Source organism: Arthrobacter sp. SPT-J7, assembly GCF_059089965.1.
In genome coordinates this window covers 56,281-112,161 of sequence record NZ_JBNHFF010000012.1, presented here as the reverse complement: position 1 = coordinate 112,161, position 55,881 = coordinate 56,281, and the positions used below count along the sequence as shown (strand labels likewise).

At 66.4% G+C, this 55,881-nt stretch carries 53 protein-coding genes and 1 pseudogene (2 of these 54 cut by a window edge); 33 read left to right on the top strand and 21 right to left on the bottom strand.

Translation table 11 applies throughout. From position 1 onward, the window contains the following. Positions 1 to 941, bottom strand: the 5' portion of a protein-coding gene (locus AC5RWX_RS17010; protein ID WP_493939477.1) for a helix-turn-helix domain-containing protein. The gene continues 28 nt to the left of window position 1, outside the view; 941 of the gene's 969 nt are visible here — the first part of the coding sequence; it begins with the start codon at positions 939 to 941; its stop codon lies beyond the left edge, outside the window. 468 nt (positions 942 to 1,409) lie between these two features. Between AC5RWX_RS17010 and AC5RWX_RS17005 the strand changes: the two genes are divergently transcribed. The 3 genes from AC5RWX_RS17005 to AC5RWX_RS16995 all read left to right on the top strand — a co-directional run bounded on the left by AC5RWX_RS17005 (position 1,410) and on the right by AC5RWX_RS16995 (position 4,072). Next, positions 1,410 to 2,588, top strand: a complete 1,179-nt coding sequence (locus AC5RWX_RS17005) for an aminomethyl transferase family protein (RefSeq protein WP_494062589.1) — start codon at positions 1,410 to 1,412, stop codon at positions 2,586 to 2,588. Positions 2,589 to 2,693: 105 nt separating this feature from the next. Then, positions 2,694 to 3,782 (top strand): DMT family transporter, encoded by a 1,089-nt coding sequence (locus AC5RWX_RS17000; RefSeq protein WP_493939478.1) that lies wholly within the window; start codon positions 2,694 to 2,696, stop codon positions 3,780 to 3,782. Next, complete coding sequence (locus AC5RWX_RS16995) at positions 3,779 to 4,072, top strand: hypothetical protein (protein ID WP_493939479.1); 294 nt, start codon at positions 3,779 to 3,781, stop codon at positions 4,070 to 4,072. Before AC5RWX_RS17000 ends, AC5RWX_RS16995 begins: the two co-directional genes overlap by 4 nt. A gap of 252 nt (positions 4,073 to 4,324) precedes the next feature. Here AC5RWX_RS16995 and AC5RWX_RS16990 read toward each other — a convergent pair whose 3' ends face one another. Then, positions 4,325 to 4,744, bottom strand: coding sequence for a PLD nuclease N-terminal domain-containing protein (locus AC5RWX_RS16990; protein ID WP_493939480.1), 420 nt, complete (start codon positions 4,742 to 4,744; stop codon positions 4,325 to 4,327). Positions 4,745 to 4,830: 86 nt separating this feature from the next. Between AC5RWX_RS16990 and AC5RWX_RS16985 the strand changes: the two genes are divergently transcribed. Further along, positions 4,831 to 5,214 carry a DUF4229 domain-containing protein gene (locus tag AC5RWX_RS16985; protein WP_493939481.1) on the top strand — a complete coding sequence of 128 codons (384 nt, stop codon included), beginning with the start codon at positions 4,831 to 4,833 and terminating at the stop codon, positions 5,212 to 5,214. Positions 5,215 to 5,283: 69 nt separating this feature from the next. Here the strand turns inward: AC5RWX_RS16985 and AC5RWX_RS16980 are convergent, their stop codons facing one another. The 3 genes from AC5RWX_RS16980 to AC5RWX_RS16970 form a co-directional block, all read right to left on the bottom strand. After that, positions 5,284 to 6,165 (bottom strand): 1,4-dihydroxy-2-naphthoate polyprenyltransferase, encoded by an 882-nt coding sequence (locus AC5RWX_RS16980; protein WP_493939482.1) that lies wholly within the window; start codon positions 6,163 to 6,165, stop codon positions 5,284 to 5,286. Between the two features lie 123 nt (positions 6,166 to 6,288). Beyond that, positions 6,289 to 7,446, bottom strand: a complete 1,158-nt coding sequence (locus AC5RWX_RS16975; RefSeq protein ID WP_493939483.1) for an AMP-binding protein — start codon at positions 7,444 to 7,446, stop codon at positions 6,289 to 6,291. A 10-nt stretch (positions 7,447 to 7,456) separates the two neighbouring features. Beyond that, a complete protein-coding gene (locus AC5RWX_RS16970) occupies positions 7,457 to 8,395 on the bottom strand; it encodes a 1,4-dihydroxy-2-naphthoyl-CoA synthase (RefSeq protein ID WP_493939576.1) in 939 nt (312 codons plus the stop codon). A gap of 725 nt (positions 8,396 to 9,120) precedes the next feature. Between AC5RWX_RS16970 and AC5RWX_RS16965 the strand changes: the two genes are divergently transcribed. Then, complete coding sequence (locus tag AC5RWX_RS16965) at positions 9,121 to 10,023, top strand: DUF2382 domain-containing protein (RefSeq protein ID WP_493939484.1); 903 nt, start codon at positions 9,121 to 9,123, stop codon at positions 10,021 to 10,023. A gap of 85 nt (positions 10,024 to 10,108) precedes the next feature. On the opposite strand, the gene AC5RWX_RS16960 is transcribed toward AC5RWX_RS16965, so the two are convergent. After that, entirely contained in the window at positions 10,109 to 10,546 is a 438-nt protein-coding gene (locus AC5RWX_RS16960) for a VOC family protein (protein ID WP_493939485.1), read from the bottom strand. A 157-nt stretch (positions 10,547 to 10,703) separates the two neighbouring features. Here AC5RWX_RS16960 and AC5RWX_RS16955 point away from each other — a divergent pair, with 157 nt between their 5' ends. The 7 genes and pseudogenes from AC5RWX_RS16955 to paaZ all read left to right on the top strand — a co-directional run bounded on the left by AC5RWX_RS16955 (position 10,704) and on the right by paaZ (position 17,985). Further along, positions 10,704 to 11,177, top strand: a complete 474-nt coding sequence (locus AC5RWX_RS16955) for an SRPBCC family protein (protein ID WP_493939486.1) — start codon at positions 10,704 to 10,706, stop codon at positions 11,175 to 11,177. Between the two features lie 216 nt (positions 11,178 to 11,393). After that, entirely contained in the window at positions 11,394 to 12,605 is a 1,212-nt protein-coding gene (locus tag AC5RWX_RS16950; protein ID WP_493939487.1) for a thiolase family protein, read from the top strand. Continuing rightward, positions 12,605 to 13,414 (top strand): enoyl-CoA hydratase/isomerase family protein, encoded by an 810-nt coding sequence (locus AC5RWX_RS16945; protein ID WP_493939488.1) that lies wholly within the window; start codon positions 12,605 to 12,607, stop codon positions 13,412 to 13,414. Before AC5RWX_RS16950 ends, AC5RWX_RS16945 begins: the two co-directional genes overlap by 1 nt. Before the next feature lie 5 nt (positions 13,415 to 13,419). Further along, a complete protein-coding gene (locus AC5RWX_RS16940) occupies positions 13,420 to 14,283 on the top strand; it encodes a 3-hydroxyacyl-CoA dehydrogenase family protein (protein ID WP_493939577.1) in 864 nt (287 codons plus the stop codon). A 40-nt stretch (positions 14,284 to 14,323) separates the two neighbouring features. Further along, positions 14,324 to 14,921: pseudogene (locus AC5RWX_RS16935) on the top strand (GNAT family N-acetyltransferase). Next, entirely contained in the window at positions 14,918 to 15,697 is a 780-nt protein-coding gene (locus tag AC5RWX_RS16930; RefSeq protein ID WP_493939489.1) for a tyrosine-protein phosphatase, read from the top strand. The pseudogene AC5RWX_RS16935 and the gene AC5RWX_RS16930 overlap by 4 nt, the downstream one beginning before the upstream one ends. A 218-nt stretch (positions 15,698 to 15,915) precedes the next feature. Further along, positions 15,916 to 17,985, top strand: a complete 2,070-nt coding sequence (gene paaZ, locus AC5RWX_RS16925; protein ID WP_493939490.1) for a phenylacetic acid degradation bifunctional protein PaaZ — start codon at positions 15,916 to 15,918, stop codon at positions 17,983 to 17,985. Here the strand turns inward: paaZ and AC5RWX_RS16920 are convergent. The 6 genes from AC5RWX_RS16920 to AC5RWX_RS16895 all read right to left on the bottom strand — a co-directional run bounded on the left by AC5RWX_RS16920 (position 17,966) and on the right by AC5RWX_RS16895 (position 24,495). After that, positions 17,966 to 18,700, bottom strand: coding sequence for a nicotinamide mononucleotide transporter (locus AC5RWX_RS16920; protein WP_493939491.1), 735 nt, complete (start codon positions 18,698 to 18,700; stop codon positions 17,966 to 17,968). The genes paaZ and AC5RWX_RS16920 overlap by 20 nt on opposite strands. Positions 18,701 to 18,723: 23 nt before the next feature. Next, positions 18,724 to 19,389 (bottom strand): hypothetical protein, encoded by a 666-nt coding sequence (locus AC5RWX_RS16915; protein ID WP_493939492.1) that lies wholly within the window; start codon positions 19,387 to 19,389, stop codon positions 18,724 to 18,726. Between the two features lie 136 nt (positions 19,390 to 19,525). Further along, positions 19,526 to 20,155: a TetR/AcrR family transcriptional regulator gene (locus AC5RWX_RS16910; RefSeq protein WP_493939493.1), complete on the bottom strand. Its 630-nt coding sequence runs from the start codon at positions 20,153 to 20,155 to the stop codon at positions 19,526 to 19,528. Positions 20,156 to 20,257: 102 nt separating this feature from the next. After that, positions 20,258 to 21,595, bottom strand: a complete 1,338-nt coding sequence (paaK, locus tag AC5RWX_RS16905; RefSeq protein ID WP_493939494.1) for a phenylacetate--CoA ligase PaaK — start codon at positions 21,593 to 21,595, stop codon at positions 20,258 to 20,260. Positions 21,596 to 21,656: 61 nt separating this feature from the next. Continuing rightward, positions 21,657 to 22,160 carry a hotdog fold thioesterase gene (locus AC5RWX_RS16900; RefSeq protein ID WP_493939495.1) on the bottom strand — a complete coding sequence of 168 codons (504 nt, stop codon included), beginning with the start codon at positions 22,158 to 22,160 and terminating at the stop codon, positions 21,657 to 21,659. Positions 22,161 to 22,305: 145 nt separating this feature from the next. Continuing rightward, positions 22,306 to 24,495, bottom strand: coding sequence for a S9 family peptidase (locus tag AC5RWX_RS16895; RefSeq protein ID WP_493939496.1), 2,190 nt, complete (start codon positions 24,493 to 24,495; stop codon positions 22,306 to 22,308). A 195-nt stretch (positions 24,496 to 24,690) separates the two neighbouring features. Here AC5RWX_RS16895 and paaA point away from each other — a divergent pair, with 195 nt between their 5' ends. From paaA to AC5RWX_RS16855, 8 genes are all read left to right on the top strand, one after another. After that, entirely contained in the window at positions 24,691 to 25,683 is a 993-nt protein-coding gene (gene paaA / locus AC5RWX_RS16890; protein WP_493939497.1) for a 1,2-phenylacetyl-CoA epoxidase subunit PaaA, read from the top strand. A gap of 24 nt (positions 25,684 to 25,707) precedes the next feature. Continuing rightward, positions 25,708 to 26,040 carry a 1,2-phenylacetyl-CoA epoxidase subunit PaaB gene (gene paaB / locus AC5RWX_RS16885; protein ID WP_493939578.1) on the top strand — a complete coding sequence of 111 codons (333 nt, stop codon included), beginning with the start codon at positions 25,708 to 25,710 and terminating at the stop codon, positions 26,038 to 26,040. Next, the gene (gene paaC, locus AC5RWX_RS16880; RefSeq protein ID WP_493943721.1) at positions 26,037 to 26,864 is read left to right on the top strand and encodes a 1,2-phenylacetyl-CoA epoxidase subunit PaaC; all 828 of its coding nucleotides are present in this window, start codon (positions 26,037 to 26,039) and stop codon (positions 26,862 to 26,864) included. The genes paaB and paaC overlap by 4 nt, the downstream gene beginning before the upstream one ends. Before the next feature lie 36 nt (positions 26,865 to 26,900). After that, complete coding sequence (gene paaD / locus AC5RWX_RS16875) at positions 26,901 to 27,437, top strand: 1,2-phenylacetyl-CoA epoxidase subunit PaaD (protein ID WP_493943720.1); 537 nt, start codon at positions 26,901 to 26,903, stop codon at positions 27,435 to 27,437. After that, positions 27,438 to 28,592 carry a 1,2-phenylacetyl-CoA epoxidase subunit PaaE gene (paaE, locus tag AC5RWX_RS16870; RefSeq protein ID WP_494097623.1) on the top strand — a complete coding sequence of 385 codons (1,155 nt, stop codon included), beginning with the start codon at positions 27,438 to 27,440 and terminating at the stop codon, positions 28,590 to 28,592. A 156-nt stretch (positions 28,593 to 28,748) separates the two neighbouring features. Then, complete coding sequence (locus AC5RWX_RS16865; RefSeq protein ID WP_494097629.1) at positions 28,749 to 29,516, top strand: enoyl-CoA hydratase/isomerase family protein; 768 nt, start codon at positions 28,749 to 28,751, stop codon at positions 29,514 to 29,516. Between the two features lie 44 nt (positions 29,517 to 29,560). Continuing rightward, entirely contained in the window at positions 29,561 to 30,562 is a 1,002-nt protein-coding gene (locus AC5RWX_RS16860; protein WP_494097622.1) for a 2-hydroxyacid dehydrogenase, read from the top strand. A gap of 186 nt (positions 30,563 to 30,748) precedes the next feature. Then, positions 30,749 to 31,381, top strand: a complete 633-nt coding sequence (locus AC5RWX_RS16855) for a dihydrofolate reductase family protein (protein WP_494077210.1) — start codon at positions 30,749 to 30,751, stop codon at positions 31,379 to 31,381. Between the two features lie 57 nt (positions 31,382 to 31,438). On the opposite strand, the gene AC5RWX_RS16850 is transcribed toward AC5RWX_RS16855, so the two are convergent. Then, complete coding sequence (locus tag AC5RWX_RS16850) at positions 31,439 to 31,900, bottom strand: Lrp/AsnC family transcriptional regulator (RefSeq protein ID WP_493939503.1); 462 nt, start codon at positions 31,898 to 31,900, stop codon at positions 31,439 to 31,441. Positions 31,901 to 32,127: 227 nt separating this feature from the next. Here AC5RWX_RS16850 and pdhA point away from each other — a divergent pair, with 227 nt between their 5' ends. The 6 genes from pdhA (at position 32,128) to AC5RWX_RS16820 (ending at position 38,607) form a co-directional block, all read left to right on the top strand. Beyond that, positions 32,128 to 33,288 carry a pyruvate dehydrogenase (acetyl-transferring) E1 component subunit alpha gene (pdhA, locus tag AC5RWX_RS16845; RefSeq protein ID WP_494097621.1) on the top strand — a complete coding sequence of 387 codons (1,161 nt, stop codon included), beginning with the start codon at positions 32,128 to 32,130 and terminating at the stop codon, positions 33,286 to 33,288. A 24-nt stretch (positions 33,289 to 33,312) separates the two neighbouring features. After that, complete coding sequence (locus AC5RWX_RS16840) at positions 33,313 to 34,362, top strand: alpha-ketoacid dehydrogenase subunit beta (RefSeq protein ID WP_494097620.1); 1,050 nt, start codon at positions 33,313 to 33,315, stop codon at positions 34,360 to 34,362. A gap of 2 nt (positions 34,363 to 34,364) precedes the next feature. Beyond that, the gene (locus AC5RWX_RS16835) at positions 34,365 to 36,077 is read left to right on the top strand and encodes a dihydrolipoamide acetyltransferase family protein (RefSeq protein WP_494097619.1); all 1,713 of its coding nucleotides are present in this window, start codon (positions 34,365 to 34,367) and stop codon (positions 36,075 to 36,077) included. A 112-nt stretch (positions 36,078 to 36,189) separates the two neighbouring features. Continuing rightward, on the top strand, positions 36,190 to 36,405 hold the full coding sequence (locus AC5RWX_RS16830; protein ID WP_493939507.1) for a hypothetical protein: 216 nt from the start codon (positions 36,190 to 36,192) through the stop codon (positions 36,403 to 36,405). 106 nt (positions 36,406 to 36,511) lie between these two features. Next, complete coding sequence (locus AC5RWX_RS16825; protein ID WP_493939508.1) at positions 36,512 to 37,402, top strand: MBL fold metallo-hydrolase; 891 nt, start codon at positions 36,512 to 36,514, stop codon at positions 37,400 to 37,402. Then, positions 37,399 to 38,607, top strand: coding sequence for an MFS transporter (locus tag AC5RWX_RS16820; RefSeq protein WP_493939509.1), 1,209 nt, complete (start codon positions 37,399 to 37,401; stop codon positions 38,605 to 38,607). The genes AC5RWX_RS16825 and AC5RWX_RS16820 overlap by 4 nt, the downstream gene beginning before the upstream one ends. Before the next feature lie 18 nt (positions 38,608 to 38,625). On the opposite strand, the gene AC5RWX_RS16815 is transcribed toward AC5RWX_RS16820, so the two are convergent. Beyond that, complete coding sequence (locus tag AC5RWX_RS16815) at positions 38,626 to 39,537, bottom strand: phosphatase PAP2 family protein (RefSeq protein ID WP_493939510.1); 912 nt, start codon at positions 39,535 to 39,537, stop codon at positions 38,626 to 38,628. Between the two features lie 67 nt (positions 39,538 to 39,604). Between AC5RWX_RS16815 and AC5RWX_RS16810 the strand changes: the two genes are divergently transcribed. The 4 genes from AC5RWX_RS16810 (at position 39,605) to menD (ending at position 46,634) form a co-directional block, all read left to right on the top strand. Beyond that, entirely contained in the window at positions 39,605 to 40,627 is a 1,023-nt protein-coding gene (locus AC5RWX_RS16810) for an o-succinylbenzoate synthase (protein WP_493939511.1), read from the top strand. A gap of 181 nt (positions 40,628 to 40,808) precedes the next feature. After that, complete coding sequence (locus tag AC5RWX_RS16805; protein ID WP_493939512.1) at positions 40,809 to 42,485, top strand: HNH endonuclease signature motif containing protein; 1,677 nt, start codon at positions 40,809 to 40,811, stop codon at positions 42,483 to 42,485. 171 nt (positions 42,486 to 42,656) lie between these two features. Then, positions 42,657 to 44,729 (top strand): PhoX family protein, encoded by a 2,073-nt coding sequence (locus AC5RWX_RS16800; RefSeq protein WP_494062571.1) that lies wholly within the window; start codon positions 42,657 to 42,659, stop codon positions 44,727 to 44,729. Between the two features lie 81 nt (positions 44,730 to 44,810). Beyond that, on the top strand, positions 44,811 to 46,634 hold the full coding sequence (gene menD, locus AC5RWX_RS16795) for a 2-succinyl-5-enolpyruvyl-6-hydroxy-3-cyclohexene-1-carboxylate synthase (RefSeq protein WP_493939514.1): 1,824 nt from the start codon (positions 44,811 to 44,813) through the stop codon (positions 46,632 to 46,634). A gap of 38 nt (positions 46,635 to 46,672) precedes the next feature. Here the strand turns inward: menD and AC5RWX_RS16790 are convergent, their stop codons facing one another. The 4 genes from AC5RWX_RS16790 to AC5RWX_RS16775 all read right to left on the bottom strand — a co-directional run bounded on the left by AC5RWX_RS16790 (position 46,673) and on the right by AC5RWX_RS16775 (position 50,651). Further along, positions 46,673 to 47,428 (bottom strand): amino acid ABC transporter ATP-binding protein, encoded by a 756-nt coding sequence (locus AC5RWX_RS16790; RefSeq protein WP_493939515.1) that lies wholly within the window; start codon positions 47,426 to 47,428, stop codon positions 46,673 to 46,675. A 3-nt stretch (positions 47,429 to 47,431) separates the two neighbouring features. Further along, on the bottom strand, positions 47,432 to 48,217 hold the full coding sequence (locus AC5RWX_RS16785; RefSeq protein WP_493939516.1) for an amino acid ABC transporter permease: 786 nt from the start codon (positions 48,215 to 48,217) through the stop codon (positions 47,432 to 47,434). Positions 48,218 to 48,295: 78 nt separating this feature from the next. Beyond that, positions 48,296 to 49,117 (bottom strand): basic amino acid ABC transporter substrate-binding protein, encoded by an 822-nt coding sequence (locus AC5RWX_RS16780; protein ID WP_493939517.1) that lies wholly within the window; start codon positions 49,115 to 49,117, stop codon positions 48,296 to 48,298. A 133-nt stretch (positions 49,118 to 49,250) separates the two neighbouring features. Then, positions 49,251 to 50,651: an isochorismate synthase gene (locus tag AC5RWX_RS16775; protein WP_493939580.1), complete on the bottom strand. Its 1,401-nt coding sequence runs from the start codon at positions 50,649 to 50,651 to the stop codon at positions 49,251 to 49,253. A gap of 176 nt (positions 50,652 to 50,827) precedes the next feature. On the opposite strand from AC5RWX_RS16775, the gene AC5RWX_RS16770 reads away from it, so the two are divergent. Genes AC5RWX_RS16770 through AC5RWX_RS16760 form a run of 3 tightly spaced genes read left to right on the top strand, consistent with a single transcriptional unit; the run spans position 50,828 to position 54,039 of the window. Continuing rightward, a complete protein-coding gene (locus tag AC5RWX_RS16770) occupies positions 50,828 to 51,589 on the top strand; it encodes a demethylmenaquinone methyltransferase (RefSeq protein ID WP_493939518.1) in 762 nt (253 codons plus the stop codon). Between the two features lie 2 nt (positions 51,590 to 51,591). Beyond that, positions 51,592 to 52,929: a geranylgeranyl reductase family protein gene (locus tag AC5RWX_RS16765; RefSeq protein WP_493939519.1), complete on the top strand. Its 1,338-nt coding sequence runs from the start codon at positions 51,592 to 51,594 to the stop codon at positions 52,927 to 52,929. Positions 52,930 to 52,938: 9 nt separating this feature from the next. Beyond that, entirely contained in the window at positions 52,939 to 54,039 is a 1,101-nt protein-coding gene (locus tag AC5RWX_RS16760) for a polyprenyl synthetase family protein (RefSeq protein ID WP_493939520.1), read from the top strand. A gap of 104 nt (positions 54,040 to 54,143) precedes the next feature. Here the strand turns inward: AC5RWX_RS16760 and AC5RWX_RS16755 are convergent, their stop codons facing one another. From AC5RWX_RS16755 to AC5RWX_RS16745, 3 genes are all read right to left on the bottom strand, one after another. Then, entirely contained in the window at positions 54,144 to 54,572 is a 429-nt protein-coding gene (locus tag AC5RWX_RS16755) for a hypothetical protein (protein WP_493939521.1), read from the bottom strand. A gap of 145 nt (positions 54,573 to 54,717) precedes the next feature. Continuing rightward, positions 54,718 to 55,341, bottom strand: a complete 624-nt coding sequence (locus tag AC5RWX_RS16750) for a putative glycolipid-binding domain-containing protein (protein ID WP_493939522.1) — start codon at positions 55,339 to 55,341, stop codon at positions 54,718 to 54,720. A 59-nt stretch (positions 55,342 to 55,400) separates the two neighbouring features. Beyond that, a protein-coding gene (locus AC5RWX_RS16745; protein ID WP_493939523.1) for a PucR family transcriptional regulator crosses the window boundary here: on the bottom strand, positions 55,401 to 55,881 show its 3' portion. The gene runs 953 nt beyond the window's last position; the window shows 481 of its 1,434 coding nt (coding positions 954–1,434); its start codon lies off the right edge, out of view; the stop codon is at positions 55,401 to 55,403.

The following is a 55,881-nucleotide window of genomic DNA, read 5'->3' as shown; positions in this document are numbered from 1 at the left end:
TCTAGACTTCCGGCGCGTGCACTGATCGAATCAGCTGCCGCGGAGACGAGACCATCCCACGCACCACTGCTCACTCCCGCCGGCCTGGCGACTTGCAGAATACGCCTGATTCCCGCCGAGCCGGTGACCGTCGCGCCGTCCTCCACAACATAGATGCGCTGATGGTGCTGGACGAGTTGGAGTGCGGTGGCGACCTGGTCAATGGTTAGCCCCAGGGACTGAAAGTCGTCGGAACTGTACACGCATACGTCTGCCGCCGGCTTGAAGCCGAAGCGCCTGCCCCAGATCAGGTCTACTTTGTTGTGCCAGGTCGGTTCAAGCTCCACCTCGGTTGCGGCGTTCTGAATCCACCGCATCACAGCGGAACAGTCGCAGATTGCCAGCCCTACGCGCAGACCGGGGTCCGGGGCAAGATGCTCGGCCAGCTCCGCCGCCGCGATGTCCAGTGCCTCGATCACATGGGCAGGATTGAGATAGCGGTCTTCGTAGGGGAAGGAACCTAAGCCCCATCGGACGACGGTCGCCCGTCCGCCGAGGTCTTCCGGGGCTGGATCCCTTGGATCGGCGATATACAGCCAATGGTCGACGTCGGCGCCGAAGAGTCCGTCCAGAACTGACATCAGTCCAGCCTGTTGCTGGCCCATTTTGTAGACCAGTACGTGCGTTTCAGCGTCCGCGCCCGGCTGTCTGGTGGCCCCGATCAATGTCACGACCTGTGCAACGTCCAGCCCGAGTTCCTTTGCCAAACGGGCCACGACCTGGACCGAGGGAACGGGCGGGCGTCCCGTGCTCGGATTGCGCCCGCGTTCGATGGCCGTCAAGTACGCAGCGGAAACCCCGACCCTGGCGGCAAGGGCACGAATGGACAGCGCACGCGAGGTGCGTTTGTCGCGGATTTGTCCGCCGAACGCCGTTAAGTCCCTGATAGTTGTCGCGTCCATGGTGCGCCCAGTATAGGCGGTCGAGTTTAGTGCACTGTGCAATTGCCGAGGCGCAGTGCCGGTCAGCTATGAAAAGCCACGCGGACCATTGACAAGAGCAAACCGGTAGTGCTGACTGTACTAAACACTGAACAGTTCGCTAACGATGGAGTTGCGACATGATCGAAGCGTCGATGTTGGATCGGCTGGGGGACGAATGGCTCCGAGCCGGCCCCGCTGGCCAGCTTGAACCCGAGTCGGCTGCCGCACGCTCAAAGCACCCCAGTCCTGGTCCCTGCAAGCCCGCGGGCAGCCTGCATGGACAGCACGGGCTGTCCGCCCATGTCGTCCCGACACGCTGCCCATGCGCCCAGGCCAGACGCGATCACGGCCCGTTGCCCGACCAGCGGCCTCACCATGTCACTTTCACCCAGGCAGCCGCGCACCGATTCGCGGCTGCACAACAATGAAGTCTAGGAGGACCCAAATATGTCTGACCGCAATGTGGCGCTTCGGGACGTTGTCCGTTCGCTCCCTGAACCTGGCTGGAATTACGGCCACGGACGCTCGCCGTTCTATCACTTCGACGTCGCCGATGGCGCTTCCTATTGCATCTATAACCGCCGCATGATGGCGGTGTCAGTGGCCACGTCCACGCGTGAAGAAGGGTACTGGGCTCTGCGCCGCGGCGTTGTCCGTCTGGACACCGGCGAACTGCCCACGGAGATCTCCGGCCCCGACGCTTCGAAATTGTTGGACCGCATCTTCACCCGCAAGGTCTCAAAGCTCAAGCCCGGCCGCTGCACTTACGGCGTGGCATGCTGGCCGGACGGCGGCATTCTGGTCGACGGGATCCTCATCCGGCTTGCTGAAGACCGCTTCTGGTACGTGCAGGCGGACGGGGACTTCGTCGGATGGCTGCGCGCACACGCGTTGAACCTGGATGTGCAAATCACAGACCCGCAGTCGTGGGTTCATCAGATCCAGGGACCGAAGGCCTTCGATTTGTTGGCTAAAGCCTGTGACGACGGCGCTCCCGACGCCTTCCGCTACTTTGATGCCCGTGAAGTGAGTATGGGTGGCCAGCAGGTGCTGATCACGCGCACCGGTTGGACGGGCGAGCTCGGCTTCGAAATTTACACCGACCCGGAGGTGGATACCGACGAACTTTGGAACCACGTAACCTCGGTGGGCGAGGCTTTCGGGCTCTTGAATATCGGCCTGGATGCCATGGACACGCGCCGAATCGAGGCGGGCATTCTCAATAACCTGTCAGACATGGACGCCTCGATGACTCCGTTTGAAGCCGGGCTTGGGGACTTTGTAGACCTCAAGCGAGAAGACGACTTCTTCGGAAAGGCGTCACTACTGCAGGTTGCCGACCGGCGGACCCGAATCTTTGGCATCCTCTGCGAGGCGGAACCACTGACGGGGGCCGCCGTCACACGGGACGGGGTGGAAATCGGCCGTATCACCGCGGCCTCCTGGAGCCCGGCTCTGAAGCAAGGTATCGGATACGTTCGGCTGCATAGCAGCGATCAACTTGAGCCGCGCACTGCGACGGTGGTGGGCTTCGACCTGCAGCCCCATCCTTGCCAGATAGTCGAGCTGCCTTACTACGACGCGGAAAAGAAGATCTCGCGCGGTCTGGAAGAAGTATCTGTCTAGCAGGCCTTCTGGCCCCCGGCGGGGCACCATGCTGCCGCCGGGGGCTGTACGCCGTCGTTTCCTGATGGCCCTGAGCATTCGGCTAGAACAAAGGAGTTCTGCTCCATGTCAGTCTCACATTTCAGAATTGATCAATTGCGGCTGAGGCATCATCAACGCCAGCGGCGTTGGGGCTTTTCCTGGGCGCTGTGGTGCGCGGTGCTGTGGGGAGCCTGGTATGTGCCTGGCTCGGCCATCTTCTTCGAAGAGCCCATGTCCGGTCTGTCCGGCAGCAGCAAAGAGATGATACTGGCCGCACTGGTGGTCAGCATGCTTAATGCCTTCGTTGTGCTGGCGGCCATGTTCGTTTGGATTGGGTCGCTGGGCAAGATTCGCGAATACACCGCTACTCTGCAGCAACCAAGGATCAGCAGTTGGTACCTGCCAGCAGGCTGCTGCGGCCTGATGGCGATCGTGGGTATTTATCTAGCTATCACCTTCGTAGGTTCGGCCTTCGGTGCGGTCGCGGGGCTACTGTTCCCGCTGGCTGGGACCACTATCGCCCGGCTTTGGTACAAGGAAAAGATCAGCATCCAGGCCGCTGTGGGCATCGTGGTGATGGTTGTCGGTGCCGCTGTCGTCTTCACTCCCGGACTCTGGGAGCAGCTGACCAACCCTGGGGACCAGGCTTGGCTGGGTTACCTTGGGGGTTTGATGACCATTGTCGGCTTCGGTGCGGAAGGGGCCATCGCTGGACGCGCATTGGACGTCAGCGACCCGGACGTGGGCTCCGCCCTGCGGTTCACGGCAGAGGTCGGGGTGTGGCTCCTGGTGGGCCTCCCGCTGATGCTCGTCATCTGGGGTCCTCAAGCACTCACTGCGATGGGGACCGCACTGGCCAATCCGGCCGTTCTGGTCTTGCTGGTTCCGCTGGGGTTGACCTACGGCTTCTGTTACCTGACGTGGTATAAATCCTTTCCACTCATCGGTGTTGGCCGAGGTCAGGCGATCGCCACGCTTTCCGGTCCGATCGCCATCGTCTGGCTGTGGGCGTTCTCCAACGCCGCCATCGGCTGGCATTTTATCCTCGGCAGCCTCATTGCGGTTACCGGTAGCTTCATCCTGTTCTCCGAGCGCCGGAACGGGCAGGAGAGCCTCCGTGCGGTCTCCGGGGCAGATACGGTGCTGAATACTTCCAAGGAGGCACGCACATGACCAGACGCCACATGAAGGGCATCGTGCTGAGCGACTTAGCGGCCAACGGCGCGAGGTGGGACTACGAACTGGCCGACAAAGTGATGGACGAACTCGACGTTACGGGACCGTATTGGTACGGGACCGTGCGCTTGATGCTCACGGACCTGTCGGCGGGTGGACTTATCGCCGAAGTCGGATCCGATGTGGATCCGTCGAGGTCCTATGGCGTGGAGAAAGTGCTCTTCCAATTTGAACTCACCGGTTTCGGGCGCGAACGTATGGCGCAGGCAGGCTTAAAGGAAGGCTAGGAAAGAAAATGATCGACCCCGATTTTTGGCGCAGTGAAGCGCTCGGCTGGATTGGTCTCGTCCTGTGCGTGGTGACCCCGCTCGTCGCGTTGTACCTGGCTCGGATCTTCGTCAGGAGACTCTGACGTATCTGGGGAGGAGCTCCCATGCTGGGCCCTTGAAGGCACCCGCCACCCGCTCCTCAACGGAGAGGCCCGCTGCCCTGGACACATCCAGGGCAGCGGGCCTTCTACGTTTTCGGGAACAGGCGGTTTAGCGCGGACCGTTGTCCGGGTCGTCTTCGCTCAGCTGTTGCCGGCCGTCATGAGTGGCGGGCTTGTCCTTGTTGCCGTGCGGTCGGTCCTCGCGCTTCTTCAGCTCCTGCTCACGCCGGTTCAATTCTTCTTCCCGCTGTTTGGCGCGGCGCTGTGCATCCAGCGTGCGCAGGAACGCAACGTCATCGTCCGGGGCTGCCGGGCGGGGCGCTTGCTGGGGTTGCCGGCCCGCGGCGCGTGGACGGCCCCACATGAACCACATCAGGGCCCCGATCAGCGGGACCAAGATGATGGTCAGAATCCATCCCGCTTTGGAAATACTGCGCACCTCATGGGGGCGGGACCGGATGCACTCGATCAGGGCATAGATCACCACTGCGAGAGCCAGCACCGCGAGCAGGATATAGAGACGGACCATGACTTAATTGTAGGTGAGCACCGCGCTGCGGACTGCGGAAACCTTGGACTGTCCGGGTGATCTCGCGGGCAGCGTAAACTTGAGGCGTGGCTTTTTGGAAATTCAGCGCCCTGCGGCTAGGCATTATGGCCGTTATCTTTGTTATCTGCCTGTTCCTCAGGCTGGGCATCGTCTACTCCGCCCTGGCCGCAGCGGTCATGGGTTGGTGCATCACCTACCTGTTCTTCCGCGAGATGCGGGACGAAGCCGGGCGGGCGCTCGCCAGCCGTTTCTCCAAGGGCGTGGCAGCACCGCGTACCTCCACGGAGATCTCCGACGCACTGGCCGAGGACTCCGCCGTTGACCAGCACGGCGAGCTGCGGGTGGATTCGGACCGCAAGCCGAAGACTGCACCGGAGCAGCCGCAGCCGAACCCGCAGAGTCCGGCACAGCAGCAGCCGAACGAACCCCGGTCCCAGGACCAGCGCTAACCCGTTCCCCCTCAGCCGGTACGGGTGAGGTAGGCGGTATGACCCCGGGCCAGGGCCCGCAGCAATTGCCTACATGAGCTCGCTGAGCACCAGGCCCAGGCCGAACGCGACAGCGAACCCCAGGTTGATCAGGCCGGTTTGTTTCAGTACCGGAATGAGGCTCTCGCGCTTTTTGCCCTTGAGCATCAGCCAGCTCGGGGTGAGGCACGCCGGCACCAGCAGCAGGACCAGCAAAATCCATGGGAAGTCGTACACCAGAAGCAGCGGCAGCAGCAGGGCTACCGCCAGCATCATGACGTAGCTGATCCGCGCGGCCTCGTCGCCCATGCGGACGGCCAGCGTCATTTTCCCCACCTCGCGGTCGGTGGGAATGTCGCGTACGTTATTGGCCATGAGCAGGGCAGTGGCGATGAGGCCGGTACCAACGGCACCGATGAAGGACGGCCAGCTGACCTGCAGGGCCTGGGTGTACGTGGTCCCCATGGTGGCGACGATGCCGAAGAACAGGAACACGTAGACCTCGCCCAACCCGCGGTATCCGTACGGGTTGTTGCCGCCGGTATACCCCCAGGCCGCAATCACGCAGCCCACGCCCACCAGCAGCAGCGGCCAGGTCTGGGACAGGATGATCAGCGCCAGCCCGGCGACCATAGCCAGTCCGAAGCTGCCGAAGGCGGCGGCCTTCACAGCCTGCGGCGTGGCCAGCCCGGAGCCGGTCAGCCGCAGCGGCCCGACGCGCACGTCGTCGGTCCCGCGGACGCCGTCCGAATAGTCGTTTGCGTAGTTCACCCCCACCTGGAACAGGATCGCGACCAGGGCGGCCAGAAGGGCAAGCAGCGGCTGGAAGGAACCCAGTTCGTAGGCGGCCGCGCTGCCGATGATCACCGGCGCCATCGACATCGGAAGAGTGCGGGGCCGTGCCCCTTCGAGCCATTGCCCGGCAGTAGCCACTGTGGAAGATCCTTACCTGTGGGGGACTGGTACATCGTGGGCTGCGGGCATCCGCAGCAAGGTTCTATTCTCGCCCATGGCGTCCGGTGGGCCGTGCAGCAGACGGATCCGGAGTGCCGGATGTCACGATTGGGGCGGTTCCTCGCCTGGCTGCCGATCGCTGTGCCGCGCACTCTCGCTAGCGGACCGGCGCAGCATCTCCGCCACGGCCAAGCGGTCCGGTTTGCCATTGGACAACTGCGGCAGTGAGTCCATGCGGAGGATGTGCCGCGGGACGGCCGGACCCCCCAATGCCGCGCGTACGTGCGACTGGATCTGCTCCGCTGTGGCGGAGCCGACGACGGCGGCGCACACCTTGGTGCCCCACTCGGGATCCGCGATTCCCGCCACCAATGCCGCCTGCACCTCCGGCAGCCCTTCAACTGCCTCGGCGACGGCGGCCGCAGACACTTTGACGCCGCCGGTGATCAGCACATCGTCCGCGCGCCCGCTCACGGTGAGCGCACCGGCGTCGTCTACCTCGCCCAGGTCCTCGGTGCGGAACCACCGCGTGCCGCCGGACTCGCTGAAGTGCGCTGCGGTCAGTTCCGGATTGTCCAGGTAGCCGCCGGCCACCACGTCGCCGCCGATCAGCACCCGGCCCTCTTCGAGCTGCAGCCTGACGCCCGCAAGCGGCACGCCGTCGTACACGCAACCGCCGCAGGTCTCGCTCATCCCGTAGGTGCGCACGATCTTTAGCGAATGCTTGGCAGCTTCGGTCCGCAGCGCCGCCGGCATCCGGGCCCCGCCCAGCAGGATCGCGTCGAAGCGGCGCAGCGCCTTGACCGTTTCCGGCGCCGGGGAGCTGAGCAGCCGGTGCAGTTGGGTGGGCACCAGCGAGGTAATGCGGAAGCGGTCGGTCAGCGCGGCGGAAGCATCGGTGAACGACTGCGGGGTGAAACCCTGGGACAGGTCCATGGCCCAGGGCCGGGTGCCCGCGTAGAGCGAGCGGACCAGCACCTGCAGGCCGGCCACGTAGTTGGGTGCGAGCGTCAGCAGCCACTGGCCCTCGCCGCCCAGCCGGAGCGCGGTGCCCATCGACGACGCTGCCAGCGCATCGATGCCCAGCATGGTGGCCTTGGGCGTGCCGGTGGACCCCGAGGTCCGGACAATCGCGGCGGTCTCCGGGGCCAGCCCGGGCGAAGTCACCGGCAGCGGGGTTCCGTCGGCTGCGATTTCGACGGCGGGGCCGTCACCGCCCAGCGCTGCGGTCAGCGCGGACAGGGCCGGCTGGATGTCCATCCCGGCCAGCCTAGAAGTAGTAGGGGTACGAAGACCAGTCCGGATCGCGCTTGGCCAGGAACGCTTCCTTGCCCTCGACGGCCTCGTCCGTCATGTACGCCAGGCGGGTGGCTTCACCGGCGAAGACCTGCTGGCCGGCCAGCCCGTCGTCGGCCAGGTTGAACGCGAACTTCAGCATCCGGATGGCCTGCGGCGACTGCCGGGCGATGTCCGCCGCGTATTCCAGCGCCACCTCCTCGAGACGCTCGTGGTCGACCGCCTCGTTGACCGCGCCCATGCGGACCATGTCCTCGGCCGAGTACTCCCGGGCCAGGAAGAAGATCTCGCGGGCGGCCTTCTGGCCGATCTGCCGCGCCAGCAGCGCCGAGCCGTAGCCGGCGTCGAAGCTGCCGACCGTGGCGTCGGTCTGCTTGAACTTGCCGTGCTGGCGGGAGGCGATGGTCAGGTCGGACACGACGTGCAGCGAATGTCCGCCGCCCGCGGCCCAGCCGTTGACGACGGCGATGACCACCTTGGGCATGGTGCGCATCAGCCGCTGGACTTCCAGAATGTGCAGCCGGCCGGCGCGGGCCGGATCGATGGTCTCCTTCGTTTCTCCGTCGGCATACCGGTAACCGTCACGGCCGCGGATGCGCTGGTCGCCACCCGAGCAGAACGAATGGCCGCCGTCCTTGGCGGAAGGACCGTTGCCCGTCAGCAGCACCGTGGCGACGTCCGGGGTCATCCGCGCATGGTCCATCGCCCGGTAGAGCTCGTCCACCGTTCCGGGGCGGAAGGCATTTCGCACCTCCGGACGGTTGAACGCGATGCGCGCAGCGGGCAGGTCCCGCACCACGTTGCCGTCGGCGTCGCGCTCCACCTGGCGGTGGTAGGTCATGTCCTGAAAGTCGAAGCCGTCCACTACACGCCAACGCTGCGGGTCGAAGAGGTCGGAAACCTTTTCCGGCAGGTCCGGCTGCGCCCGGCGGCCGGTGCTGCTGGCGGAAGTGGTGTTACTGGCTGGGGTAGGCGTCTCGGAAGTCACCCTTCGAGTTTATCCTCGCGGTTGTCAGGACTTCCTGCCGGTCACCAGTCCGGGAATCCGGGGGTGACTTCTCCACGATATTTGCCCCGATGGGGGTTGCAGATGAATGCTAAGCATGCTTTGCTTACAACGTAAGCAACCTTTCCGAAGACGTTTAGCCAGGTACCCAGCACACGCTGTGGGTCCCGGCCGGTCAGGAGGAAAACCCATGACGACCACCCAAAACGTCACGGCGACATCCGCCGTCGTTTTAGGTTTTGGGCGGGGCGAGGGCGGCCGCCGCGCCGTCCGCCCCCGTGGAATCACCCGGCCCGGGTGCCCTCTTCCGGGGCCGGATATTTGATGGCCTGGGGCGAGCCCAGGCCACGAGTGGATTTCATTCGCGCCCATCAAGGTTTGTGCTTACACAGTAGGGGGCAGGTCCTGCATGGAACCAGAGGCCGAGATAAAACGGCCCTCCTGCGGGGCTGGGCCGCAGGCCGGGTATGGGACCCCGGCCCGCCGACGGCCTATCGATCTGACCGCTTCCCCGTTACCGCGGGCGCGGCAGGCCATTAAAAACCATCAGCGCTCCAGGCAGCACAACCGTGCCGCGGGTGCGTGCTCGCCCCGGTAAAGCCGTGGCAGGTGGAAACAAAAAAGGAGATGAAATGATCGCCAAGGATAGTATCGACCGTCTGGTCGGCAGCAGCGCCAATGTCATCGATTCCGAAGGAAACAAAATCGGCTCGCTCGGGGAGCTCTACCTCGACGACCGGACCGACGAGCCGAGTTGGGCGACGGTCAAAACCGGCCTGTTCGGCATGTCCGAAAGCTTTGTCCCGCTTGACAACGCCACCACCGAGGGCGGGGACCTCCGAGTGCCATACACCAAGGACCAAATCAAGGATGCCCCGCGGGTGGACCCGGAGGGACATTTGGAGGTGGACGAGGAGGAACGTCTCTACCGTCACTATGGGGTGGCCGCAGGCACTGCGGGACACGCCGGCACCGCCGGCTACAGCGGAACGGGCGGCAATGCCCACACCGGCGTCGGCGGGACCACTGGCACCGCCAATGCCGCTGGCATGGCCGATACCACTGGCACCGCCGGTACAACCGGCATGGCCGATACCACCGGCACCGCCGGTACAACCGGGATGACGGATAGGGACACCACCCGCGCAGGGACCGACGACGCTATGACCCGTTCGGAGGAGCGGCTGTGGGTAGGCACCGAATCCCAGGAAGTCGGAAAGGCCAGGCTGCGCAAGTACGTCGTCACCGAGAACGTCACCCGCACGGTCCCCGTTCAGCATGAAGAGGTACGCCTCGTGCGTGAACCGGTCACCGAAGCCAACCGCGGTGAGGCGCTCTCCGGACCGGACCTCACCGAGGCCGAGCACGAAGTGACCCTGCACGCGGAAAAGCCGGTAGTGGACAAGGAGACCGTCCCGGTTGAACGCGTCCGGCTCGACAAGGAAACCGTCAGCGAGCAGGAGACCGTTTCCACGGACGTGCGCAAGGAAGAAATCGAAGCGGACGATGATATGCAGGGCCGCCACCGCGGCTAAGCGGACAGGCTCAAGTCACAGCGACTGTCACAGTGCGGGCCCCGGGGGATCTATCCTCTGGGGCCCCGCCGCTGTCCGGCAGCCCCTAGGAAATACAGAACTCGTTTCTTTCCGGGTCGGCCATCGTGTGCCAGCCGTGCGGGCCTTGCGCCTCGGAGTACAAAAAGGTGGCGCCACGGGCTTCCAGGCGTACCCGGACCTGGTCCTTGTCTTCCCCGGCCAGGCGGACGTCCCAGTGCACCCGGTTCTTGACTGATTTCGATTCCGGAACCGGCTGGAAGAGAATCCGCTGCCTGGCCTTGCTCTCCACTTGATCCGGCGGGCAGATCGCAGCTCCGTCTTTCCACACGCGAACGTTGTTGTGCACGATGGTGTCGGCGTCGGTGGCGAATCCCTGCTCGATCATCCTGGTGATGAAGTCCTGGTCTGTGGGTTCCACCGCCCAACCCAGCGTTTCCGCCCACCAATCGGCTTGGGCATGGGCGTCTTTGCAATCAACGGCTATCTGGATGTTGTACGTCATGGCGTGAGCGTAAAGGCTCCCGTCGGTCTGCGGTAGAGGAACGGGGACAGCAACCGTCCGCAAGGGAGCCAGGAGCCCCCGCGGGGCTGAGCTCCCCGAGACACATCTGCTCTCCGCTAGGCTTGGCAGACCAACGACTCCGGAGGAAAGAGCCACCGTGGGCCATCACCTTGAAGTAGTCCGGCACGTCAACGCGCCGGTCGACGCCGTCTGGCGCGTCCTGACCGATATTCCTGGTTCCGCCCGGACCCTCAGCTCCATCTCCCGGGTGGAGATCATGACGCCCGGCGACTACGCCGAAGGCTACCGGTGGCGGGAGACCCGAAAGATGATGGGCAAGGAAGCCACCGAGGAGATGTGGGTGGCGGACGTGGACGCGCCGACCTCCACAACAATCAAGGCACACTCCAACGGTGCCGACTACACCACCCGGTTCACGCTCGCGCCGGCAAACGGCGGCACCGGGCTCACCATGTTCTTCGGCGCGGAGATGGAGAATCCCGGAACTTTCGCGAAGTTGATGCTGGCGCTGTTCGGGAAACTGGGGCTGAGTATGACGCGCAAGCAGATGGCCAGGGACCTGGCAGAGATCGCAGCGAAGGCCGAAGGCCGGGACCCTGCCGACGCGTGACGTTGGAGAAGGAAAGCGCCCGAACTCCGCTGTCTAGGTAAACCCTGAGGTCTCACGCCAGCCGACTGCTTCTGCAAACCGTCACACCAGTTGACCGGCTCAAAGTCGCGTGGGATTCTTTATAGAACGGTCGGTCGGTAATTTCTGCTGTCTCTGGCAGCCGGGAACGGCCGCTCATCGTCATCGTTGATTGATCAAGCGCGAGGGATTATTTCTATGGCTGAGGCATTCCTGATTGGCGGGGCCCGGACCCCGGTTGGCCGCTACGGAGGCGCACTGTCCGCAGTCCGTCCCGACGATTTGGCGGCGCTGGTCGTCAAGGATGCCGTCGCCCGGGCAGGCATCGATCCTGATGCGGTCGAAGAAGTCATCCTCGGCAACGCCAACGGCGCGGGCGAAGAAAACCGCAACGTGGCCCGCATGGCCTGGCTGCTGGCCGGCTACGGCGACCACGTGCCCGGCATCACCGTGAACCGGCTGTGCGCCTCCGGCCTCAGCGCCATCATCCAGGCCTCGCACATGATCAAGGCCGGCGCCGCAGACATCGTCATCGCCGGCGGCGTGGAATCGATGAGCCGTGCCCCCTGGGTACAGGAGAAGCCGGCCAAGGCCTTCGCCAAACCGGGCGAAATCTTCGATACCTCCATCGGCTGGCGCTTCGTCAACCAGCGTTTCGCCAAGGGCGACCTCAGCCGCGGCGGCAAGATGACCTACTCCATGCCGGAGACGGCAGAGGAAGTGGCCGACGTTTACGGCATTTCCCGCGAGGATGCGGACGCGTTCGCCGTCCAGTCCCACGAGCGTGCGCTCGCAGCCATCGAGGCCGGCCGGCTCAAGGAAGAAATCGTCCCCGTGACGGTCAAGGGCCGGAAGGGCGACACCGTCGTCGACACCGACGAGGGCCCCCGTCCCGGGACCACGCTGGAGGTCCTGGCCGGACTCCGCCCCATCATCAAGCCGGACGGCGTGGTCACCGCAGGCAACTCCAGTTCGCTCAACGACGGTGCTTCGGCGATCGTGATTGCGTCCGAGGCCGCCGTCAACAAGTTCGGCCTCACGCCCCGCGCCCGGATTGTCGACGGCGCCTCGGCCGGCGTCGCGCCGGAGATCATGGGCATCGGGCCGGTGCCCGCCACCCGCAAGGTGCTGGAACGTGCCGGCTGGAGCATCGACGACCTGGGCGCCGTAGAACTCAACGAAGCTTTCGCCAGCCAGTCGCTCGCGGTCCTGCGGGACCTGAAGCTGGACCAGAGCATCGTGAACAACGACGGCGGTGCCATCGCTTTGGGGCACCCGCTCGGTTCCAGCGGCTCCCGTCTGGTGGTGACCCTGCTGGGCCGGATGGAGCGTGAGGGCGCCCAGCGCGGCCTGGCCACCATGTGTGTCGGCGTCGGCCAGGGCACTTCGATGATCGTCGAGCGGGTCTGATGCTCTTCGACGACTACTCCTTCAGTACGCTGCGCGTGGACGAGCGGGAAGACCGCGTGCACGTGACGTTGAACAGGCCGGAAGTCCGCAACGCCATCGACCAGGCCATGGTGGACGAACTGCACTCCGTGTGCGCCGTTTTGGAGCGCGAACCGCGGATCCTGATCCTGTCCGGCACCGAGGTCAACGGCAAAGGGATCTTCGCCTCGGGCGCTGATATCTCCCAGCTGCGGGAACGCCGCCGCGACGACGCGCTGGCCGGCATCAACTCCACGGTATTCCACCGGATTGCCCGGTTGCCGCTGCCGGTCATCGCCGCCCTCGACGGCTTCGCCCTCGGCGGGGGAGCGGAACTGGCCTACGCCGCCGACTTCCGCATCGCCACGCCGTCGGTGAAGATCGGCCAGCCCGAAACCGGGCTGGGCATCATGGCCGCAGCCGGCGCCACCTGGCGCCTCAAGGAACTGGTCGGAGAACCGCTGGCCAAGGAGATCCTGCTGGCCGGCCGCATCCTGGACGCCGACGAAGCACTGGCCGCGCGGCTGGTCACCGAAATCCACGAACCCGACGCACTGATCGACGCCGCGCATGCGCTGGCGGACCGGATCGGCAAACAGGACCCGCTGGCCGTCCGCCTCACCAAGACCGTGTTCCACACCCCGCGTGAGGCGCATCCGGTGATCGACACCGTCGCCCAGGGCATTCTGTTCGAGTCCCAGGCCAAATTCGACCGGATGCAGCAGTTCTTAGACAAAAGCGCTGCCAAGAGCGCAGCCCGCAGCGCCGCGAACCAGAACGGATCCAAGTGATCGAGATGAACCCTGTCCAGACCATTCCCAACACTGTAGGTGTCCTCGGCGGTGGCCGGATGGGCGCCGGCATCGCCCATGCGTTCCTCACCGCGGGAGCCGACGTCGTCGTGGTGGAGCGCGACGACGCCGCGGCCAAGGCCGCCCACGAGCGGGTGGCCGGCGCGCTGGCCAAGAGCGTGGAACGTGGCACCACCGAAGAGTCGCTGGATGCGCTGACGTCGCGGCTTTCGGTGTCCGTCGACTACGGCTCGTTCGCCACCTGTGGCCTGGTGGTGGAGGCCGTGCCGGAGGACTTCGACCTCAAGTCCACCGCACTGAAGGCCGTCGAAGCACAGCTTTCCCCGACGGCGTGGCTGGCGACGAACACGTCCTCGCTGTCCATCACCAAGCTGGCCGACCAACTGCAGCGGCCGGCGAACTTCTGCGGTCTGCACTTCTTCAATCCGGTGCCGGCGTCGCAACTGGTGGAAGTGGTGCTGGCTCCGAGGACGTCGGACGAGCTCGCCGCCGCCTCCCGGAGCTGGGTCGAGGCACTGCAGAAGACCGCCGTCGTCGTCCATGACGCTCCGGGCTTTGCCTCCTCGAGGCTGGGTGTGGCCATTGCGCTGGAAGCCATGCGGATGGTGGAAGAAGGCGTGGCCTCGGCGGAAGATATCGACGCCGCCATGGTGCTGGGCTACAAGCATCCGGTCGGCCCGCTCAAGACCACCGACATCGTCGGTCTGGACGTGCGCCTTGGCATCGCCGAGTATCTTCACTCGACGCTGGGGGAGCGGTTTGCCCCGCCGCAGATCCTGCGCGACAAGGTGGCCCGGGACGAACTCGGCCGCAAGTCCGGCAAGGGTTTCTTCGACTGGGAGAAGTAACAGGCGGCGCCCCCGTGGCCCGCGGTTGTAGGCTGCTGGGGTGGCCCTGTTCGAACCGCTGACGCTGACCGGCAGCCTGGTGAAGCTGCAGCCTTTGCGCGTGCGGCACCTGCCTGAGCTCGAGGACGCGGTGCACGATGGCGAACTGTGGAACCTCTGGTACACGCGGATCCCGTCGCCGCACACCATGGAACTGGAAATCCGGCGGCGGCTGGACCTCCAGGACCAGGGCCGGATGATCCCGTTTACCGTGCGCCGGCTGTCCGACGACACCGTGCTGGGGATGACCACGTTCTGCAATATCGACGAAACGGCGCCGCGGGTGGAGATCGGCTACACCTGGATCCGGGCCAGCGCGCAGGGGACCGGCACCAACCCGGACAGCAAGCTGCAGCTGATGGGGCATGCCTTCGAAAGCCTCGGCTGCTGTGCCGTGGAGTTCCGCACGGACCGCCTGAACCGCCAGTCCCGTGACGCCTGAGCGGCTTGGCGCCCGGCAGGACGGCGTGCTGCGCCGGCACACCAGGATGCCCGACGGACGCGTCCGCGACACAGTGGTCTACTCCGTGCTGGACTCCGAGTGGCCGGACGTTAAGGCCCGGCTGCGGAAACGGGTCGGCAAGGAGCGTACGCCGTGAGCGGTCGGACCATGGACCCCGGGCCAGCAGGCTCCGGCGTCCCCGAGGCCGGCGACGCCGCACGACCGCCGGAGCCAGGCAAGGCCCATTCCGGCGCCGTCGCTTGGGAAGGCGCGGTCAACGCCCGCCGGGTGGCGGGGGATATCTTCCGAATGGGCCGTGCGGAATGGCTGACGGCCACCGGCTGGCAGCAGGCGTACGACGACGGAGTACGCACCATCGTGGATCTGCGGAACCCCGGTGAACGCTCGCGCCGTCCGACCGATCCGGTGGTGCCGCCGGCTGCTCTGGGCCGGTTCACTCTGCTGAACCGGCCCACCGAAGAGCCCGGCCACCCTGAACTCGCAGTTAATGCCCCGTATATGAACCACCCTCGCTTCTATCTGGACAACGTGCGGATCTTCCCGGAACTGATCGCAGAGGTTTTCCGCACGCTGGCGCACGCGGAGGGCGCCGTCGTCGTCCACTGCTCCGCCGGGCGGGACCGCACCGGGATGATCTCCATGATGCTGTTGCAGCTGGCCGGAGTTCCCGCCGCGCAGATCGCTGACGCACATGAGCTGGGCATCCGCGGTATCAACGACTGGCATCGGATCAGTCCGTACCGGCATCCGGTGGAGAGCTACATCAGCGGCGACGAACTGGAAGTGCGGGTAGCCGACATGCGCGGGTCGCTGCTGCAGGTGCTGTCGCAGCTTGAGGTGGAACCGTTCCTGTTGCGCCATGACCTGACCCCAGGGGATGTTGAGGCGCTCCGTGCCCGGATGGCAGGCTGACGCCCCAGCAGGTTGAAGCCGGTAGCCTGCAAGCCGGTAGCCTGCAAGTCGGTAGCGCTGCAAGCCGGCGGCCCTGCAAGCCGGTGGCGGGCAGGGGCTGTGCAGGAAGGCACGGTCATGTAGGCTAGGTACGTTACCGACCGACCGTTCAGTATTTTATCGCCCTGCCCGGCAGCCGCTTTTCCGCTCCGGCCAGGGAAAAGAAAGGGCTGTCAACGATGACCTCTACCGCCGTTGATGTCGAGATTGTTCCCAGCTACATCCAGGATGCCTGGTGGACGCCTGCGGGCGACGTTTCCGGCACCGAGGTCCGCGATGCCAGCACCGGCGATGTGCTGGCGCGGGTCAGCACGGACGGGCTGGATCTGGCCGCCGCCGTGGAACACGGCCGCACGGTCGGCCAGGCCTCGCTGGGCAAGCTGACGTTCCACCAGCGCGCGCTCAAGCTCAAGGAGCTGGCGCAGTACCTGAACGCGCGGCGCGAGGCGTTGTATGAGGTTTCGCACCGCACCGGCGCGACCAAGATCGACAACATGATCGACATCGATGGCGGGATCGGGGTGCTGTTCACCTTCGGTTCCAAGGGCCGGCGCGAACTGCCGAACTCGCAGATCGTGGTGGACGGCCCGGCAGAAGTGCTGGCCAAGGACGGCTCGTTCATGGGACAGCACATCTACACCCGGATTCCCGGCGTGGCCGTGCAGATCAATGCCTTCAACTTCCCGGTGTGGGGCATGCTGGAAAAGTTCGCCCCGGCCTTCATCGCCGGCGTGCCGACCATCGTCAAGCCGGCCACTCCCACCGGTTACGTGGCCGCCGCCGCGGTGAAATTGATCATCGAGTCCAACATTCTGCCGGCCGGTTCGCTCCAGCTGATTTCCGGTTCTGCCCGTGACCTGCTGGATCATTTGGATTACCGCGACGCCGTGGCCTTCACCGGGTCCGCCGACACCGCGAACCTGCTGAAGTCCCACCCGAACGTGGCCCAGGGCGGCATCCGTTTCACCGCCGAGGCGGATTCGCTCAACGCGGCAATCCTCGGCCCCGATGCGCTGCCGGGCACCCCGGAGTTCGACGCGTACATCAAGTCGCTGGTCACCGAAATGACCGCCAAGGCCGGCCAGAAGTGCACGTCCATCCGCCGTGCCATTGTTCCCAAGGCCCTGATGCAGGATGTAGCCGATGCCGTCCGCGCCCGGATCGAGCAGCGCGTCGTCGTCGGAGACCCGCGGGCCGAGGGCGTGACCATGGGCGCGCTGGCCTCGCTGGAGCAGCTCAACGACGTCCGCGCCGCGGTCCAGGCCATGGTCGACGCCGGCGGCGAACTGGCCTACGGGACGCTCGACGCGCCGCAGGTCACCCGCGCCGACGGGACCGTGGGGGACTCCGAAGGGGCCTTCATGTCTCCGGTGCTGCTGACCTGGGCGGACGCGGAAGCCGAGGCCGTGCACTCGCTCGAGGCCTTCGGGCCGGTCTCTTCCGTGATCGGCTACGAGGATCTGGACGACGCGGTGCGGCTGGCCGCCATGGGCGCCGGCTCGCTGGTAGCAACCGTGGCAACGAATGACCCGGAAACCGCGCGCGTGCTCGTGACCGGAATCGCCGCCCACCACGGCCGCGTGCTGGTTCTCAACCGCGAGGACGCCAGGACGTCCACCGGACACGGTTCCCCGGTGCCGCATTTGGTGCACGGTGGTCCGGGCCGCGCCGGCGGCGGCGAGGAACTGGGCGGCATCCGCTCCGTGCTGCACCACATGCAGCGCACGGCCATCCAGGGTTCGCCGAACATGCTCACCGCCGTGACCGGCGTGTGGCATACCGGCGCAGACCAGAATTTCGACGACGTCCACCCGTTCCGGAAGAGCCTGGCTGACCTGAAGATCGGCGACGCGCTGCGTTCTGAACTGCGCCAGGTCACGCTGGAGGACATCACCGCGTTCGCCAATGAAACCGGCGACACGTTCTACGCGCACACCAATCCGGAAGCTGCGGCCGCCAACCCGTTCTTCCCCGGCATCGTGGCGCATGGCTATTTGCTGCTCGCTTGGGGCGCCGGGCTGTTCGTGGAACCCGCGCCGGGACCGGTGCTGGCGAACTATGGCCTGGAGAACCTGCGCTTTATCACCCCGGTCGCCGCCGGCGACTCCATCCGCGTCACACTCACCGCCAAGCGGATCACGCCGCGGGAGACGGACGAGTATGGCGAGGTCGCCTGGGACGCGGTGCTGACCAACCAGAACGACGAGATCGTCGCGACCTACGACGTGCTCACCCTGGTGGAGAAGTAGCCGTAGCTCCTCCTGCCGCGTCCCCGGCGGCATTGGCCCCGGGGACCGGCGGGTACACCGCCGTGTGCCAGCGCCAGAACGAGACCAGCACCAACAACACCGTGGCGCCGTTCAGCAGCTGGGAAGTCGGCGGACTGGGAAACACCAGCGACGTGGCCAACTGCACTACGGCGAAGGCCAACCAGAGCCACCAGGCCTCGTAGATGCGGTGGGCCAGTCCCAGATACACCACCGCGAGCACGGCTGCGTACAGCGCCTGCAGCACCAGGACGGTCAGCAATCCGCCTTCCCAGGGAAAGCCCGCTTGGACATCGCTGGCCATGAACAACAAGGTGCCAACAGCCAGGACCAGCAGGGAGATGCCCCAGTCCCGGCCGGTGGCCCGGCGGACCTGCACCGCGGCAAGGGTGGCGCCGGGGTCATCGGCCGCACCGGGCAAGGCCGCGGCGTGCCAGCGCCAGGCGCCGTAGCAGGGCAGCAACAGCGCCACGATGACGGAGGCGTTGACAAAGAACGCGGCTCCGCCGCCGAAACTCGGAATGACGAGCAGCAGGAAGACCATCGCCTGCTGGACCAGCGAGACAGACCAGGCCCAGCGTGTGCGGAGCCCGAACAGGAAGACCGCGACCAGCCCGACCAATGCCTGCAGATGGCCCATGGAAACCAGCGTGCCGGCAGAACCATCCGGGACCTTCAGCGCCATGATCCAGTCCATGCTGCCAGCCTCCGCGTGGCTGTTTACACGGTCCGGCCAGAGGCGCCGGTGCCGGGCGTGGCCGGACGGCCGGGGGGTGTGGGAGCCAATCGATGTCTGCTCCGAGAAGGCCGCCGCATCGCATGTTGCCAGGTCAGGTATCCGAAGACTTGAAGTCCTGCCGCGACCGCGCCATAGATCGAGAACCACAGTGGTGCGTTCTGGATGGTGGAGAGGAACATGGTGGCCAGCGAGAGTCCCACGCCCAGCCACCACGACTGCGTGATCCCGTGCGCGAAACCAAGGTACATCACCGCTGGAAGCGCTGCCAGCAGTGCATTGAACAGGTACAGCGGGCCGATGTCCGCCATCGGAGTGACACCCGCGAACGCGTTCAGGAGGTACAGCAGCAGCAACAGCCCGGCGCCGATTCCCCACTCACGGCCGTGCGCCGAGCGGAGTGGCACGTGAATGCCTTCCCGTCGATACTGGGTCCATTTCCAGAGGCCGTAGAGCGCGGCGGCCAGCACGAAGACAGTGCTGGTGTTCAAGCGTCCGTTGGGGATTCCGGTGGCCAGCAGCACGGCGGTGGCGGTTACCGGGAGCAGCCAGGCCCAGAACACGCGGTAGGAGAACAAGACGATGGCGGCAATTGTGAGCGCCATATTCAGCGCCGGCACCCACCAGGACACCCCATCCATATCGATCACGTCCCCATAACGCCGACTGGTTGACGCCAGCCTAGCAGGCGCCGACCGGGAATTCAGCAGGCACGTGGGGTCCAATGGAAACAGCCTGCAGCGGACCGGCCGGGGCGGCTGCCGGGATGGGGCAGGGGCGCGTGGATCAGGCGATCACGCGGGCGGCAGCCGGCAGGTGCAGACCGTCGAACACCATGGCGATCAGGTCGTCGGCGAGCTTTTGCGGCGACAGCGGACCGCCCGGTTTGTACCATTCGACGATGGAGTTGATGGTGCCGAAGAGCAGCCGCGCCGTGATCCGCGGGTCGATGTCACCTCGGAGGGACCCTTCGGTGCGGGCCGCATCCACCAAATCGGCGACCGCATGGTCGAACGCCCGGCGGCGCTCCAGCGCATCGCGCTCGATCTCGGTGTTGCCGCGCAGCCGCAGCAGCAGGGTCACATAGGGGAGCTTGTCACACAGGACCTGTACGGTTCCGCGCAGCACGAACTCCAGCCGGGCGTCGGCCCGGCCGGCAGATGCCGATGGGTTTTCCAGGACGGCTTCCAAGCTGCCCAGCGCTTCTTCCAGGGCCAGCCGCAGCAGGTCGCCCTTGGACGGAACATGGTGGTAGATGGCGCTCTTGGAGATGCCCAGGTTCTCGGCGAGAATGCCCATCGAGGTGGCCTCGTAGCCGTGCTTGTTGAAGACGCCAACGGCGACGTTCAGCACCGACTGCTGGTCGTAGCCCGGGCGGCCGCGGCGAACTGTCTCCTGGGCCTTTGACTTCACCATTGTTCTATTCTCCCACGACCGTTAGGTCGGTAATGCGTGCGGCGGGTGCCTGGCCAAGCCCGACACCCGCCGTCGCGCGTGGATCCGTAGGTGCTGGCTCCGTCAGCCGTTGTCGCGCAGGTCGTAGACCCGGCGCAGCTTTCCGCTGGAGCGGGCCAGGGAGCCGGGGTCGGCGACCACGATCTTGCAGCTGGAACCCACGTGGATCTTGATCTGGCGTTGCAGCTCGCGCGACGCTTCGGTTGCCATGGCAGCGGTGCAGTCCTCGCGGCGTTCAATCTTGACCGTCAGCTCGTCCATCCGGTTGGGCCGGGTAATCTCCAGTTGGAAGTGCGGGCTCAGGCCGGGGATGCGAAGGGCGATCTCCTCGATCTGGGTGGGGAAGAGGTTCACGCCGCGCAGGATGATCATGTCGTCCGAACGCCCGGTGATCCGGCCGATGCGGCGCATGTTCGGGCGGCCGGTGCCGGGCAGCAGCCGGGTGAGATCGTGCGTGCGGTAACGGATCACCGGCATGGCTTCCTTGGTGAGCGAGGTAAACACCAGTTCGCCTTGCTGGCCGTCGTCCAGCACCGCATCGTTCAGCGGGTCGATGATCTCGGGGCGGAAGTGGTCCTCCCAGATGGTGGAGCCGTCCTTGAAGTCCACGCATTCACCGGCCACGCCCGGGCCCATCACCTCGGACAGCCCATAGATGTCGCAAGCATCGATGTCCAGCTTGGACTCCAACTCGTGGCGCATCTCGTCGGTCCAGGGTTCGGCACCGAGCACGGCCACTTTCAGGGACGTCTTGGCCGGGTCAAGTCCGGCGCGCTCCATCGCGTCCACGATGGTCAGCAAGTACGTGGGGGTGCAGAGGATGGCGTCCGGTTCGAAGTCCTGAATCAGCTGGATCTGCTTCTCGGTCTGGCCGCCGGACATCGGGATCACCGTGCAGCCAAGCTTCTCCGCACCGTAGTGGGCGCCGAGTCCGCCGGTGAACAGGCCGTAGCCGTAGGCGTTGTGGACCTTCCAGCCCTTCTTGACGCCGGAGGCGCGGATGGAACGGGCGAACAGCGTCTCCCAGTTCTGGATGTCCTTGCGGGTGTAGCCGACCACGGTGGCGCGGCCGGTGGTGCCGGAGGAGGCGTGGATGCGGGCCACTTCCTGCTGCGGCACGGCGAACATGCCGAACGGGTAGGCCTTGCGCAGGTCTTCCTTGTCCGTGTACGGGAACTTGGCCAGGTCAGACAGTTCCTTGAGGTCCTCGGGGCGCACACCGGCGTCGTCGAACTTCTTCTTGTACATCGCCACCCGCTCGTAGGCATAGGCGACGGTGTGCTGCAGACGCTGCAGCTGCAGGGCCTCCAGTTCGTCCCGGCTCATCAGCTCCTCGGGGTCGAGGGTGTCCTCGGCGGCGGGAGTGGTCTTGCGGGCTTTGGTGCCGGTGGTGGTCGTCATGGAACGGTCCTTTGATGCGGGTCGGGCTGTGCTGCTCGGCGGGTGGCTGGGGGCGGCGGGGTCAGGGGGCGGAGGGTTTGCGTGCAGGGTTGGGGACGGTGCGGGAACGGCCACGGAATTCGAGGAGCACGTCGGCGCCGCCGTTCGGGTTCTCCTGCGTGACGGTGATGTCATACAGTCCGCTGCGTCCGGTCTGGTTGACCAGCCGGGCGTTGGCGGTCAGCAGCCGGCCGGCGAATCCGGGGTTGAGGAAATTCACGTCGACGCCGGACGCCACCGTGATGGTGCTGCCGTCGCCGTCCGGGTCGTTGCACGCCAGCGCGAAGGCCACGTCGGCGAAGGCGAACACCATGCCGCCCTGCGCCATGCCGAAGCCGTTGAGCATTTCCTCGCGCAGCCGCATCTGGATGACGACGTCGCCAAACTCCGCCTTGACGACTTCCACGCCCATCCACTGGGCGGCCTGGTCGCCGACAAAGGCGGGATGCATGGGTCGCTCTCCCGGCTGCAGCCCGTTGCCGTCGGCCGGATTGTCACGGGAAGTGTCGACGTCGATGTCCGTCATGGAGGCCCCTTGCTTTTAATACCGAATGTTCATTAGGTAATCCTGATTTGTGATCCAAGTCAAGACGGGCCCGAGGGTGCAGGGAGCGGGGACGGGTGGCCGGGGCCGGCACCCTCGGGATGCGGACGGTGCTGCCGTACCGGAGCTAGGCCAGCTCCGTGGCGCCGATCGCATCGAGGGCGAAAGCGTAATCCCACGCCCGGTCCTTCCAGGCCTCGTACCGCCCGGAAGCGCCGCCATGGCCGGCGTCCATTTCGGTCTTGAGTACGATCGGTTCCGACCCGGTTCCGGTCTCCCGCAGGGCCGCGACCCATTTGGCCGGTTCGACGTAAAGCACCCGTGTGTCGTTGAAGCTGGTCACTGCCGCGATTTTCGGGTAGGCCGCCGGCCGCACGTTCTCGTACGGGCTGTACGACTTCATGTAGTCGTAGACCTCGGGGTCGGTGATCGGGTTGCCCCATTCCTCCCACTCCAGCGCCGAGAGCGGCAGGTCCGGATCCAGGATAGAGGTCAGGGCGTCCACGAACGGCACCTGAGCCACGATCGCCGCGTACTTCTCCGGGGCCAGGTTGGCGATAGCGCCCATCAGCAGCCCGCCGGCCGAGCCGCCCATCGCTGCAATCCGCGCCGGGTCCGCCCAGCCGGAGGACGCCAGCCAGTCGGTGGCGTCCACGAAGTCGGTGAAGGTGTTCTTCTTGCGCAGTTTCTTGCCGTCGTCATACCAGTGCCGGCCCATCTCGCCGCCGCCGCGCACATGGGCCACCACGTAGACCACGCCGCGATCCAACAGCGACAGCCGCGCCGTGCTGAAGGCCGGATCCATGCTGACTTCATAGCTGCCGTAGGCGTAGATCAGGGCCGGGTTGCTGCCGTCGCGCTGCACCGAGGCCTTGCGGACCACCGAGAGCGGGATTTTCGTGCCGTCGGCCGCGGTGGCCCACTCCCGGTCGGCCCGGTAGTCGGCCGGGTCGTAGCCGCCGAGCACCGGCGTTTCCTTGCGCAGGTGCAGCGTGCCGGTGGCCAGCTCATAGTCATAAATCCGGGGCGGGGTCAGGAATGAGGTGTAGGCCAGCCGGATCACCGGCGCCTCGTAGTCGGATCCGCCCACGCCTGCGGTGAACAGCTCCTCGTCGAAGTCCGGTTCCACCGGCGCTGCCTGGGTCTCGGTTCCCAGGCCGGCCAAGGGCAGCACCTGCACTCGTTCAATGGTGTCCTTGCGGATCGACAGCACCATGTGCGTGGAGGTGACGCCCGCGCCGTTGACCCGCACCCCGTCGTCGTGCTCCACCACCGTGTCCCAGTGCTGCGCGTCCAGCGGCCGGGAGAACTCCGACAGGTCGGCCAGCGAGACCATCGAGTTCACGGCGTCCTTGTTGTGCGTGAGCAGCACCTTCTGCACGCCGTCCAGCAGGAACGGCTCGGCGTCGTAGAGCACCCGCTCGCTGCGCGGGATCAGCGTCTGCAGCCCGGCCTCGGGATGGGCGAAGTCCAGCAGCCGCGTCTCGGAGTATTCGGAGCAACCGATTCCGATCACTAGATGCCGGCGGTCGGCGGAGAGCTCAAAGCCCATCCACATGGCCGGATCGTCTTCCTGATAGATCACGACGTCGGAGTCCACCGTGGTGCCGATGGTGTGCGCCTTGATCTGGTACGGCCGCCACGACTCATCCACCACCGTGTAGAACACGCGGCTGCCGTCGGGGTCGAAGGCGAGGGAGTAGAAGACGTTCTCCACGACGTCGTCCAGCAGTTGGCCGGTCTCCAGGTCCTTAATCCGCAGGGTGAACCGCTCGTCGCCGGCGAAATCCGCGGCGTAGGCGTACAGCCTGCCGTCCTTGGTGACGGCCGAGCCGCCCAGGGAGAAGAACGGCTTGCCCTCCGCTTCCGCGTTGCCGTCCAGCAGGACCTGCTCGCCGGGGACCCGCCGGCCGGCCTCCACCTGCGGCGGAGTCCAGTCTGCGGCCGGATCGCCGGTGTCCGAGGCCTGGACCCGGCACTGGATGCCGTACTGCTTGCCCTCTTCCATGCGGCCGTAGTACCACCAGCCGTCCTTGCGCACCGGCACGGACAGGTCCGTTTCCTGCGTGCGGTTCTTGATCTCTTGGAAGATCGCCTCGCGCAGCGGCTGCTGATGCGCCGTCACCGCTTCCGTGTAGGCGTTTTCGGCCTGCAGGTGGGCTACCACGTCCGGGTTCTCCTTGTCCCGCAGCCACTCGTAGTGGTCCACGAAGGTATCGCCGTGGTGGGAGCGCTCGGTGGGAACCTTGCGGGCCACCGGCGGTTCGGGCAGGCCGGCGGGGGAGATGTTGGCCGTTTCGGCGGCGGAGTGCGTCATGGCACCAATATATAGAGCAGGCCCCTGCGCCGGTCGGGTTCGGCTGAGGGTGGACGAGCGCCGCCCCCAGCAACTTTGCCCCTGAGCACGGCCAGGCCCCGTTCCAGCCTTGACGCTCCCGAGGGCACCACTATATTCTGAACGAACGGTCGGTAATTATTTCGCGGCCGGACTACGTACAGTGAGGTGACCATCGTGGCAACGCAGACCGACGCCGGCGACCAGAAGTTGCACGCCGTTCCGTCCCCTGAGGACGAGGCCGGACAGGCCTACTTTGACAAGATCATTGCCGAGGATTCCCGGATCGAACCCGCGGACTGGATGCCGGAGAAGTACCGCAAGACGCTGACCCGGCAGATGTCCCAGCACGCGCACTCCGAAATCATCGGCATGCAGCCGGAGGCCAACTGGATCACGCGCGCCCCCAGCCTGAAGCGCAAGGCCATCCTGATGGCCAAGGTGCAGGACGAGGCCGGCCACGGGCTCTACCTCTACTCCGCCACGGAGACGCTCGGCACCCCGCGCCACGTGCTCAACGAGCAGCTGATGTCGGGCAAGGCCAAGTACTCCTCCATCTTCAACTACCCGGCAAACAGCTGGGCGGACATGGGTGCCATCGGCTGGCTGGTCGACGGCGCCGCTATCGCCAACCAGGTGCCGCTCTGCCGCGCCTCCTACGGTCCGTACGGCCGTGCGATGGTCCGCATCTGCAAGGAAGAGTCCTTCCACCAGCGCCAGGGCTTCGAGATCCTGCTGGAACTGGCCAACGGCACCCCGGCGCAGAAGCAGATGGCCCAGGATGCGGTCAACCGCTTCTATGCCCCCGCGCTGATGATGTTCGGCCCCACGGACACCGATTCGCCGAACTCGCAGCAGTCGATGGCCTGGAACATCAAGCGCTTCTCCAACGACGAGCTGCGCTCGCGGTTTGTCGGCATGATCCAAGAGCAGGTCAAGGTCCTGGGCCTGACGCTGCCGGACGACGAGATCCGCTACAACGAGGAAACCGGCATGTGGGAGCACGGCGAACTCAACTGGGACGAATTCTACGAAGTCCTCGCCGGCCGCGGCCCCTGCAACGCGCAGCGGATGGAACGCCGCCGCGAGGCACATGAGAACGGCGCCTGGGTGCGCGAAGCAGCAGCGGCCTACGCCGCCAAGAAGGCACAGAAAGCACAGGTGGCCTAAATGGCAACAGGAGACCAGACCTCGATGGCCCGGCCGGTCAAGCCAGCGCCCGAGGAGAACCCGGCATTGTCGGACAAGCAGCCCTGGCCGCTGTGGGAAGTTTTTGTCCGCTCCTCCCGCGGCCTCTCCCACGTGCACGCAGGTTCGCTGCATGCTCCGGACGCAGAGATGGCCGTGCGCAACGCCCGGGATCTGTACACCCGGCGCAACGAAGGCGTCTCGCTCTGGGTGGTGCCGGCGTCGGCCATTGTCGCCAGCGATCCGGATGCCAAGGGTGAATTCTTTGAGTCGCCCAAGGGCAAGGACTACCGCCACGCCACTTACTACACCAAGAGCGAAGGGGTGAAGCACCTGTGAGCGGTGAAAGCGCGACCCGGATCACGCCGGGCAATGCCCTGCGGCCGGAGGACATCGCCCAGCAAGTGACCGAAGGCAACAAGGCCAGCGAGGACGTCGCCGAGTACGCGCTGCGGCTCGGGGACGACGCCCTGATCTTGGCCCAGCGCCTGGGCTGGTGGATCTCCCGCGCGCCCGAACTGGAAGAAGATGTTGCGCTGGGCAACATCGCACTCGACCAGATCGGCCACGCCCGGTCCTTCCTGACCTACGCCGGTTCCGCGTGGGGCAAGACCGAAGACGACCTGGCCTACTGGCGCGGCGAGAGCGAGTTCCGCTCCTGCTACCTGGTGGAACAGCCCAACGGCGACTTCGGCAGGACCATTGCCCGCCAGCTGATCATTGCCGCCTACCAGCACGAACTGTACTCACGGCTGGTCGACTCCCAGGACGCAACGCTGGCGGCCATCGCCGCCAAGTCGGTGAAGGAAGTGGACTACCACCGCGACCACGCCGAGCAGTGGACCCTGCGTCTGGGCGACGGCACCGAAGAATCGCACCGCCGCATTGCCGCCGGGTTCACTTCGGTCTGGCCATACGTGCAGCAGTTGTTCGAGGACGACGACCTGATCGACCGACTGGACGGCATTGCCGTGCGCCCCTCGGAACTGCGTGAAGGCTTCGACGCCTACATTGCCGCGGTCTTCGCCGAGGCCACGCTGGAGGTCCCGGACGTCCAGCCCGCGATGACGGACAAGACCCGCGTCAAGCACAGCGAACATCTGGGCTACCTGCTGGCCGAAATGCAGGTGCTGGCCCGCGAACATCCCGGCGCCACCTGGTAGCGCCGGGCCGGACCTTTCGGAACAACGGAGCAATTCATGTCCACAAACACCGCGCAGCGGCCCGCTGAAACCGAGGCAGCCCGCGTCTGGGATGTCGCGGCAACGGTCTGCGATCCGGAGATCCCGGTGCTGACCATCGAGGACCTCGGAATCCTGCGGTCTGTGTCGGTGCTCGATGAACCCGACGACGGCGGCCGGCCGGCTGTCGAGGTGACCATCACCCCGACCTATTCCGGCTGCCCCGCGATGGATGCCATCAGCGAAGACGTCGTCAGCGCCCTGGCAAGCCAAGGCTACGACGACGTCCGCGTGAAGCTGGTGCTGGCCCCGGCCTGGACCACGGACTGGATGACTGCCGAGGGCAAAGCGAAGCTGAACGAATACGGCATCGCGCCGCCCTCGGGCTCCGCGCCCATCCGCACCGGACCGGTCAAAGTGGGACTGAGTGTAAAGTGCCCGCGTTGCAATTCGCTCAACACCCGCGAGCTGTCCCGCTACGGCTCCACCTCCTGCAAGGCGCTGTACCAGTGCAATGACTGCCACGAACCCTTCGACTACTTCAAGGTGCTCTAGATGACTACTTCCACCACGGAGGCCCCGGCGGCCAAGCGCCGCGGCACGTTCCACCCACTGTCCGTCGCCGAGGTCCGCAAGCTCACCGACGAGGCCGTGGAGGTCACGTTCGCTGTGCCGGAGGAGCTGCAGGGGCAGTTCGACTACGTGCCCGGGCAGTACGTGGCGCTGCGGACCACGCTGGAGGACCAGGAGATCCGCCGCAGCTACTCCATCTGCGCCGAGCCGAAGCCGGGCGAAATCCGTATCGCCATCAAGCGGGACATCGGCGGCCTGTTTTCCAATTGGGCCAACGACAACCTCAAGGCCGGAGACGTGCTGGACGTCATGAGCCCGGCCGGTGCGTTCATTTCCAAGCACCAGATGACGGAAATCAACCATCCGGAACAGATCAACACCGACGTCGAGGCCACCTTTGTGGCATTCGCCGCCGGCTCCGGGATCACCCCGGTGATTTCGATTGCGCGGACCGTGCTGGCCGCCAACAGCAACGTCCGGTTCGACCTGGTGTACGCGAACAAAGCCGCCATGGATGTGATGTTCGTGGAGGAACTGGCAGACCTGAAGGACAAGTACCCCACCCGATTCGCGCTGCACCATGTGCTCTCCCGCGAACAGCGGATTTCACCGCTGCTCTCCGGCCGGATCGATGCCGAAAAGCTCACCAGCCTGTTCGACAACGTGCTGCCGACCGACGACGTGGACGAGTGGTTCCTGTGCGGTCCGTATGAGCTGGTGCAGCTGTGCCGCGACACCTTGACCGAGCGCGGCGTGCCGGCCGACAAGGTCCGCTACGAGCTGTTCTCCACCGGCGAGCCGACCAAGCCGCAGGGCAACATCGGCCGCCCGGTGCAGGTGGACCCCAGCGCGGACAACTACGACATCACCTTCACCCTCGACGGACTCACCGGCAAGGTCGCCTCGCCCAAGCACGCCCGCGAGTCGGTGCTCAACGCGGCGCTGCGCGTCCGTCCGGACGTGCCGTTCGCGTGTGCCGGCGGCGTTTGCGGCACCTGCCGCGCCAAAGTGGTTTCCGGTACCTTCACCATGGAGGAGAACTACGCGCTGGAGCCGGACGAGATCGAGCGCGGTTACGTGCTCACTTGCCAGACCCACCCGACCAGCAAAGAAATCACCGTCGACTACGACGCCTAGCACCGATTTCTAACCGATGGTCGACCGGTCTCTACTCGGCGCTGGCGCGCCTCCATCGACCACCGGAACCAGCTGGCCTACCGTTGGTCGACCAAGCGAGCGCCAGCGAGCGCGTGGAGACCACGCGATCCGACCCGAGAGGAACCACGCATGAGCATGATCGAACTGACCATCGAGGACAATGTCGCCGAAGTGGTGCTTAACGCGCCGGGCAAGATGAACGCCCTGGATGAGCAGGCGGTGCTGGATTTGGGCAAGGCGTACGACGACGCCGCTGCCGCCGGCGTCCGTGCGCTGCTGCTCCGCGGCGAGGGCCGCGGGTTCTGCGCCGGCCGCGACATTTCCCAGGTGGATCCTGCCACTGACGATGCCTACGGCTACCTTTCCCACGTCGTTACCCCGGTGCTGCGCAAGATGGCGGAATTCCCGGCTCCCACGTTTGCCGCCGCGCAGGGTGCCGCGCTCGGCGTCGGGCTTGGCCTGCTGATCGCCACCGACGTGGTGTACGTCGCCGACAACGCAAAGATCGGCTCGCCGTTCGCCAATCTGGGCGCCACCTTGGACTCGGGCGGGCACTGGCTGTTCACCGAGCGGCTCGGTGCGCACCGTACGCTGGACCTGATCTACACAGCCGAGCTGATGAGCGGCGAGGAAGCGGTGCGCGCCGGCTTGTTCAGCCGCGCGATGCCGGCGGACGAACTGCTGGAAACCACGCGCGGCATCGTGGGCAAGGTCGCGCAGGGAGCCACCGGCGCATTCCGTGCGTCGAAGGAACTGGTGGCCAACATCCGCGACCAGCGGCTGGGCCTGTGGCTGGCCACCGAGGAAGAGAACGTGGCTCAGGGCCGGCTGTGCAAGAGCGACGACTACGCTGAAGGTTTCAAGGCTTTCCAAGAGAAGCGCAAGCCGGTCTTCAAGGGCTGAGGCCGCCTCCTGCCTGGCCTCGCCGGTTCTGGCAGGATGGCCATATGACCGCCAAACCGACCGCCGCCACGACGGCTGACTGGACTGTTGCCATCCCGGACCGGGATTTGCTGTCGGCGTTGGGGCCGCTTCCCGCCGGGATGAAGGCCGTCCCGTGGGATGTCGACGGCGAGCCGGACGGGGCGCAGCTGGACCAGGTCGACGTCGTCGTGCTGCCGTATCCAGACGCAGCCAGCGCGCTCCCGTACCTGGCCCAGCTGAAAAACCTCAAGCTGGTGCAAACCCAGACCACCGGCGTCGACGGGATCGCCGAGGTGGTGGGTCCGGACGTCGCAATCGCCAGCGCTGCCGGCGTGCATGCCGCCTCCACCGCTGAGCTCGCCGTCGGCCTGATGCTTGCCTCGCTGCGTGGGATCGACATTGCCGCGCGCGACCAACCGGAGGGACGGTGGCGCCATGAACGTCGGCTCTCCTTGGCCGACCGGAAAGTCCTGCTGGTGGGCGTGGGCGGCATCGGCCGGGAAATCGCGCGCCGTCTCGAGCCCTTCGAAGTGCAGTTGACGCGGGTCGGGACCCACGCACGCGGTGACAGCGAGGGCCACATCCACGGCACCGCGGAGTTGCAGGATCTTGCCGCCTCCCACGAAGTGCTGGTCGTCATTACACCGCTGACAGACGCCACCCACGGGTTAATCGATGCCGCGATACTGGCAGCCCTCCCGGACGGTGCGCTGGTGGTCAACGTTGCTCGCGGGGCGGTGGTGGACACGGACGCCCTGACCGCCGAAGTTGTCTCCGGCCGGCTGCACTGCGCGCTGGATGTCACCGACCCCGAACCGCTGCCACCGGACCATCCGTTGTGGCGCTCCGGCAACGCGCTGATCACCCCGCATCTGGGCGGCGACACCACGGCGTTCGAACCGCGGATCGTCCGCCTCCTCCAGGAGCAATTAGCGGCGGTCGCCGGCGGCAAGGCACCGCAGAACCTGGTGCAACCGGGACGCTTCCGGAGCGACTCAGCCGACAGAGATCAAAGCGACGGTTGATCGGCCGGGAGTGCAGCATCGGCGCTTGCTCGAGTGCAGTGCCGCTTGCCGCGTGGTCGGCATGCGGGTTGAGCGCCGCTGGAACACCGGTGCGGCGTGCCGGAGGCTGGACAACTTCCGTTGAGCGCGAGCAGGATGGAACCGGCGCGTCGGGGCAGCCGCCCAGCGCCGGAGGAGGGATGACCCATGGGCATCATCGTGGCCAACATGTTCCTCACTCTCGACGGCGTGTACCAGGCGCCGGGCGCGGTCGACGAGGACCGGGAGGACGGCTTCAGCTATGGCGGCTGGCAGGCGCCGTTCTTCGACGACGAATCCGGAGCGGCGATGGGCGCCGTCATCGACCGTATTGATGCCTTGCTGCTCGGGCGGAAGACGTACGACATCTTCGCGGCCTACTGGCCGAATGCTGGAGACGACTCTCCGATCGCCGCGAAGTTCAATGCGGTGCCGAAGTACGTAGTGTCCACCAAGCTCACCGAGCCGTCCTGGGCTGGCACGACGGTATTGCCCCATGCGATGGCGGCGGCACACCTGCGCGAACGGCATGATGAAGTGCACTCATTCGGCAGCGGCGACCTCCTGCAGTCCTTATTCACCGAGGACGTGGTGGACCGCCTCAATCTCTGGCTGTATCCGCTCACCGTGGGCAGCGGGAAGCGGCTTTTTGGCCCCGGCACCATCCCGGCGTCCTTCCGCCTGGCCGGGCCGGCCCGCACCTTCGAAAAGGGGGCGGTGGGGCTGGTCTACGAACGTGCGGGCGAGGTCGAGACCGGCAATATCGACGAGGTGGAGGCGCGCAGGAGCGAGGGCAGTTGACGGCGAGGGCAACGGCTGGTCAGCCATCGCGCCGGTTGACCAGATTGCCGGCCCGGCTTAGCGGGTATCCAGGTCCTCGAAGACCAGGAACGTCTGGGTGTCCAGGATGCCGGGCATGGACTGGATTTGGTCAAAGATGACCCTGCGCAGGTCCACGTTGTCCACCGCGCGGACCAGCAGGATGACGTCGAAGTTCCCGCCGACCAAGGCAATGTGGTGCACCTCGGGGATGGCCCGCAGGGCCTCGCGCAGCTCGCGCCAGGAGTGCTGCCGCAGCTTCAACGTCACGTAGGCAGAGGCCTTCAAGCCGGCCTTGATCGGGTCCACCAGTGCAGTGAACTTGGTCAGCACGCCGGCCTCGGTGAGGCGCGAGATCCGCGAGTAGGCGTGGGCGCGGGAGATGTGAACATTTTCGGCCACTGCGGTCACGGACAGCCGGCCGTCCCGAGTAAGCTCCGCCAAGATTCGACGGTCAATCTCGTCCAACTGCGGGACTTTCACCGCGGCGCTCTCTGCCATACGTCTACACCTCGTGGGGTTATCCAGCTCACACTGACAATTTGTCTCCAACAATACGACTGGGCGGACAAATTATCCATGCTTTTCCGCAGAAGTGGATACGAAAAGTAGCCCAATCACATACTAAAGCTACACAGTTTCTTCAGGCAGAGGCGCCCGCTTTTTAGTCGGGCGGCCAGGCAAGGGCGGCAACACCGCCGTGGCCGACAGGATTCGAGGGAGACACCATGACTATCTCAACCGGTAACCCGATCGAGGGATCGATGGCCGATCCGTCCCGCCGCGCCGGCATGGACGATCCGGTCACCGCGGAGGCCTACATGCTGCCCTCCGGCCAGCCTGTGCAGTTGGTGGATCCGGACGGCCAGCACGTGCACAACGACAAGTACCCGCTGCCCGACGGCGAGGCACTGCTGATGGCCTACCGCGAGCTGGTGGTGGGCCGCCGCGTCAACGACCAGGCCAACGCGCTGGTCCGCCAGGGTCGGCTGGCTGTTTACCCGTCGTCGCACGGGCAGGAGGCCTGCCAGGTGGCCTCCGCGCTCTGCATCGGCGAGGACGACTGGCTGTTTCCGACCTACCGCGACACCGTGGCCGTGATCGCCAAGGGCGTCGACCCGGTGCAGACGCTCACCCTGCTGCAAGGGGACTGGCACGGCGGCTACGACCCGTACGAGCACAAGGTCTCGATTCAGGCCACGCCGTTGGCCACCCAGTTGCTGCACGCCGTGGGCTTGGCGCATGCGGCCAAGCTCAAAGGCGAGGACACCGTCGTCGTCGCGCTCTGCGGTGACGGGGCCACCAGCGAAGGCGACTTCCATGAGGCGCTGAACTTCGCCGCGGTGTTCCACCTGCCGGTGGTGTTCTTTGTGCAGAACAACCAGTACGCCATCTCGGTTCCGCTGAACAAGCAGACCGTGGCACCGTCGCTGGCGCACAAGGCCATCGGTTACGGCATGCCGGGCGAGCGCGTAGACGGCAACGATACCGCCGCCCTGCTGGCCGTGCTGGGCAAGGCTGTGGACCGCGCGCGGCAGGGCGGCGGCCCGGCCCTGGTGGAGGCGCACACCTACCGGATGCAGTCGCACACCAACGCCGACGACGCCACCCGCTACCGCACCGACGATGAAGTGGCCGAGTGGGCGCCAAAGGATCCGCTGGTGCGCCTGCGGGCCTACCTGAAAGAGCTGAACGTCCTGACTGAGGAGCTGGAAGAGGAGATCGCCGGCCGGGCCGAAACGGTCGCCGCCCAGATGCGCGACGGCCTCAATGCCGAGACCGAAGTGGACCCGGAGGACCTGTTCCGGTTCGTCTTCACCGAAAAGACCAGCCAGCTGCGCGAGCAGGCCGCCATGCTGCGCGAGGAACTCTCGCGCGAGTCGGCCTGACCGCCGCCCACCGAAGGACACACCATGAGCACAACAATGACGTTCGCCAAGGCGTTGAACACGGCGCTGGCCGATGAAATGGAAGCCGACAACTCCGTCGTCGTCTTCGGTGAGGACGTGGGCCCGCTGGGCGGCGTTTTCCGCATCACCGACGGCCTGACGAAACGATTCGGCGAGGAACGCTGCTTCGACACCCCGCTGGCTGAGTCCGGCATCATGGGCATGGCCATCGGCATGGCGATGAACGGCCTGCGACCGGTAGTGGAGATGCAGTTCGACGCCTTCGCCTACCCGGCGTTTGAGCAGGTGGTCTCGCATGTGGCCAAAATGCCCAACCGCACCCGCGGCAAGGTCAAGCTGCCGATGGTCATCCGGATCCCGTATGCCGGCGGCATCGGCGGCGTGGAGCACCACTGCGACTCCTCGGAGTCCTACTACGCGCACACCCCAGGGCTGACCGTTGTTGCTCCGGCCACGGTGGAAGACGCCTACACGATGCTCCGCGAAGCCATCCGCTTTCCGGACCCTGTGGTGTTCCTGGAGCCGAAGAAGCTTTACTTCTCCAAGGAGCAACTGGACCTTGAGGCCCTGCAGGCGCGCTGGGGCACACCTGCGCTGGACCGGACCGACGGACCGGAGCCGACCGCTGCGCCGGCGATGAGCGGCTTCGGCCGCGCCGTTATCGCCCGTGCCGGAACCGACGCCACGCTGATCACCTACGGACCGTCCGTGCCCACCGTCATGAAGGCCGCCGCAGCGGCCGCCGAGGAAGGCCGCTCGCTGGAAGTGATCGATATCCGGTCCATCGTTCCCTTCGACGACGAGACCGTGATGGCATCGGTGCGCAAGACCGGCCGCGTCGTCGTCGTGGCTGAAGCGCCCGGTTTCGCCTCGGTCGCCTCGGAAATCGTGGCGCGGGTTCAGGAACGCTGCTTCCACTCGCTGGCCGCTCCGGTGCTGCGCGTGACCGGCTTTGACATTCCCTATCCGGCGCCCAAGCTGGAGCACTACTATCTGCCCAGCGTGGACCGCATCCTGGACGCCGTGGACGAACTGCAGTGGGAGGACGCGTAGCCATGACGCGACAAGTATTCAAGCTGCCGGACCTCGGCGAAGGCCTGACCGAGGCCGAACTGGTCCACTGGCTGGTCAAGGTGGGCGACGAGATCCGCGTGGACCAGCCGGTGGCCGAAGTGGAGACCGCCAAGTCCATGGTGGAGGTGCCCAGCCCCTACGCCGGGACGGTTGCCGTGCTGCACGGAGCCGCCGGAGACACCATGGATGTGGGCAAACCGCTGATCTCGGTGGATGCGCCGGGCTATGTGCACGACGGCGGTGCATCGGGTCCCGCCGGATCCGCACCGCAGGCGGGGGAGGCCTCCGGCGGCGGCGCGCTGTCCGCTGCGGGGCATCCTGACGGCGAGGCCTACCGGAACGAGGAACGCGCCGGCATCAAGGTTCCTGCTCAGCAGGAACATGCACAGCAGGAGCCGGCAGAGTCCGGCTCCGGCAATGTGCTGATTGGCTATGGGACCCCCGCCGGGTCGGCCGGGTCCAGGCGCACCCGCAAGCCGAAGGCCGGCAGGCCTCTACTCGGCGCTGGCGCGCCTCCATCGACCACAGGCAGCGCCCCGGTGGTCGACCGGTCTCTACTCGGCGCTGGCGCGCCTCCATCGAGCACCGACAGCGCCCCGGTGGTCGACCAAGCGAGCGCCAGCGAGCGCGTGGAGACCCGCGAAACCCGCGTGGAGACCCTTGGCTCGGCCCCGCTGGTCATCTCGCCGCTGGTTCGCAAACTGGCCCGCGACGCCGGCCTCCGTCTGGCCGACATCTCCGGCACCGGCGCCGGCGGGATGATTCTGCGCAAGGACGTCGAGGCCGCGCTCGCCGGAGGTCCGGTGGCGGACCGGTCTCTGCTCGACGGGTCTCTGCTCGGCGGGTCTCTACTCGGCACTGGCGCGCCTCCATCGACCACCGACGGCGCTGGCGCGCCTCCATCGACCACCGATGGCGCGCCTCCATCGACCACCGCTGGCGCGCCTCCATCGACCACTGGCGGCGCCCCGTCGGCGGACGGCACCGACGCCCGCACCGGCCTGGGCATCGCCACCCGCACCCCGATAAAGGGCGTCCGCAAGACGGTGGCACAGGCGATGTCCCGCAGCCGCACGGAAATCCCCGAGGCCACCGTCTGGGTGGACGTGGATGCCACCGCGCTGCTGCAGATGCGCGCCGACCTCAAACGACGCGACCCGGAGAACACCCCGGGCCTACTGGCCTTCATCGCCAGGTTTGTGCTGGCCGGCCTGGCGAAGTACCCGGAGCTGAACACCCGGGTGGAAGGCGAGGAGATCGTCGGCTTCGACGGCGTCAACCTGGGCTTCGCCGCCCAGACCGACCGCGGGTTGCTGGTGCCGAGCGTGCGCAACGCCGACAAGCTCAGTGCCCGGCAGTTGGACACCGAGATCAGGCGGCTCACCGCCGTCGCGCGTGACGGCAAGGCCACACCTGCCGAGCTGACCAGCGGTACCTTCACGCTGAACAATTACGGAGTCTTTGGGGTGGACGGCAGTGCCGCCATCATCAATTACCCCGAGGTGGCCATCCTCGGCGTCGGCCGGATCATCGACAAGCCCTGGGTGGTCAACGGCGAGCTGGCCGTCCGGAAGGTTACCGAACTGGTGCTGGTCTTCGACCACCGGGTGTGCGACGGCGGCACGGCCGGCGGCTTCCTGCGTTACGTCGCGGACGCCATCGAGAACCCCGGCAGCGTGCTCGCCGATCTCTGACGGTTACCGGGCCCGCTGTCGCTGATGGCGGGCCCGGGTTGCAGCCGGTGCTGCCCAAAAGCTCTGGAAAATTTCCCTAGCTGACCCGATCTGCCCGGCGCTACGCTTAGGCATGATCACTCTGCCAGAGGCGTACCAAAAGTACCTCTCCGGGTTGTCTGCACACCATGTCGAGGCGCTCCGGCCGGTGTTCCTCGAATCGGTTGCCGATGGAGAACACGGCATCTCGATCCGCGGCATGGGGTCCAAGCATGTGCAGGCGTACGTCGACGACTCCGTGCCGTTCGGCGAAATCCGGGAGGAAGCCCGCCACGCCCACGAGTACTGATACCAAGGGCCAGTCGTGAGTGGGCCGCGGCGGTGGCCGCGTCCCTGTCCCATTCTGCCGTCGTTCAGTGGAACCGGCCGGCGCGGTACGGTAGCAGGAAAGGGCCGTGCCATCTGCGCGGCCGGTGTGCGAGGCGATGGAGAGTGACGGCCGGATGAGCGATGCCGCCCGATCAGAGGATACAACCGGCCAGCCTGCGGAAACCGTGCAAGTTGCGCCCGGGAATTATGTGATCAGGACCCCGGAGTACCTGCTCAACTCCGGGCTGGTCATCGGCGGGAACAAGGCACTGGTGGTGGATACCGGCGCCGGCCCACGCCAAGCCCGGCGGATCTACGCGGCGGTGCGCCGGCTGACCAAGCTGCCGCTCGCCGTCGTCAATACGCATTTCCACTATGACCACGTCTTCGGCAATGACTATTTCGCCGCCCAGGGTGTGCAGGATTTCTACGCGCACCGCAGCTGCGCGCATGACATCGCCGAGAACGGTGCACTGCAACGCGCCGCCGTCGCGGAAACGGAACCGGAAATGGCTGCGGGCGAGGGCGAGTACACCGCCATCAGGATCCCCACCAAGCTGGTGGACACGGAAACCACGGTCGACTTGGGCGGGGTCAGCGTCAAGCTTTTCCACCTGGGGTTGGGCCACACCGACGGCGACCTGCTGGTCGGCTCGCCCAGCACACTGTTCGCCGGCGACCTGGTGGAGCAAGGCGCGCCTCCCGCCTTCGAGGACTCCTATCCGCGCGACTGGGTCGAGACGCTGCGGCGGATCTCCGGCCTGCGCCACGAGTACGACGTGCTGGTGCCCGGCCACGGCCAGACCGTCAGCGACGCCTTCGTGAAGAACATGTGCGAGACCATGGCCCTGGCTGTCCGGATGGGGGAACAGGCCAGCCGTGACACACCAGCGGACGCCACTAAGGCCATCCCGATCCTGCCCTACGGCCCAGTGCAGTCCCGCTCCCTGCTGCAGCGGCTCAAAGCCAGCAGGTGAGCGGTTCGGGCGATTTCAGCCTCCGCCAGATAGCGCTTCCGGCCTTCGGCCCGTCGGTGCTGTACGGCATCGGCATGGGCGCCATCACCCCGGTGATCGCGCTGCGGGCCCACGACCTCGGTGCCAGCTTCGCGGTGGCGGCCCTGGTGACCACCGTCGTCGGATTCGCCTCGCTGCTGACCAACCTGCCGGCGTCGTCCCTCACGGCACGGTTCGGCGAACGAAGCGCGCTGGTGGCGGCAGCCATCTGGGCGATGGCGGCGATGGTGCTCGGGGCCACCGCCACCAGTTTGCCGCTCTTCGCCGCGGCCATCTTCATGGTGGGCATGGCCGGGTCCGTGTTCAACCTGGCCCGGCAGTCCTACCTGACCGCGGCCGTGCCGCACCACCTGCGCGCCCGCGCCATGTCCACCCTCGGAGGGACCCACCGGATCGGCATCTTCGCCGGCCCGTTCCTGGCCGCGGCGGCCATTGCGCTGGGCGGCATCCCCGCGGCGTTTTGGCTCGGTGCCGTGACCATGGTGCTGGCGGCGGCGCTCTCGCTGACCGTGCCCGACTTCGAATCGGCGACGACGGCGGTTCCGGGCGCGCCGCCGGTGACCATCCGCAGCATCTACACGCGTCACTGGCGGACCTTCGCCACGGTTGGCATCGGAGTGATGCTGGTCGGTGCCGTCCGCGCCTCCCGGCAGGCGGTGTTGCCGCTCTGGGCCGAAAACCTGGGCCTGGATGCCTCGGCGGCGTCGCTGATTTACGGTATGTCCGGCGCCGTCGAAATGCTGTTGTTCTACCCGGCCGGCAAGCTCATGGACGTGAAAGGCCGGATCTGGACGGCGGTGCCCTGCATGATCATCATGGCGGCGGGCCTGATCTGGATCCCGTTCACCACCGGCTTCACCGCGCTGCTGCTCGCCGCGCTGCTGATGGGCGTGGGGAACGGAATGGGCTCCGGGATTGTGATGACGCTCGGCGCCGATCATGCTCCGCCAGCAGGACGGCCGCAGTTCCTGGGCCTGTGGCGACTGGTCACCGACACCGGCACCATGGGCGGCCCGGCCCTGCTCAGCGCCGTCACCGCACTCGTGTCGCTCTCCGTGGGGATATGGACGACGGCGGGGCTCGCCGTCCTGGGCGCGGTGGCCTTGGGCTACTGGATTCCGCGGGTGCCGCAGACAACCAAGAATCAGCAACTCAGCTCAAAGTAGCGGCGGTTTAGGTACCTGTCAGTGCCTGCGCGACTGGATGCCGAACAGCCAGGTCAGCAGGGCGCTGAGCAGCATGCCGGTGCCCGTGATCAGGCCCATCCCGGCCCAGAAGAAGAACGGGATGGTTCCGTCGCCGGGCACCGCGGCGGGACCGAGCCGCTGGACCAGCAGATACAGGCCGGCGGCCATGCCGAGCCCCAGCACGGCCAGCAACCAGCACAGCCGCGGCCACCAAACCGAGGCAGCCCAGAAACTTCCGTAGCCTGACCAGACGTTCCAGTCGTTGCCGTGCCGCAGCACTACCGGGCCGGCAGCCAAGACCCAGAAACCGGCCACCAGGAAGGCTGCTACGACATCGGAAGGCCGGTGCCAGCCGTTGATCAGGGTGGCAGCCCCGGCCAGCACGGCGTACAAGCCACCGGCTGCCGCAGCGAACGGACGCCAGCGGGGCGAAACGACCAGGAAGACGGCCAGGGCCGCAGCAGCGGCGATGGTCGTGTGCCCGGACGGCAACGAATTGTGCTCCAATGTTGGCACGCCACGGTCGGGCCGGTCGAGGATGACGTTCTTGAGGATCCACGTGGTGGCCGCCGACGCCGCGACCACACCGACGCCGATCGCAGCGGAGACCCACCGCCGTCGTACTAAGGCCACCACCAGCAGCACGGCGGCTGCCACCGCCACTGAAACATCCGGCAGCAGGTCCAGGAAGTCCAGGAACACGCCCCGGCCCAGCCGCCAGCCGGACTCCGCTTCTGCCCAGGCTGATTCATCCGCGAACTGCCCGGTGGTGGTCCGAACGAAGGCGTAGTAGTTCAGCGCAAACGCGCCCGCGCACAACAGCGCGCCCAGCCAGAAAAGGCCAGGAGCGTGCGCTGCCGGACGGCGGGAGGCGGTCCGGGGGCGGAAGCTGGATCGCTGCGAAGTCATCGATTCTAGGGTGCCACACAATGCTGGCAGCATCCGGGAAGGGGCCGCCAGCCGTACAGTGGACTCGATGATACCGCACCAGCTTCCTGACCTTTCCGGGCGCCACGATCTGCCCGAGCTTGCCGATCTGCTGGCCACAGCACGGGTAGTTTCCCTGCCGATGAAGGTCCGCTTCCGCGGCGTGATGGAGCGTGAAGTGCTGCTGCTGGAAGGCCCGGCGGGATGGGCGGAATTCTCGCCTTTTCCTGAGTACGACGACGCCGAGGCCGCCGCCTGGCTGGCCGCTGCGGTGGAGGCGGGCTGGCAGGGCTTCCCCGCGCCGGTCCGCGACAGCGTTCCGGTCAATGCCACAGTTCCCGCGGTGGCGCCGGACCAGGTGTCCGGGGTGCTGGCCCGCTACGACGGGGCGCAGACGGTGAAGGTCAAGGTTGCCGAGACCGGCCAGGACATCGCCCAGGATGTGGCACGGGTCGCGGCCGTGCGCGCCGCTGCTCCCGACGCCGTGCTGCGGGTGGATGCCAACGGCGGCTGGGACGTTGCGGCGGCCGTTGATGCGCTGACCAGACTGGCCGAGTACTCGCTGGAGTACGCAGAGCAACCGGTGCCGGACATCGCCGGGCTGCGGGCCGTGCGGACTGAGCTGCGCCGGCGCGGTATCGACACGCCCATCGCGGCGGACGAAAGCGTGCGCAAGGCCTCCGACCCGCTGCGGGTGGCCCGCGAAGAGGCAGCGGACCTGATTGTGGTCAAGGTGCAGCCGCTGGGCGGAGTGCGCCGGGCACTGGACATCGTCGCCCAGGCCGGACTCCCCGCCGTCGTCAGCTCTGCCTTGGATTCCTCGGTGGGGATCCGCGCCGGCGTGGCCCTGGCCGCGGCACTGCCGGACCTGCCGTACGCCTGCGGCTTGGCCACGGTGTCCCTGATGGGCGGCGACATCACCGCTCAGTCGCTGGTGCCGGTGGCCGGACGGCTGCCGGTGCGAGAGGTGGTGCCAGATCCGGTGCTGCTGGATCGCTTTGCCGCGCCGGCGGACCGTCGGCAATGGTGGCTGGACCGCCTGACGCGGACCTACCGGCTGCTGGAGGCGTGATCCAGCGGCGCCTTCAACTCCTCGGGCGCCACTCGTCAACTGACAGAGGTCCATCCTTCCTCGTCCGGGTCGATCCTTCCTCGTCCGGGTCGATCCTTCCTCGTCCGGGTCGATCCTTCAGGTGCTCTCTGGGCCCTTTTTCACTGGGAAAACTGTCCGAGCCAGCCGATAGCGTGAATACATGGACAGCGAGGGCATTGAGCTTCAGCTGCCGGTTCCGGGTCAGGGACTGGTGATGGACCTTGGTGTCACGGCGCATCCGGACAGCTCGTTGCTGGAGGCCCTGTTGCAGCAGGTTCTGGCGGATGCCCTGCTGCGGCGCTACGGCTTCTCGCCGGGCGGGGTGGGAGGCTTCTCCACGGGCGTTGAAACCGCCGATAAAGTCGATTCTCTCTCGCCGGTGGACCGGGAGGATCCGTCAATACCGGAGGATGGCGCGGGTGTACCGGATGAGTTGGCTGGCCTGCTCGCCGTAGTGGATCCCAGGGCGTTGGACGATGCGCAGGCGATCGATTATCTAAAGGCTGCAGCGCGGGTGGAAGCTTGGGTGCAGTCCTGCCAGGTACAGGCGCTGAACCGCTTCGCGCTGCTGCGGTCGGGGCAGCGCGGGGATCGAGACCCGGAAGGCTTTTCCAGGTTCGCGCCGCAGGAAATTTCGGCGCACTTATCCACCGGAGACGCCGCAGCGAGGGTCATGCTCGCCGACGCCCGTCACATCTGCTCGAACCTGCCGGGAACGCTCGGCGCCATGAGCCGCGGTGATCTGGATCTGGCGCGGGCGAAAGCCGTGGCCAGGGGCTCCGCCGACCTGCCGGCGGAATGCCTCGAAGACTTCGAAGCCGCCGTGCTGCCAGGCGCCGGGGACATCACTTTGGAATCCGTGAGGTCCCGGGCCCGGAGAACGCGCGACCGCCTGCATCCGGAGGCGTTATCGGAGCGTCACCGGCGGGCGAACGAGTCCCGGGACGTGCAGTTGACCGATCAGGACGACGGCATGGCCGAACTGTGGATCCGTATGAGCGCTGACAAGGCCCATCTTGTCTTCGACCGGGTCCAGTCCACCGCCCGTTCCCTCCAAGGTCCCGGAGAAGAACGGACCCTGCCGCAGTTGCGGGCCGATGTGTTCTCCGATCTCCTGCTGTCCGGAGCGGTCCCGACTGCTGCAGCGGTTGCGCCGACGGACCAGACTGACGGACAGGATCCGGCACTTGCTGCAGGCGCGAGCGTGCTTCCTGAACCGGCACGGAGAAGGTCAGGCAGCGCAGGGCCGGGGATGCTGGTCACGATGCCGCTGACTACGCTGCTTGGGCTGAGCGAGGAGCCTGGAGACCTGGCCGGGCACGGACCGATTCCGCCGGACATGGGCCGGAAGCTCGCCCAGTTGGCGAAATCCTGGTTGCTGGTACTCACCGATGACCACGGCCGAGCCGTCGCCGCGGCCCGGAAGCTACGGACTCCGCCCGAATGGTTGAAACGGCTCGTCCGCATACGGGACCGGCACTGTCGGTTCCCCGGCTGCCGCCGGGCTGCGCCATACTGCGAGATTGATCATGTCATCGCGTGGGACGACGGCGGGTTGACGGTTCTGGAGAACCTGCAATGCCTCTGCGCAGCACATTTTGCGGCGAAGACAGCCGGTGAATCAAGCGCAGTGGCGGGCCCGAACGGTGAGATCACGTGGACCACGCGTACAGGCCACCGCAAGACTACGTCCCCGGATGATGACTGGGACACGCTCCTGCCAGGCACAGTTGGCGCGGCAGGCGAAAGCGAAGCCGGGGACGGGAAGCCCAAACGTACCCGCATCGAACTGCCCGACGATGAGGACATCGACCCCAACGCGCCGCCGCCGTTCTGACACTGGCGTTGTATCGCGCCTCAAGGCTGCTTCCGGGGAAAATCCGTAAGCAAAGGGTGACGCCTTTCGCCCACTGTTGGCCAAAAATTCACCTGCGCTCGATCTGCCGGTCGACTTCCATCGAAACGATAAAGCAGGGAACCGACAGATTGTACGTGGAAGGCGAATACCGTGACCGATACCAAGAAGCGCTACCTGCCCATGCTGGGCCATGTGTCCGGAAAGCGGAGCGCCGTGACCTGCGCGCTCAAGTGCGACAACGCCTGCGCCAAGGGCGTGTGCAACACCTCTGAGAACAACTACTTCCGGGACATCGTCTCGGCCGAGTATTCCCGACGCCGGATGATGGGACTGGGCGGTGCAGGTGCGCTGGCGCTGATGTTCGGCGGGGGAGCAGCCGCCGAGGCACAGGTCGGGCTCTCCCCGGCGGCCAAGGCCGGGAAGCGGCCGGGAAACCGCAGCAAGCTGAAGTTCGACGGCATCAACGCCGTGCCGAACAACGTGGACGACGTCGTCATCCCCAGGGGCTACAACTGGGACCCGGTGATCCGCTGGGGCGACCCGCTGTTCCATGACACCCCGGAGTTCGACCCGGAGAACCAGACGAAGAAGTCCCAGTCGGGCCAGTTCGGCTACAACAACGACTACCTGGACATCATTGAGATTCCGGGCAGCAACGGCAAGCGCGCGGTGCTGTTCGCCAACCACGAATACACCAACGAGGGCATCATGTTCCCGCCGGACATGCCGGTCGAACGCCAGCGCGAGGTGGCGATGGCCGCGCACGGTCTGTCCGTGGTGGAGCTGGAGCGCAAGGGCAAGGGCCAGCCCTGGCGCTACATCCGCGGCGCGCAGCTGAACCGGCGCTTCCTGATGGACACCGAATACGAACTGACCGGCCCGGCAGCCGGCTCGGACCTGCTCAAGACGCAGGCCGACCCCACCGGCCGGCGCGTCCTCGGCACGCTGAACAACTGCGCCGGCGGCACCACGCCCTGGGGCACCATCCTGTCGGGCGAAGAGAACTTCAACCAGTACTTCAAAGTGTCGGCCCCGGCCGCCGAGCAGCGCCGTTACGGGCTCACATCGGCCAACCCGTCGCGGGGCTGGCACATCCCGGAACCCCGCTTCGACACCGACCGCCCCGAAGGAAGGAACGAGGACAACCGGTTCGGCTGGATTGTGGAGGTCGATCCGTTCGATCCCACGTCCACCCCGCGCAAGCACACCGCCCTGGGCCGCTTCAAGCACGAGGGCGCCAACGTGACCATCGCTGCCTCCGGCCACGCGGTGTCCTACTCCGGCGACGATGAGCGCTTCGACTACCTGTACAAGTTCGTCTCCAAGGGTAAATACCGCGAGGGCGACAAGAAGCACAACATGACGCTGCTGACCGAGGGCGACCTGTTTGTGGCCAGCTTCAAGGGCAACTCGCCGCAGAACCAGATCGACGGTTCCGGCGTGCTGCCCTCCGACGGCGCGTTCGACGGAACCGGGCACTGGATTCAGCTGACCCGCGACGGCAAGTCCCTGGTGCCGGGCATGGGCATCGATCAGGTGCTGGTTTACACCCGCCTGGCAGCCGACGCGATGGGCGCCACCAAGATGGACCGCCCGGAGGATGTGGAGATCAACCCGGCCACCGGCAAGATCTACATGGCATGCACCAACAACACCTCCCGCACCCGCGCCCAGGCGGACGAGCCGAACCCGCGGGCGAACAACCGCCACGGCCACATCGTCGAAATGACCGAAACCGGCGATCAGACCTCTACCGAATTCACCTGGAGTCTGATCTTGGTGGCCGGCGATCCCGCCGTGGACCAGTCCGTCTACTTCAGTGGCTACCCGGCGGACCAGGTGCAGCCGATCTCCTGCCCGGACAACCTGGCCTTCGACTCCGCCGGCAACCTGTGGGTCTCCACCGACGGCCAGCCGGGCACCATCCAGCGCAACGATGCCCTCTTCCGCGTCACGCTGGACGGACAGGAACGCGGCAAGGTGGAGCAGTTCATGGCCGTCCCGATCGATGCCGAGACCTGCGGCCCGCTGATTCACGACGACGATGGGCTGGTTTTCGTCGCAGTGCAGCACCCGGGCGAGGACGGCAGCTGGGGCGCCCAGCGCTCGCTGTTCCCGGACTATGTCCAGGAAGGCCGCCGTGCCAAGCGGGGCGACGCCGCACTGCCGCGCCCGGCCGTGATCCAGATGTTCAAGGGCAAGAACGGGCACGTGAAGCGCTAGCCCGGAAGCGCCGGCACGTGAAGCGCTAGCCCGGAAGCGCCAGCCCGGCACAGTTGTCGCGACAGGAGCCAACAGACGGCCATGTCCACCCGGACATGGCCGTCTGCTTACCATGAGGGGGTGACTGCGCAGCTGAGCTCGATGGAAGCCGCCCGACTGGCCGTGGAGGCCTTGGTCTGGGGCGGCGTGCGCGACGTCGTCGTTGCCCCCGGATCGCGGAGCGCTCCGTTGGCGTATGCGCTCGCCGAGGCGGAGACCCGGGGCGAATTGCGGCTGCATGTCCGGATCGACGAGCGCGGGGCGGCCTTCACCGCGCTTGGCCTGTCGCTGGGTTCGGTGCGTCCGGTCCCGGTTGTCACGACGTCCGGGACCGCCGTAGGGGAGCTGCTGCCGGCGGTGATGGAGGCCAACCACGCCGGAGTGGAGCTGCTGGTGATCTCCGCCGACAGGCCGGAGGAAATGCGCGGGACCGGTGCAAACCAAACCACGGTCCAACCTGGCCTCTTCGGTATCCACGTGCGCTCCGCCGTCGACATTCCGGCTGGTGATGACCCTACCGATGCCATCCGCACCAGCCTGCTCCGAGCTAAAGGCATCCCGTTGCCTCCGGCGCTGGACGACCTTCGCGCGATCGCAGCCACGCCTTCGCCAGGCCAGCACACTGCACCGGCCGATCTGGGTCCGCACCAGGGCACGGTGGGGCCGGTGCATATTAATTTGCCGTTCCGGGATCCGCTGTTCCCGGAGGCAGCGGAACCAAGTCCTGGATCCCCGGGCGTCGTGGCGCCGGAGACGGGCGTGGAGGAACCCGGCTGGAGCATCAACTGGCCGGTAAGTCTGGCCGAACCGGCCGTGCACGCCACCGACGAACACCGCACCGTGGTGGTCGCCGGTCATGGTGCCGGAGCCATGGCTGAAGCCTTTGCCCGCGCCCACCGTCTGCCCCTGTTGGCGGAACCCTCCTCCAACGCGCGCTTCGGTCCGAACGCCATTGGGCCCTACCGCATGCTGCTGGGCCACTTCGGAACGCAAGTCGAGCGCGCTGTGGTCTTTGGCCGGCCCACGCTGTCGCGTCCTGTTGCCGCGCTGCTGGCGCGCGAGGACGTGCAAACCGCGTTGTTCCAGCCCGAACCGGTCGCCTGGTACGAGCCGGGGCGCCGGCGCGAACGCGTCATCTCCGAGCCGGAGGACCTGTCTCTTTTCGCTGGTTCGGGTCCGGAGGGCTGGCTGCAGGCATGGCGACGGGCAGCCGGCGCCGCCGATGTTGCCCTGATCCATCTACTGGACGCCGAACCGGGCCTGACCGGGCTGCGGGTGGGACGGTCGGTATGGCTGAATACCCGAGGCCGGCTGGTGCTGGGTTCCTCCAACCCCATCCGCGACGTGGACCTGGCCGGCACACCCATCGATATTCCGGATGCCTTCGTGTACGCCAACCGCGGACTGGCAGGCATCGACGGCACGGTGGCCACGGCGTCGGGCATCGCACTCGGAACGAAAAGCGCAACCAGGGCGCTTATGGGCGACCTGACCTTCCTGCACGACGCCGGATCGCTGCTGCTCGGACCGGGGGAGCCCGAGCCCGACCTGCAGATCGTGGTGCTCAACGATTCCGGCGGCGGGATCTTCTCGACCCTGGAACACGGGAAGGTGGGGGAGCAGACGTCCTACACGTCCGCCGTCGAGCGCCTCTTCGGCACCCCGCACCGGGCGGATCTTGCCTCGCTGGCGGCCGGCTACGGAGTCCAGCATCGGCTGGTCAAGGACGCCGACGAGCTGGACACTGTGCTGTCCGAACCGGTGGCCGGGCGGAGCGTGGTGGAAGTCCGGACCGACCGAAGCAGGCTGCGCAGCCTCCACGCAGAAGTGGCGGCCGCCATTGCGACCGCCACTGCCACGCTATGAAGTTGAGCCATTGGCTTGAGCCCTGGGGCTGAGCCGGGTTAGAGGACCTTCGAGAGGAACGCCTTGGTGCGTTCGTGCTGCGGGTTGCCCAAAACGTCCTCGGGCTTGCCCTGCTCCACCACCACGCCGCCGTCCATGAAGACCACACGGTCGCCGACCTCGCGGGCGAAGCCCATTTCGTGCGTCACCACCATCATGGTCATGCCTTCGTCCGCCAGTTGGCGCATCACAGCCAAAACGTCGCCCACCAGTTCCGGGTCCAGTGCGGACGTGGGCTCGTCGAAGAGCATCATGTCCGGGTTCATGGACAGTGCCCGGGCGATGGCGACGCGCTGCTGCTGGCCGCCGGAGAGCTGGGCAGGATAGGCGTTCTCGCGGTTGGCCAGTCCCACCTTCTCCAAGTTCTTCCGGGCGACGTCCATCGCCTCGTCCTTGCCGCGTCTCTTGGCCCGGCGCTGGGCCAGCGTGAGGTTGCCCAGGACGTTCAGGTGCGGGAACAGGTTGAACTGCTGGAACACCATGCCGATCCGGGTCCGGATCTTGTCCAGGTCCGTCTCCGGGTCGGTGATATCCACGCCTTCCACCAGGATGGTGCCGCTGGTGGGCTCTTCCAGTCGGTTCACACAGCGCAGCAGCGTGGACTTGCCGGAACCGGACGGTCCGATCACGCAGACAACTTCGCCTTGGTTCACGTGGAAGTCGATGCCCTTGAGCACCTCGTTGCTGCCAAAGTTCTTGTAGAGGTCCTTGACCTGGATGGCGGGTGCGTCCTGGCGCAAAGATTGTTCAGTCATGGGTTACCGGCTCCTCTTGTTGCGCTTCTCCAGCCGGGCCACCAGCTGGGTCAGCGGCAAGGTAATGATCAGGTACATGAGGGCAGCGGCAACCAAAGGAGTGGCGTTGGCGAACTGGGACACGCCGTCGCGCGCAAAGGTCGTGAGCTCCCGTTGTTCCAGCGCCATGCCGGCAATGAAGAGCAGCGAGGTGTCCTTGATCAGGATGACCAGCTCGTTGGTCAGCGGCGGGGTGACGATCCGGACCGCCTGCGGCAGCACTACGGAGACCATGGTCCAGCTGGGGTTCATGCCCAGAGAACGCGCAGCTTCACGCTGGCCTGAAGGAACGGCTTCGATGCCGGCGCGGATGGTCTCGGCCATATAGGCGGCCGAGACGACGATCAGGGCGATGAGGCCAGCACCCGCGCTGCCACCCGGCGGACGCCACTGGAAAGCGATCGGGACCGCGAAGGCGAAGCCGAAGATCACCAAAAGAGCAGGCAGGCCACGGAACAGTTCGATATAAGCGGTTGCCACCCACCGGTAGGGAGCCACCGGTGAGAGCTTCATCAGCGCCAGGGCCAGCCCCAGGAGCAGGCCTCCGATGAAGGCGATGACCGTGTAGATGATCGTGTTTTTTGCTGCGGTGGTGATGATCGCCGGGAATTGATCGCGGAAAATCTCCGGGTTCAGGAAGTTCGTCCGAATCGCTTCCCAATCAGCGACCAGGACGACGGCGGCGACGGCGGCAATGAAGATGGCGTAGAGGACCCCGCGGAAAAGTCGGCGGCGGGTCGAAGGTTTCACTGGTGGTGCCTTCCAGCTGTAAGTCGGCGGCCCCCGTTTCCTACACTGCGGCAGGGGAACGGGGGCCGGAGGGGCGTGCTACTCGGTGAAGTACTTGTCGTAGATTTCCTTGTACTTGCCGTCGTCACGCAGCGTCTTGAGGGCATCGTTGACGGCCGAGATCAGCGCCTCGGAACCTTCCTTCTTCGCCGCGAAGCCATAGGCCTCGTCGGTCTTGTACTCCTGCACCACGGTGAACTTGCCGTCCTTGGTGTGGCCGATGTTCACCGGCAGGTCCTGAAGCAGAGCGTCGACCTGGCCGGCCTGGATGGCCTGGTACATTTCGGCATCGGACGGGAAAGCAACAACATCCGCGTTGCTGGGTGCGTTCTTGCGAGTGTAGGACTCGCCGGTGGTGCCCTGCTGGACCCCTACCTTCTTGCCGCCCAAGTCCTCGATGGACTTGATGTCCGAGCCCTTCGGAACCAGCAGCGACTGCAGCGAGTCATAGTAGGGATCGGAGAAGGTGAGGTTCTTCTTGCGGTCCTCGGTGATGGTCATAGCGCTGGCTGCCAGATCGCACTGGCCGGCGGCCAAGGTGACACCGGACTGCAGGGCGTCGAAGCCCACGTCCTTGATAGCCACCTGAAGGCCCATTTCGGACGAGATCTCCTTGACCAAGTCCATGTCGAAGCCGGTGTACTCACCATTCTTTTCGAACTCGAACGGCGGGTAGGGGATGTCGGAGCAGACGGTCAGCGTGCCGGCCTGAACCAAGGGCAGATCGCTGCCCGCGCCGCTGGCGCTGCCGGTGCCGCCGCTGCTGCCAGCGTTGTCCGAACCGCCGCAGGCGGTCAAAGCGAGTGCCGCGACGGCCAGGAGGGAGAGCCCCTGGACCGCCTTGGATGCCTTTTTGCGCATAGTTACTACCTTTGTCTCGTTGGAAATCCGGCTTAAGTGTAACGGGAACACATCCGGCACAAGTGATATGCACCACAGGCTACATTGATTGCCTATTGGGAAACAGTAATTATGCCGGAATGTCGGTGATTAGTTATCGGCGCAAGCCCAGCGCCTCGATCATTGGCCGGAACTTCGCCCAGGTTTCTGCCAGTTCGGCCTGCGGGTCGGAGCCATCCACGACGCCGCATCCGGCATAGAGCCGGACCTGCTGCGGGCTTTCGACAACGGCGCCGCGGAGAGCGATTCCCCATTCACCGTTGCCGGCAGCATCGGTCCAGCCGACCGGGCCGGCGTAGGGCCCGCGGTCCATTTGCTCCAGTTCGCGGATCAGCGCTCCGGCAACCTCGGTAGGAGTGCCGCAGACGGCTGCCGTGGGGTGCACGGCTTCGGCCAGCTCCAACGACGACGGCGGCTGCCCGGCATCCTGTGCCAGCTCGGCCGAGACATCCGAGGCCAGGTGCCACACATTGGGCAGTTCCAGCACGAACGGCTCGCTGTGCGAGGTCATGGCGGTGGTGAACGGTTCCAGCTTGCGGGTGAGCGAGTCGATCGCGATTTGGTGCTCGTGCCGTTGCTTTTCCGAGCCCGCCAGCACCCGCTGGGCGTATTCGGTGTCCGACTCGCCGGAATGGTTCTGCGTCCGTGAGCGGTCCAGGGTTCCGGCCAGCACGCGGGCCCGGGCCACGTTGTTTTCGACCTTGATCAGCATTTCCGGAGTGGAACCGATGAGTCCGTCCACGGAATAGGTCCAGCAGTCCGTGTACCGTGCCGCCAGTTCGCGCAGCACCTGCGCGGTGGCGATGGGGGTGGCCAGGTGCGCCACCACGTCGCGGGCCACCACGAGTTTGCTCAGGTGCCCGGCCTGGATCCGCTTAACACCAGCGGCCACGGCATCCATGTAGGCCTGCTCGGAGACCTGTCCCGGCACCAGCGAGTCGGCCGGATCCGGACTGCGTTCGGCCGAGATCTCTTCCATCCACGCGGCCAGCGCGGCCTCGGCTGTCGCGGCACTGAGGTGGGCATCGCCGTCGTACGTGAGATAGGTGAGCCACGCGCGGTCCCCATCCAGGCCCACCAGCACCTCCGGCACCACCAGCCGGGAGCTGTGGGCCGAGGTGTAGGAGAACGCGAAGGAGCCGAAGGCGACCGCTCCGGTGCCCGGTCCACCTACCTGGTTGTCAATGTCCGCGCCGGCCTGAATGCCGCGCCACCACGCAGCAGCCTGTTGGAAGCGGTCCGGCCCGCTGGCCGTGAATCGCGCAGCCTCGCCGAAGCCGGCCAAACCGCCCTCTCGGCGCACCCAGCAGAGCACGTCGTCTCGCACCAGATACTCCAACAGCCCCTGGGTATCGGGGACCGCGGGCCACTCAACCGTAATGCCGCGCAGCGTGCCCGTGGGCGATTGGTCCGCTGCCTCGGGCGCCGTGCCGACGGCAGCGGCGGCCGGCCGGGTTCCGGGCAGGCCGGATGAGGGGGAGAGCGCGGAGGTCATGGACATTAAGCCTACTCTGCCCCGCGGGGAACGCCGTCCGCGCGGGGGAGCGCCGGCCCTTCACGAACATGGCCGCGCGGGGAATGCCGGCCCTTCGCGAATCCGGCCGCGCCGGGAACGGCGCCCGCGCGCGCCCGGGTTCGCGGCCGGGCGCCGGTCTTTGAGACAATGAAGCGGTGAATCGTGCATCGCTGGAGAAGCGCCCGGATGAAGTAGCTGCCATGTTCGATGACGTGGCGCCGAAATACGACCTGGTCAACGATGTGCTGTCGATGGGGCAGACCCGCCGGTGGCGCCGGATCGTGGTGGATGCGGTGGACGCCGAGCGTGGCCAGAAGGTCCTGGACCTGGCTGCCGGAACCGGCACCTCCAGCGAGCCGTATGCCGACGCCGGCATCCATGTAGTGGCGTGTGATTTCTCGCTGGGCATGCTGCGGGTGGGCAAGCGCCGCCGCCCGGACATCGATTTTGTCGCCGGGGACGCCACCAGCCTGCCCTTCGCGGACAACTCCTTCGACGCGGTGACCATTTCCTTCGGCCTGCGCAACGTCAGCGATCCGAAGTTGGCGCTGCGCGAGATGCTGCGCGTCACCAAGCCCGGCGGCCGGATGGTGATCGCCGAGTTCTCGCAGCCGACCTTCGCGCCGTGGCGGACCGTGTACACCGAGTACCTGATGCGCGCGCTGCCGGCGATCGCGTCCAAGATCTCGTCCAATCCGGACTCCTACGTCTACCTGGCTGAGTCCATCCGCGCCTGGCCGAACCAGGACCAGTTGGCCGAGTGGATAACCGGCGAAGGCTGGCACGACGTGGCTTACCGCAACCTCACCGGAGGCATCGTCGCCGTGCACCGGGCCACGAAGCCCGGCCGCCCGGATGCCGCCAACACCGGGGCGCAGGCTGCGCTGAAGCGCCAGAGCAGCCGGCGCACCCTGTAGCCATGTCAGTTCTGATAGTTGGGGCCGGCCCGGCCGGAGCCACCGCCGCGTACTACCTGGCCGCCGCCGGCGTCGACGTGACGGTGCTGGAAAAGACCGCCTTCCCGCGCGAAAAGGTCTGCGGCGACGGCCTGACGCCGCGTGCGGTGCGCGAGGTGCAGCTGCTGGGCCTGCCGCACGAGGAAGCAGCCGGATGGCGCCGGAACCGTGGGCTGCGGCTGATTGCCGGCGGCCGGCAGCTTGAGCTGCCCTGGCCGGAGCTGAGCGACTTCCCGGACTACGGCCTGATCCGCACCCGGCTCGGCTTTGACGAGGCACTCGCCCGGCATGCCGAGTCCGCCGGCGCCGTGGTGCTGGAACGCCATTCTGTCTCCACCGCTCTGCGGGACGACGCCGGACGGGTCATCGGTGTGCGCGCCAACCTGCTGGAAGAGCGCGGCCGCAAGACCGGCGAGACCAAGGACTTCTTCGCCGACGTGGTGCTCGCCGCCGACGGCAACTCCACCCGCACGGCGCTGAGCTTGGGCATCGAGAAGCGCGACGACCGGCCGCTGGGCGTGGCCGTGCGCACCTACTTCAACTCTCCCCGGCACGACGACGAATGGATGGAAGGCTGGCTGGAACTGCCCGACGCCGCCGGGAATCCGCTGCCCGGCTATGGCTGGGTGTTCGGCGTGGGCGACGGTACCTCCAATGTGGGCCTGGGCATCCTGAACTCGTCCAAGTCCTTCGGCAAGCTGGACTACAAGCAAGTGCTCCGCGAATGGACCGCCGGAATGCCCGCGGACTGGGGCTTCACCCAGGAGAACCAGGTCGGCGAGATCCGCGGCGCCGCCCTGCCGATGGGCTTCAACCGCACGCCGCATTACAGTCCCGGACTGCTCCTCCTGGGCGACGCCGGCGGGATGGTCAGCCCCTTTAACGGCGAGGGCATCTCCTACGCGATGGAGTCCGCCCGCTACGCCGCAGAGCTGATTGCCGACGCCCACGCCCGCTTGGCCGGAACCGGCGGCCAGTTGCTCAGCAGGTCCGGCTTCGACGCAGCGCTGTCCACCTACCCAGGCATCATCCGCGGCCATTGGGGCAGCCACTTCACCTTGGGCCGGATCTTCGCCCAGCTGATCGGCAAACCCGCCATCATGAAACTGGCGCTCCGCACCGGAATGCCGGTCCCGCCGCTGATGCGCTTTGTGGTGCGGATGCTGGCCAACCTGACCGACTCAGGCGGCAAGGGATTTGAGGATAGAGTTATTCATCTGCTGGAGCAGCTCACGCCGCCGGCATCCAACCAGACTGGCGGCAACAAGCCGGCCAGCCACACCGCCCCGACGATTAGTTAGTGTTGAACCGTGACTGACGCTAAACCGAGTTGGACTCCTGCCGGCCAGAACCCGCCGGAGTCGCCGGAGCTGGATACAGCAACCGCCGCCCTTGCCACCACCTTGAACTTGCCTGCCGGGTTCGACCCGGTGGCCCAAGACGCCGTGCTCGGTCCCGAGGTCTCCACCGCCCTGGCCCGGGTGGAGAAGCAGCTGCGTGCAGCCATAGCGCATTCCGATCCGTTCGCCGATGCCACCAGCCGTCACCTGGTAGAAGCCGGCGGTAAGCGGATCCGCCCGCTGCTGACCATCCTGGCCTCGCAGTTGGGCAACGGTTCGGTCCCCGAGGTGGTGCAGGCCGCCGTCGTGGTTGAACTGACGCACCTGGCCACGCTCTACCACGACGATGTGATGGACTCCGCACCGTACCGACGGGGCGCCCCGACCGCGCACGAAGTATGGGGCAACCAAGTGGCCATCCTGGCTGGCGACCTGATCTTCGCCCGCGCCTCGCTGCTGGTCTCCCAGCTGGGTCCGGAGGCCGTGGGCATCCAGGCCCGGACGTTTGAACGGCTCTGCCTGGGCCAGCTGCACGAAACCGTCGGACCGCGCGACGACGAGGACCCGGTGGAGCACTACTTGTCCGTGATCGCGGACAAGACCGCCTCGCTGATCGCCACCTCCGGCCAGCTGGGCGCCATGTTCTCCGGCGCCGGCGAGCAGGCGGTCAACGTGATGCTGGAATACGGCGAGAAAGTGGGCGTTGCCTTCCAGTTGGCGGACGACGTCATCGACGTGACCGGACTCAAGGCGAAGTCAGGCAAGACTCCGGGAACCGACCTGCGCGAGGGTGTGCCCACGTTGCCGGTGCTCCTGCTGCGCAAGGCCGCGGCCGACGGCGATGCTTCCGCCGCCTCCGTGCTGGCGCTGGTGGAGGCAGACCTGACCTCCGACGAAGCCCTGGCCGAGGCCGTCACCGCACTGCGTGGACACCCGGTCACCGCGAAGGCCTGGTCCATCGCCGGCGAATGGGCCGACGCCGCCAAGGCGTCCCTGGAGCCGCTGCCGGAGAGCACGGTGAAGTTCGCGCTGACGGCCTTCGCCGAAGCCGTCGTGGACCGCGAGGTCTAAGCGGTGCAGCGCACTGACCTGCCGGTGAGTGTGCGGTCGAGCCGATGAGCACCGGCACGGTGCTGGTCGGTTTCGGCGTGGCTCTGGTGGCAGAAGCCCGCTAGCTAGTCTTCTTCCTCGTCCCCGAAGACCCAATCGAACATGTCGAAGACGAACTCGCTGAAGGTGGCTTCTTCGCTCTTCCAGCGCGGCTGCGGGCCGTTCGTTCGGATCCAGACAATGGGGTCCGGCACGTCCAGGTGCTCGGACTTGAAACCCCAGTTCGCTTCTTCGTCCATCTCGTCCAAGAACAGCAGGTAGCCGTCCTCGATCTCGAGCTCATCCGGGTCGAAGAAGAAATCGTGGGCTTCCATCAAGTCCTCGCAGCCGCCGAGCGCGTGGTAGAACTCCACCAGCGCCTGCGGAACCTGGAATTTGTGCTCGCCCAGCAGGCCCTCCAGGTCGTCATAGGAGATGCCGTCGTCTTCGGTCCACGTCCGGTCCAGGTACTTGGGCACGAGCGCACGGAACTTGTCCACGAACATTTCAGGCATGGTTTCTCCCTGGAACGGTTGGTTGGCGGGCTTGAATACCATCCTATGGGGCGGCACCGATTGGCTCGAACCGATGACGACGACGGCGGCGCGTCGGTCCCGGCGGATCGCCGGGAGCGACCGGACGCAATAGTGCTGCGGTGCGTCAGTCCCGGCGGCGGGTGGCCAGGCCGGGGTAGTCGATCACGATGCCGTCAGAGTCCACCTCAATTTCGGCACTGAAGTCCCCGGAACTGAAGGTAACAGCGGCCGTGCCGCTGCCGTCGTCGTACGCGCGGCAGCCGCTGTAGATCTGTTGCCGGCCGAGGACCCGCAGGCTCGGCATCTCCACCCACGCCACCGTCAGCTCCGCGGCGGATTCGGCGTCGTGGACCAGGCCCAGCCGCAGGATCGGCATGGTGTTAGTGGCCGGACACAGGCCCAGATCGCAGTCCACCGCCCCTGTCAGTGAGACCGGGTCGACGATGCCCGGTTCCGGCAAGTCGGTGTCCCCGGAGATCTTCGTTGCCGCGCTCCAGCTGCCGTCAGTGGCGCGGTCCAACACCAGATACCTGCTCCAGCCCCGGCCGTGGACGGAGACCGTGAGGTTCTCGGTGAACCAATTGCCGGTGGTGGTCAGGGACCAGCTCGCCGCGTAGTCGGCAGTGCGCGAGGCACCGTGGGCGCTGAGCCGCTCGGGTTCCAGATTGATGGTGGCGGTGTCGGCGCGCTGCGGATCGTCGGTTCCCAGCCAGGTCACCGTGCGGCTCTCGTGCGTCTCGTGTCCCATGACCCCCAGCCTTGTGCCTGCGCCCAGTTATGACAAGGGTTCGGGAGCGGGCTCCCGGGCTAGCCTTGCGACCCCGAGTCGGAGCCCAGCCGCCGCACCGCCAGAGCCAGCCACAGGTGCACCCGGTCCGCGGTAAGGGCGGGGTCGTAGCCGGTCAGCTCCACGATCTGGGACAGCCGGTAGCGGACGGAGTTCCGGTGCAGTCCCAGCTCTTCCGCGACGGCGGCTACCGATCCGTTCAGCTCCAGATACGTCTGCAGGGTGGGCAACAGGGCGGCATCATGCGCGGCGTCGAAGTCGGCCAGCGGGTCCAGCGCTTCGGCCGCCAGATCGCTCAGCGGCACGTCTTCGGAGGCCAGCAGAAGGGAGGTCAGCGACAGCCGCTGCGGGACGTTCAGCCGTCCGCCGCGGCCAACGGCTTCCTTCGCCTCGAAGTAGCTCCAGCGCAGGCCGTTCGCCTGGGCATAACTGCCACCCACGCCCACCGTTGCGGTCAGCCCCGCGCGCTGCAGGTAGCTGCTCAGTTCCTCGCCCAGCGAT

What these genes read in the sequence shown, in the direction of transcription:
- AC5RWX_RS17005 (WP_494062589.1), top strand. Translation starts at nt 1,410, where the DNA reads ATGTCTGACCGCAATGTGGCGCTTCGGGACGTTGTCCGTTCGCTCCCT.
- AC5RWX_RS17000 (WP_493939478.1), top strand. Translation starts at nt 2,694, where the DNA reads ATGTCAGTCTCACATTTCAGAATTGATCAATTGCGGCTGAGGCATCAT.
- AC5RWX_RS16995 (WP_493939479.1), top strand. Translation starts at nt 3,779, where the DNA reads ATGACCAGACGCCACATGAAGGGCATCGTGCTGAGCGACTTAGCGGCC.
- AC5RWX_RS16990 (WP_493939480.1), bottom strand. Translation starts at nt 4,744, where the DNA reads ATGGTCCGTCTCTATATCCTGCTCGCGGTGCTGGCTCTCGCAGTGGTG.
- AC5RWX_RS16975 (WP_493939483.1), bottom strand. Translation starts at nt 7,446, where the DNA reads ATGGACATCCAGCCGGCCCTGTCCGCGCTGACCGCAGCGCTGGGCGGT.
- AC5RWX_RS16965 (WP_493939484.1), top strand. Translation starts at nt 9,121, where the DNA reads ATGATCGCCAAGGATAGTATCGACCGTCTGGTCGGCAGCAGCGCCAAT.
- AC5RWX_RS16960 (WP_493939485.1), bottom strand. Translation starts at nt 10,546, where the DNA reads ATGACGTACAACATCCAGATAGCCGTTGATTGCAAAGACGCCCATGCC.
- AC5RWX_RS16950 (WP_493939487.1), top strand. Translation starts at nt 11,394, where the DNA reads ATGGCTGAGGCATTCCTGATTGGCGGGGCCCGGACCCCGGTTGGCCGC.
- AC5RWX_RS16945 (WP_493939488.1), top strand. Translation starts at nt 12,605, where the DNA reads ATGCTCTTCGACGACTACTCCTTCAGTACGCTGCGCGTGGACGAGCGG.
- AC5RWX_RS16940 (WP_493939577.1), top strand. Translation starts at nt 13,420, where the DNA reads ATGAACCCTGTCCAGACCATTCCCAACACTGTAGGTGTCCTCGGCGGT.
- paaZ (WP_493939490.1), top strand. Translation starts at nt 15,916, where the DNA reads ATGACCTCTACCGCCGTTGATGTCGAGATTGTTCCCAGCTACATCCAG.
- AC5RWX_RS16920 (WP_493939491.1), bottom strand. Translation starts at nt 18,700, where the DNA reads ATGGACTGGATCATGGCGCTGAAGGTCCCGGATGGTTCTGCCGGCACG.
- AC5RWX_RS16910 (WP_493939493.1), bottom strand. Translation starts at nt 20,155, where the DNA reads ATGGTGAAGTCAAAGGCCCAGGAGACAGTTCGCCGCGGCCGCCCGGGC.
- paaK (WP_493939494.1), bottom strand. Translation starts at nt 21,595, where the DNA reads ATGACGACCACCACCGGCACCAAAGCCCGCAAGACCACTCCCGCCGCC.
- AC5RWX_RS16900 (WP_493939495.1), bottom strand. Translation starts at nt 22,160, where the DNA reads ATGACGGACATCGACGTCGACACTTCCCGTGACAATCCGGCCGACGGC.
- AC5RWX_RS16895 (WP_493939496.1), bottom strand. Translation starts at nt 24,495, where the DNA reads ATGACGCACTCCGCCGCCGAAACGGCCAACATCTCCCCCGCCGGCCTG.
- paaB (WP_493939578.1), top strand. Translation starts at nt 25,708, where the DNA reads ATGGCCCGGCCGGTCAAGCCAGCGCCCGAGGAGAACCCGGCATTGTCG.
- paaD (WP_493943720.1), top strand. Translation starts at nt 26,901, where the DNA reads ATGTCCACAAACACCGCGCAGCGGCCCGCTGAAACCGAGGCAGCCCGC.
- paaE (WP_494097623.1), top strand. Translation starts at nt 27,438, where the DNA reads ATGACTACTTCCACCACGGAGGCCCCGGCGGCCAAGCGCCGCGGCACG.
- AC5RWX_RS16865 (WP_494097629.1), top strand. Translation starts at nt 28,749, where the DNA reads ATGATCGAACTGACCATCGAGGACAATGTCGCCGAAGTGGTGCTTAAC.
- AC5RWX_RS16860 (WP_494097622.1), top strand. Translation starts at nt 29,561, where the DNA reads ATGACCGCCAAACCGACCGCCGCCACGACGGCTGACTGGACTGTTGCC.
- AC5RWX_RS16855 (WP_494077210.1), top strand. Translation starts at nt 30,749, where the DNA reads ATGGGCATCATCGTGGCCAACATGTTCCTCACTCTCGACGGCGTGTAC.
- AC5RWX_RS16850 (WP_493939503.1), bottom strand. Translation starts at nt 31,900, where the DNA reads ATGGCAGAGAGCGCCGCGGTGAAAGTCCCGCAGTTGGACGAGATTGAC.
- pdhA (WP_494097621.1), top strand. Translation starts at nt 32,128, where the DNA reads ATGACTATCTCAACCGGTAACCCGATCGAGGGATCGATGGCCGATCCG.
- AC5RWX_RS16840 (WP_494097620.1), top strand. Translation starts at nt 33,313, where the DNA reads ATGAGCACAACAATGACGTTCGCCAAGGCGTTGAACACGGCGCTGGCC.
- AC5RWX_RS16835 (WP_494097619.1), top strand. Translation starts at nt 34,365, where the DNA reads ATGACGCGACAAGTATTCAAGCTGCCGGACCTCGGCGAAGGCCTGACC.
- AC5RWX_RS16830 (WP_493939507.1), top strand. Translation starts at nt 36,190, where the DNA reads ATGATCACTCTGCCAGAGGCGTACCAAAAGTACCTCTCCGGGTTGTCT.
- AC5RWX_RS16815 (WP_493939510.1), bottom strand. Translation starts at nt 39,537, where the DNA reads ATGACTTCGCAGCGATCCAGCTTCCGCCCCCGGACCGCCTCCCGCCGT.
- AC5RWX_RS16810 (WP_493939511.1), top strand. Translation starts at nt 39,605, where the DNA reads ATGATACCGCACCAGCTTCCTGACCTTTCCGGGCGCCACGATCTGCCC.
- AC5RWX_RS16805 (WP_493939512.1), top strand. Translation starts at nt 40,809, where the DNA reads ATGGACAGCGAGGGCATTGAGCTTCAGCTGCCGGTTCCGGGTCAGGGA.
- menD (WP_493939514.1), top strand. Translation starts at nt 44,811, where the DNA reads ATGTCCACCCGGACATGGCCGTCTGCTTACCATGAGGGGGTGACTGCG.
- AC5RWX_RS16790 (WP_493939515.1), bottom strand. Translation starts at nt 47,428, where the DNA reads ATGACTGAACAATCTTTGCGCCAGGACGCACCCGCCATCCAGGTCAAG.
- AC5RWX_RS16780 (WP_493939517.1), bottom strand. Translation starts at nt 49,117, where the DNA reads ATGCGCAAAAAGGCATCCAAGGCGGTCCAGGGGCTCTCCCTCCTGGCC.
- AC5RWX_RS16775 (WP_493939580.1), bottom strand. Translation starts at nt 50,651, where the DNA reads ATGACCTCCGCGCTCTCCCCCTCATCCGGCCTGCCCGGAACCCGGCCG.
- AC5RWX_RS16765 (WP_493939519.1), top strand. Translation starts at nt 51,592, where the DNA reads ATGTCAGTTCTGATAGTTGGGGCCGGCCCGGCCGGAGCCACCGCCGCG.
- AC5RWX_RS16755 (WP_493939521.1), bottom strand. Translation starts at nt 54,572, where the DNA reads ATGCCTGAAATGTTCGTGGACAAGTTCCGTGCGCTCGTGCCCAAGTAC.
- AC5RWX_RS16750 (WP_493939522.1), bottom strand. Translation starts at nt 55,341, where the DNA reads ATGGGACACGAGACGCACGAGAGCCGCACGGTGACCTGGCTGGGAACC.